Source organism: Salinicola lusitanus (assembly GCF_003206045.1).
Lineage (GTDB): Bacteria > Pseudomonadota > Gammaproteobacteria > Pseudomonadales > Halomonadaceae > Salinicola > Salinicola lusitanus.
In genome coordinates this window covers 57,672-115,342 of record NZ_PZJM01000006.1, presented here as the reverse complement: position 1 = coordinate 115,342, position 57,671 = coordinate 57,672, and the positions used below count along the sequence as shown (strand labels likewise).

Here is a 57,671-nt window from a genome sequence, read left to right as displayed (position 1 = left end):
CACTGCGCGTCAAGCTCGTCGAAGCCCGTGAAGCGACGCGTTCGCTGGTGGCCGCGCCCGCCGAGTGAACGCGGTAATGGCCTGCCGACGCCGGAAACGGCGCCGGCAGGCTACCACTTTGGTGTGAACGCCCTGTGGCAGTAAAACGATATACTGCAATGTAGTCATCGCCATTCTCAGGAATGCGCCGTATCGACAGGGAAGTCTTCAAGAGGAGCGGCTCGTTGCACATTGCCGACGTTACGATGTTCTATGCCCCCGCCAGTGGCGGGGTTCGTACTTATCTCGATGCCAAGCATCGGCGCCTCGCCAAGCTGCCTGGTGTCACCTGTAGCCTGCTGATCCCCGGCTCTCAGCTCTTCACGCACAACGGCATTCACGAGGTACCGTCGCCGCCGTTGCCGTTCAGCCAAGGTTACCGCTTCCCGCTGCGGCGTCGCGGCTGGGAACGGGAGCTGGTGCGCCTGTCACCGGACATCATCGAGGCCGGTGATCCCTACGTCACTGGCTGGGCGGCGCTTCGCGCCGGCCGCAAGCTGGACATACCGGTGGTCGGCTTCTATCACTCGGATCTGCCTCGACTGATCAGCAATCGACTCGGCAAAGGCACCGACAAGCTGATCGAGCGCTACGTCTATCAGCTCTATCGCCGCTTCGATCAGGTCCTCGCTCCGAGCCGCGTCATGGCCGAGCGGCTGACCCGACTCGGCATCGAGCGGGTTGCCATCCAGCCGCTGGGCGTCGATCTGGAGACGTTCCACCCCAGCCGTCGGAACGCGGCCCTGCGCGAGGGACTGAACCTCGACGAGACCACGAAACTGCTGATCTTCGTCGGCCGCGGCTCGCGCGAGAAGAACCTCCACGACTTGCTGAAGACCGCACAGCTGCTGGGCAAGGGCTACCACCTGCTGCTGGTTGGCCCGAGCATGCCCAGCCAGGTGCCGGACAATGTCAGCGTGATCGACCGTTACACCCCGACCGAAGAGGTCGCGAGCTGGCTGGCTTCCAGCGATGCGCTGGTCCATGCGGGCACCCAGGAAACCTTTGGCCTGGTGGCACTGGAAGCCATGGCGAGCGGCATTCCCGTGATCGCCGCCCGGGCGGGAGCCCTGGCCGAAAACGTGCCGCTGGGCTGTGGCTTGTTGAGCGAACCCCATTCGCCCGCCGACATGGCTCGCGCGGTCAAGGAGCTGTTCGCCAACCACGATGCCTCACAAGCCGGGCGCCGCGCGCGACGCTACGTGGAGCGCAACCACGATTGGGATGTCGTCATCGACGGCCTGCTCTCCCACTATCGACGGCTGACCAGCGCCACCGAAGGTGCGGGAGAAGCCCAGCAGGGTTCCCAGCATGGATAATTCGCATTTCGCGCTGGTGCTCCACGACATCGCCCCCGAAACCTGGCCCGATTACCAGCCGTTCGTCGAGGCGATCGATCGTCTCGGCGAACGGCTCGGCCAGCGCATTCCGATGACCTGGCTCGTCGTCCCCAACTTCCATGGCCGGGGCGAGTGCCGCGACAGCGACCTGCTGCGCCGGGTTCTCGATGACCGCCTGGCGCGAGGGGACGAACTGACGCTGCATGGCTACTTTCACCGGGACGATGCGTCGGCGCCCCGTTCGTTGCGGGATTTCTACATGCGCCGGATCTACACCTGGGAGGGGGAGTTCTACACCCTCGACCAGGATCGCGCCGGCGCCCTGCTCGACGAGGGCATGGCCCAGTTCGACGCCTGCGGCTGGCCGCATGGCGGTTTCGTCGCCCCCGCCTGGCTGATGAGCGAAGGTACCCGGAAGGCCCTGCAGCAACGCCCGTTCACCTACACCAGCGATCTGCAACACCTCTATCGCTTGCCATCGCTAGCGTCGCTGGACGCGCCCAGCATCGTGTGGAGCGCCCGGAGCGCCTGGCGCCGCGGCATGTCGAGAGTGGTCAGTGCACTCCAGTACCGCCGTTTCCAGCACGCACCGCTGTTGCGTTTGGCGCTGCATCCCGTGGATATGCGCCATCGCGTCTCCCATGACTACTGGCTGCATCTCGTGGAGCATCTGCTGGAGACGGGAAGGCAGCCGTTGACCAAGCAGGCCTGGCTCGACCAGGCCCCTGATCCCGCCCCAGCCAATCTCGCCGGATCGGCGAACAAGGATCGCTCCGCGGCATGAAGCGCATCCTGTGGCTACTCGCGCTGGGCCTGGTGGCAGCGCTGGCAATACCCATCCTGGTCGGGGGACGCGGTATCGTCACCGAACTGCGAGGGTTTCCTACCTCGCAGTTGTTGCTGATGATGGGCATGGTCGTGATCTGCTGGAACGTCAATGCCTTGCGCCTGAGGTTGCTGCTGGCCGGGCGCGCGGGGAAACTCTCCCAGATCCGAGCGTTCTCCATCGTCATGGCCACCGAGTTCGCCATCTGCGCCACGCCGGGAGGTACCGGTGGTCCGCTGACCCTGCTCGGTCTGCTGGCCCGGCGCGGTGTCCGTCCGGCTCAGGCATCGGCGATCTTCGCGGTCGATCAGTTGACCGACCTGCTGTTCTTCCTCTCCGGCCTGATCGGCGTCGCGCTCTACGTGCTGATCGAAGCGGTCGACCTGAAGCTCGGCTGGCTGGTGGGACTACCCACGCTCTTGCTGGTCACCGCTCTCGCCCTGCTATGGCTGACACTGACCCACTACGCGCGGGTCATGCATATCACCGGACGCTGGCTGGCCAAGCTCAACGTCAAACGCCGCTCACGATTCGGCTTTGCCCGCCGCCTGTTGCATTTCAGGAACTCCTTGGTGGAGACGCTGCGGCTGCCGCGCTGGCTACTGCTCGCCGTATTCCTGCTCTGCTGCGCGCATTGGCTGATCCGTTACAGCGTTCTCTATCTGGTGGTCCAGGGGCTCGGCCAGCACATCGATTGGGCGTGGACTTTCCTGGTGCAGATGGTTTCCATGGCTGCCGGCCAGCTCAGTTTTCTCCCCGGCGGCGCGGGCGGCGCGGAGCTCACCTCCTCGGCCCTGCTGACGCCGCTGATCGGCGCACAGAGCGCGGCCGCCGCCGTCCTGATCTGGCGTTTCGTCACCTACTATTTCTATTTGCTGGCCGGCTTTCCGTTATTCATTGCCACGGCAGGCAAAGCATTTCTGCGCATGATGAACAAGCAGCGCGCCTCCTCGACGCGCTGAACCCCGGGCGGCAGGGTCCACGACCCTGCGGCGCCTCGCCAAAACCGCCAATAACGCGTGTAAACCCGCTTTAACCGATGCTTGGTCGTGGCGTGATTGCTGCCATGCTCGAGGCTTCATGACGCCGCCTATCGCTGTGACTCTCCGCCACCGGACAGTCGCACGGGTCCCGTGCGGATCGTCGATCGAGGATGACCATGGGCGTTCGTTGGGGATTACGCGGTAAATCGGCACTCGCGCTGTTGACGGCTTGTCTGGTGGCACTGGTACCCGCCTTGCTGATTGGCTGGCTGGCGGTCGACGCGGTGCGCCAGCAGTTCTCCCAGGCGTATGCCGAGAACTTCACCCTGCTGCAGATGCAGCGCATCCTGGCGCCGATTTCCCGCGAGCTGGCACTCGCCGAGCGCTTTGCCCAATCCCCGGTTACCCGTGACTGGCTGGCCGACGAACAAGACCCTGCCAAGCGCCAGCGCTTCTTCGACGAGGCCGAGAGTTATCGCCAGGGGTTCGCGGCCCACACCTACTTCGCCGTGGCCGATGCCAGTGGTGACTACTACTTCAGCAGCGACGACGAGCCCACCGATCGCCGGCCCCGTTACCGACTGAGCGCAGCCGACCCCGACGACAGCTGGTACTCGCACCTCATCGCCAGCGGCCAACCCTACACGCTCAACGTCAACATCGACCGCGAACTGCAGGAAGCCAAGGTATGGATCAACGTGGTGATCCGCGACGACGGCCGGCCGCTGGGCATCGCCGGCACCGGCCTCGACCTGAGCCGGTTCCTGGATGCGTTCATTCGTACCCGTGCCCACGGCATAACGCCGATGATCGTCAACCGCCAGGGGGCGTTACTTGCCTATCCGGATGCCTCACGGATCGCTTTCAACGCGCAAGCGGACAACGGTGACCTCGCTCGAGGACAGCAGTTGGCCGCCCTCCTCGATGGCGAGGACGAACGCGCCGAGCTCCGTGAGGTGATCCAGCGCGCCGTCGCCGACCCCGACGACGTCTATATGCTGACCGCCCATCTGGACGGCCAGCCCCGCCTGCTCTCGGTGGGCTATGTCCCCCAGCTCGACTGGCTGATGGTCACGGCACTGGATCGGCAAAGCGCTCGACTGATCGCGACCCACTGGCTGTGGCCGCTGAGTCTCGGCGCCGTCGTGCTCCTGGTGTTGCTGCTGGCCGGTTTCATCTATACCAGCGAGCGCCTGATCCTGGCGCCGCTGCGTCGGCTGAAACAGTCGGCGCAGGCGATCGCCGACGGCAGGTACGACTCCCGACTGCCGGTTCAGCGGGGCGATGAGATTGGCGAGCTGTCGCGCGCCTTCGCCGACATGGCGGCGCAGGTGGAGCGTCATACCCAGCAGTTGGAAGCTACCGTTCGCCAACGCACCGCGGCGCTGGAGGCGACCAACCGGGAAATGGCCCAGGCCCATCGCCAGATCGAGTCGTCGCTCGCCTACGCCAGCCTGATACAGCGCGCCATTCTTCCGGGCGAGACGCTGGATGCGCGACTCGGCAGCCGCTACGGGGTCATCTGGCAGCCACGCGACCAGGTCGGCGGTGACATCTTCATCTTCCACGCCACGCCGGAGGGCTACCTGCTGGGGGTCATCGATTGCGCAGGCCATGGCGTCCCCGGTGCGCTGATGACCATGCTGGTCAAGGCGAGCATCGATCATGCCGTGCTGCGGCTCGGCTGCGCGGACCCGGCCGCCATTCTCGATGACGTCGACGCGCGGTGTCGCGAGCTGCTGCAGCGCGAGGCGCTTACCGCCAACCTCGCCACTGACATCGACATGGGACTGGTCTGGATCGACGAACGCCAGTGCCGGATGCGTTTCGCCGGCGCCAAGATGGCGCTTCACGTCGCCGACGGCGAGCGCCTCGAGTGTCATCCGGGCGGGCGCCGGGCGCTGATGCAGAAGCGCCGGATGCGCTATGCCAACCTCGAGCTGCCCCTGCGACCCGGGGCGAGTTACACGCTCTGCAGTGACGGCTTCCTGGACCAGGCGGGCGGCGAGCGCGGCTTCGGCTTCGGCCGTCAACGCTTCGCCGAGATGCTGACGCGCCACGCCACGCTGACGCCGACGGGCCAGGTCGCCGCGTTTGCAGAAGCGCTGGCGGCGTATAGCGGTACTCATCCGCAGCGCGACGACATCACCCTGCTGGTGTTTCAACCCGACCCAGGCAGCAGGCCGACATGACCCTGTCCGCCCTCGAGCTGCCATTCGCTCTATACTCGACCTCAAGTCCGGAGAGACCATGGACCTATTAGCGATGCGGGAGAGCTATCAGCAGCAGCGTGTCATGCTCTGCTTCAACGGCCCGATCTCGCGCAGCCTGATCGAGGAGATCGGCAATGCGCTACGCAACTACCTCGACAGCGAGCAGGCGGCGCTCTCGTCGTCGATGGATGTCTTCGCGATTTATATCGAGATGACGCAGAACATCCGCCACTATTCGCGCCGGCGACAGTATGGAGAGCGCGACGCGACGGCCACCGTCGCCGTGGGGCGAGACGACGCAGGTCGTTACACCGTTTCCGCCGGCAACCTCGTGGAAGCGGACGATGGCCGCGAACTGGCCAAGGTGATCGAAGAGATCGGCGAACTCGACAAGGCCGAGCTCAAGCAAGCCTACAAACGTCAGCTGCGCCAGCCACGCGATGCCGACTCGACCCGCGGTGCCGGACTGGGGCTACTCGATATGGCACGCAAGTCGAGCTTGCCACTGCAGGCCCGCCTCCAACCGCTGCCCAACGGTCAGGCATTCTTCAGCCTGACTGCCACCGTTTGATCGTGACGACCGCCATGAATTCCGATATCCAGATTTCAGGCACCCAGTCGACACCCACCGTCCGTGGTGACTGGGAGACGGGATGCCTGACCATGCAGGGCGACTCCTACCCGGAGAACGCGTTCGAGCTGTTCGACCAGATCATCCGCTGGATCGGCTCATTCCTCGAACAGAATCGGTTGCCGCTGCGGCTCGAGCTGCAACTGGTCTACCTCAATACCAGCTCGGTCAAGGCCATGATGGACATCTTCGATCTTCTCGAAGACGCCCATCGGCAAGGCAGGCCGGTCAGCGTCGACTGGCGCTACCATGCCGAAAACGAGCGTATTGCCGAGCTGGCCGAGGAGTTCCGCGAGGACTGCACCTTCCCGTTCGCGATCGAACCGAAGCAGGCGACGCCGTGACCAGCGCGATGCATCCCCTGCTCGAGCAGATCGAAGCCTTGCTGGCAGCGCCGGATCACCGGGACCACCCCCTGCATGCCGCCCTGGGACAGCTCTACCGCCTCCATATCGATGAGCAGAAGCGTCTGGAACGACTACTGAACATCGCCGACGGCTATCAGCAGTTCACCCAGACGGACCTGGCCAGTCTCAAGCAGCAGTACGAACGCCAGCTCAACAAGGAGCGCAAGCTCTCGCGCATCTCGGATCGCTACCAGCAGCTGATGCGTGAACGCAATCAGGCACTCAAGACCGCCGCCACCCACGATCCGCTGACCGGCCTGGCCAACCGGCGTCTGATGGATGAGCAGTTGATCCAGGCTGGCGTGGAAGCGGTGCGGGGCGGCAAGCCGTTTTGCGTCGCGATGCTGGATATCGATCATTTCAAGCAGATCAACGATCGCTATGGCCACGACGGCGGCGATCGCATCCTGGTCAGCCTGGCCGAATCACTGCGCGGTCAGATGCGCGCGGGGGATCTCTGTGGCCGCTGGGGTGGCGAGGAGTTCGTGCTGCTGATGCAGAACACCTCTCTTGAGCAGGCGGGCCAGATCGTCGCCAGGCTCATCGAGTATCTGCGCAACCTGACGTTTGCCGTGACCGACATCCCCGTCTCGATCACCGTGAGCATTGGGGTGGCCGAGCACTCGATGGTGGAGGCGCCACTGGATACGGTCAATCGGGCCGACCGCGTCCTGCTGGACGCCAAGCAGGAAGGCCGTAACAGCTATCGACTGGCTGGCTGACGGGCGCCGGCGGCGCGACGGCGACAGGCCCATCGCTCGCTGGACAAGACTCTCGCAGGGCAATAATCCCCGCCGAAAACGACGACGGCCCGCCAGGTAACCCTGGCGGGCCGTTGCCGAGACGATACGCCTCGAAGGGTGGCGACGTGGCTTACCAGCCGGTCACGGCCTTCAGCGCGTCGCCAATCTCGGCCAGCGAACGCACGGTCTTGACGCCCGCATCTTCCAGCGCGGCGAATTTCTCGTCTGCGGTGCCCTTGCCACCGGAGATGATCGCACCGGCATGGCCCATGCGCTTGCCCGGAGGTGCGGTCACACCGGCGATATAGGAGACCACCGGTTTGGAGACGTTGGCCTTGATGTAGGCTGCGGCTTCCTCTTCGGCGGTGCCGCCGATCTCGCCGATCATCACGATCGCTTCGGTCTGCGGGTCCTTCTCGAACATCTCGAGGATGTCGATGAAGGTGGAGCCCGGGATCGGGTCGCCGCCGATGCCCACACAGGTGGACTGGCCGAAACCGTGATCGGTGGTCTGCTTGACCGCTTCGTAGGTCAGGGTGCCGGAACGCGACACGATACCGACACGGCCCGGCTTGTGGATGTGACCCGGCATGATGCCGATCTTGGTCTCACCCGGGGTGATCACGCCGGGGCAGTTCGGGCCGATCAGGCGCACGCCCAGCTCGTCACACTTGACCTTGACGTCGAGCATGTCCAGCGTCGGGATGCCCTCGGTGATGCAGACGATCAGCTTGATGCCGGCGTTGGCGGCTTCGAGGATCGAGTCCTTGCAGAACGCGGCCGGCACGTAGATGACGGACGCCTCGGCGCCGGTCTTCTCGACCGCTTCCTTGACGGTGTTGAACACCGGCAGGCCCAAGTGCTCTTGGCCGCCCTTGCCCGGCGTGACACCGCCGACCATGTTGGTGCCGTAGGCGATCGCCTGCTCGGAGTGGAAAGTCCCCTGGCCACCGGTGAAGCCCTGGCAGATGACCTTGGTGCTCTTGTCGATCAGGATACTCATTACTTGCCCTCCGCCGCTTTGACGACCTGCTGAGCCGCGTCAGTCAGGCTGGTAGCAGCGATGATGTTCAGACCGCTGGAGGCCAGTTTCTCGGCACCCAGCTCGGCGTTGTTACCTTCCAGACGCACCACGACCGGCACGTTGACGCCGACCTGCTCGACGGCACCGATGATGCCTTCGGCGATCATGTCGCAACGCACGATACCGCCGAAGATGTTGACCAGCACGGCCTTGACGTTGGTGTCGGAGAGAATGATCTTGAACGCTTCCGCCACCCGCTCCTTGGTCGCGCCGCCACCGACGTCGAGGAAGTTGGCCGGGCTGCCACCGTTGAGGTTGACGATGTCCATGGTGCCCATGGCCAGACCGGCACCGTTGACCATGCAGCCGATGTTACCGTCGAGGGCGACGTAGTTGAGTTCCCACTCCTGGGCGTGGGCCTCGCGCTCGTCTTCCTGCGACGGGTCACGCATCGCCTGCAGGTCCGGGTGGCGATACATGGCATTGGCGTCGAGGTTGATCTTGGCGTCGAGGCAGTGGAGGTTGCCTTCGTCGGTGATCACCAGCGGGTTGATCTCGAGAAGCGCCAGATCCTTGTCGTGGAACAGCTTGGAGAGGCCCAGGAAGATCTTGGTGAACTGCTTGATCTGATCCTTGTTCAGGCCCAGCTGGAAAGCCAGCTCCCGGGCCTGGTACGGCTGCGCGCCGACCAGCGGATCGATCTCGGCCTTGAGGATCTTCTCGGGCGTCTCTTCGGCGACCTTCTCGATCTCGACGCCGCCTTCGGTGGAGGCCATGAAGACCACCCGCCGGGTAGCGCGATCAACCACCGCGCCCAGATAGAGCTCGCTGGCGATATCGGTGCAGTTCTCGACCAGGATCTTGGCGACCGGCTGACCCTTCTCGTCGGTCTGATAGGTCACCAGGTTCTTGCCCAGCCACTGCTCGGCGAACGCCTTGGCTTCTTCCGGGCTCTTGATCAGCTTGACGCCGCCGGCCTTGCCGCGGCCGCCCGCGTGAACCTGGGCCTTGACGACCCACTTGTCGCCACCGATTTTCTTGCAGGCCTGCGCGGCTTCATCCGGCGTGTCGACGGCGAAGCCCTTGGAAACGGGAAGACCATAATCGGCAAACAGCTGTTTGCCCTGATACTCGTGAAGGTTCATCGATTCATGCCATTAGGTTGCATGTGACTCGAATGGCAACGAGCCGGTCAACCGGCTCGTCGCCCCCGTGCCATTCCTGGGAATGGCACCTAGTGCAGGAAACGCTGGAGAACGACTTACTTGCGTTTCTTGCGGTTGGCCATGTGGATGGCATGCCCATCGACAGCCAGCGCCGCCTCGTGCACCGCTTCCGACAGCGTCGGATGGGCAAAACAGGTCAGCGCCAGGTCTTCGGCACTGGAACCGAACTCCATGGCGATCACGCCCTGGGCGATCAATTCACCGGCGTGCTGGCCGAGAATGTGGATACCCAGGACGCGGTCGGTTTCGGCATCGGCGATGACCTTGACCATCCCTTCCGGCGCGTTGTTCGCGAGTGCGCGACCACTGGCCGAGAACGGGAAGGCACCGGTCTTGACTTCGATGCCCTGCTCCTTGGCCTGCTGCTCGTTGATACCGACCCAGGCCACTTCCGGCGCCGTGTAGATGACGCTGGGAATGGCGTCGTAATTCATCTCCGGTTTCTGCCCGGCAATGATGTCGGCGACCATGACGCCCTCTTCCGAGGCCTTGTGGGCCAGCATCGGGCCGCGCACCACGTCGCCGATGGCGTAGACGCCGGAAACATTGGTACGGCACTGGTCGTCGACGAAGATGAAGCCGCGCTCGTCGAGCTTGATACCGGCGCCGTCGTCGAGCAGATTTTCGGTATAGGGCTTACGGCCGACACAGACGATCAGCTTGTCGAAGGTCTGTTCCTGTTCGCCCTCGCTGTCGGTGTACTGGACCACGACTTCGCGCTTGTCGCCCTTGCCCTTGATCTCGGAGCCGGTCACCCGCGCGCCCATCTTGATGTCCAGCCCCTGTTTCTTGAACAGTTTCTGGGCATCCTTGGCGATCGCCTGATCGACCATCGGCAGGAAGGTGTCCAGCGCCTCGAGCACGGTGACTTCACTGCCCAGACGGCTCCAAACGCTACCCAGCTCCAGGCCGATGACCCCGGCACCGATCACGCCCAACCGCTTGGGCGCCTCGGCGAACTCCAGCGCACCGGCGGAATCGACGATGATGTCGTCGGTCATCGGTGCCGGCGGGATATTCACCGGGACCGAACCGGAAGCGATGATGACGTTGTCGGCCTCATAGGTCTCGGTCTTGCCGTCGTGACCGGTGACCTCGACCTTCTTGCCATCGAGCAGCTTGCCGGTGCCCTCCAGCGCGGTGACGCCGTTGGACTTGAACAGCATGCTGATACCGCCGGTGTTCTTGGCGATGACGCTGTTCTTGAACTCCATCATTTTCTTCACGTCGGTGGCGACATCGCCGACATTGATGCCGATCTCGGCATAATGGTCGCGCGTCTCGACGAACTTGTGCGAAGTCTCCAGCAAGGCCTTGGAGGGGATGCAGCCCACGTTCAGACAGGTACCGCCGTGAACCGTCTTGCCTTCCTTGTTGACCCACTTCTCGACGCAGGCTGTCTTGAGGCCCAGTTGCGCGGCGTGAATCGCGGCGACGTAGCCCCCAGGGCCGGCGCCAATGACGATCACATCGAATTTATCGGCCATGAAAATATTCCTGTTCGCTTCGTTTGACGTTCAGTCTTCGAATTCGTGTGCGACGGTGCGAATATCCGCTGGCCCGGACGCGAGGCGTCCGGGCTCCGGTCATCAGATATCCAGCAGCAGGCGCGCCGGGTCTTCCAGCAGCGACTTGATCGCCACCAGGAACTGGACCGCGTCCTTGCCGTCGATCATGCGGTGGTCGTAGGAGACGGCGAGGTACATCATCGGGCGAATCTCGACCTTGCCGTTGACCGCCATCGGACGCTCCTGGATCTTGTGCATGCCCAGGATCGCGGTCTGCGGCGGGTTCAGGATCGGCGTCGACATCAGCGAGCCGAAAATGCCGCCATTGGTGATGGTAAAGGTGCCGCCCTGCATGTCGTCGATGCCGAGCTTGCCCTCGCGACCGCGCTTGCCGAAGTCGCCAATCGCCTTCTCGACATCGGCCAGCTTCATGCTGTCGGTGTCACGCAGCACCGGCACCACCAGACCGCGCGGCGTGGAGACGGCGACGCCGATGTCCTGATAGCCGTGGTAGACGATGTCGGTGCCATCGATGGAGGCGTTGACGTCGGGGAAGCGCTTGAGCGCCTCGGTTGCCGCCTTGACGAAGAAGCCCATGAAGCCGAGCTTGACGTCGTGCGCCTTGAGGAAGGTGTCCTTGTATTCACTGCGCAGTGCCATCACCGCGCTCATGTCCACCTCGTTGTAGGTGGTCAGCATGGCCGCGGTCTGCTGGGCCTGGACCAGGCGCTTGGCGATGGTCTGGCGCAGGCGGCTCATCGGCACGCGCTGCTCGGGACGCTCGCCCTCGACCGCCGGCGCTGCCGCCGCTTTCGATGCGGAGGTGGCAGCCGGCTTGGCGGATTTCTTCGCCGAGCCATCCTTGACCGCCTTCTGCACGTCTTCCTTCAATATCCGACCGCCCTTGCCGGTGCCCTCGATCTTGCTGACATCGAGATCGTTCTCGGCCGCCAGCTTGCGCGCGGCAGGCGCCAGGATCTTGCCATCCACCTTGGCATCTTCCTCACCATCGCCAGCGGGAGCCTCGTCCCGGTCGCCGGAGGATTCAGCGGAAGCCCCGCCGTCGCCTTCACCACCCGCACCCTCGGAGAAGACGGCCAGCAGCGCCTCGGATTCGACGACCTCGCCTTCCTCGACCTTGATCTCGGAGAGCGCGCCGTCGGCCGGGGCGACGACTTCCAGCACGACCTTGTCGGTCTCGATCTCGGCCAGCACCTCGTCGCGCTTGACCGCTTCACCGACTTTCTTGGTCCAACTGGCGACGGTGCCTTCCTGCACGGATTCGGGGAAGCTCGGCGCCTTGACCTCGAAGCTCTTGCCGGACGCGGCAGGCTTGGCCGCCGGCTTATCGCTACCCGACTTCTCCTCGCCTTCCGACTTCTCATCGGCGGCCGGCTTCTCTTCACTCTTGCCGCCTTCCGAAGCCGCGCCGAGAACGCCCAGCACCTGCTCGGATTCGCAGGTGTCGCCCTCTTCGATCTTGATCTCGGAGAGCGTACCGGCCTCGGGCGCCACCACCTCGAGGACGACCTTGTCGGTCTCGATCTCGACGATCAGTTCATCGCGCTCGACGCTGTCGCCCACTTTCTTGTGCCAAGTGGCGACCGTTCCCTCGGCAACGGATTCGGGAAAAGTCGGCGCTTTGATATCAGTAGCCATGTCGTATCCTTAGTCTCTTTTCTCTCGCGCCTGTCTCAGCGGCAAGGCGTCTTACGCGTTGAAAGCGTCGTCGACCAGTTGGCTCTGCTGGGCCACATGGACAGACATGTAGCCCGCGGCTGGCGCGGCAGAAGCCGGACGACCCGCGAACTTGAGGCTGTGATCCAATCCCTCGCGCACCATACCCGCCACCAGGCGCAGATGGTGCTGACTCTGATACCAGGCGCCCTGGTTGAGCGGCTCTTCCTGACACCAGACGACCTGTTCCAGATTCGGATAGGTCTTGAGCGCTTCCCATAGCTCGTCCTTGGGAAAAGGATAGAGCTGCTCGACACGAATGATTGCCGTGTCGTCACGCTCGTTTTCGGACCGGTAGGTCGCGAGATCGTAGTAGACCTTGCCCGAGCAGAGCACGGCGCGCTTGACCTGCTGAGGATCCCGTTCGCCGACGTCGGGGATGACCATCTGGAAGCGCCCTTCCGCGAGCTCTTCCATGGTCGAGGTCGCATCCTTGTGGCGCAGCAGGCTCTTGGGCGACATCACGATCAGCGGCTTGCGCAGCGGCCGGATCACCTGGCGACGCAGCAGATGGAAGATCTGCGCCGGGGTGGTCGGTACGCAAACCTGCATGTTGTGCTCGGCACACAGCTGGAGGAAACGCTCGAGGCGAGCGGAGGAGTGCTCCGGCCCCTGCCCTTCATAACCATGCGGCAGCAGCAGCGTCAGACCGCACAGACGTGCCCATTTCGACTCGCCAGAGGAGATGAACTGGTCGACCACCACCTGAGCGCCGTTGAAGAAGTCGCCGAACTGGGCTTCCCAGATGATCAGCGAGTTGGGCGCGGTCGTGGCGTAGCCGTATTCGAATGCCAGGACGGCCTCCTCCGACAGGAAGGAGTCGTAGATGGCGAAGGCGGGCTGGTCGTCCTTGATATGCTGCAGCGGGACATAGGTCGAGGCGTCGGCCTGGTTGTGCACCACGGCATGCCGATGAGAGAACGTGCCTCGGCCGGTATCCTGCCCTGTCAGGCGCACCGGATGCCCGGCGTCGACCAGGGTGGCGTAGGCCAGCGTCTCGGCGAATCCCCAGTTGAGCGGCTGGTTGCCGGCCAGCATCTTGCGACGCTCCTCGTAGACCCGAGCAACCTGGCGCTGAACGTCGATACCGTTGGGGATCTCGCTCATCTTCTGCGCCAACTGGGTCAGTTGATCGAGATCGCAACTGGTATCGGTGTCACCGCTCCATTCATGTCCCAGATACGGCGTCCAGTCGACGAACAAGCCGGTGTTGGGCTGCTTCACCAGCGCGTTGGCGACATGATTGCCGGCCAGCAGATCGTCCCGATACTGCTCGCCCATCTGCTTGGCCTGCTCCTCGTTCAGCACGCCTTCCTTGATCAGTTGCTCCACGTAGAGCGTCCGCGTCGACTTGTGCGACTTGATCTTGGAGTACATCAGCGGCTGGGTGCCGGACGGCTCGTCGGCCTCGTTGTGGCCACGCCGACGGTAGCAGACCAGGTCGATCACGACGTCGCGCTGGAACTCCTTGCGATAGTCCACGGCGACCTGGGTCGCGTGAAGCACCGCTTCAGGATCATCACCGTTGACGTGCAGAATCGGCGCCTGAACCATCTTGGCGATGTCGGTGCAGTACTCGGTGGAACGCGCGTCATCGGGCCGCGAGGTGGTGAAACCGACCTGGTTGTTGATCACGATGTGCAGCGTACCGCCGGTCTTGTAACCGCGGGTCTGCGACATCTGGAAGGTTTCCATCACCACGCCCTGGCCGGCGAAGGCAGCGTCACCGTGGACCACCACCGGCAGGACCTGCTGGCCATCGTCGTCCTGGCGGCGATCCTGGCGTGCGCGCACGGAACCTTCCACGACCGGGGAGACGATCTCCAGATGCGAGGGGTTGAACGCCAGTGCCAGGTGGACTTCGCCACCAGGCGTCATGACGTTGGAGCTGAAGCCCTGGTGATACTTGACATCGCCGGAGCCCTGTTCGATCTGCTTCTTGCCGTCGAACTCGTCGATCAACTCCGACGGGCTCTTGCCGAGGATGTTGACCAGCAGGTTGAGGCGTCCGCGGTGGGCCATGCCGATCACCACTTCCTTGACGCCATAATTGCCGCTGCGCTGGATCACCTCGTCCATCATCGGGATGAAGGATTCGCCCCCCTCCAGACCGAAGCGCTTGGTGCCCGGATACTTGGAAGCGAGATAGCTCTCCAGCCCCTCGGCCGCGGTCAGGCGCTCCAGCAGGTGTTCGCGTTCGCTCTGACTGTATTTCGGCTTGGACCGCACCGACTCGAAACGCTGCTGCAGCCAGCGTTTCTCCTCGGTGTTGACGATATGCATGAACTCGCAGCCGATCGAGCGACAGTAGGTCTGCTCGAGCGCCTCGACGATCTCCTTGAGCGACGCTTCCTCTTTGCCCAGAAAGAACGAACCGGTCTGGAACTCGGTGTTCATGTCGGCTTGAGTCAGGTCGTGGAAGGAGAGATCGAGATCGGGGACCGTGTCGGGCTTGCGCAAGCCGAGCGGATCGATGTTCGCGCGCTGATGGCCCCGGAATCGATACGCGTTGATCAGCTGGAGAACCTTGACCTGCTTGCGGTTCTCGCTACTGCCGGTGGCGGCGGTCGCGGGGGTGCGACGTTCGCGCGACAGTTGATAGAACTGCTCCCGTATCGGGCTGAGGGGAACGTCTTGGGAGGGAGAGCCTTCCAGGCGCGGCAACTGCTCGAAAGCTTGGCGCCACTCATCGGGAACGGTCGCGGGATCATCCAGGTACTGCTCGTAGAGCGCTTCCACATAGTGGGCGTTGCCGCCGCTCATGTGGGAAGTGCGCCACATCAACTCCATTATGCCTTCTTGCATCTCTCGTTCACCCTACACTGATGGGGTGTTGTCGGCGCCGGTCGCAGCTGCGCCTCGGCGTCACTCCGGAACCGTCGCGAGACGGCCAACGATCATGCCATTCAAGGCGTCTTCATGATCGTTAAAAGCCGGTGCGCGAGGCACCGGCTGACATCTTGAGCTCTAGTCGGCTGCGACATTGGGTCGCAGCCGGTAGCGTGGCGGTATGATAACAAGCCCAGCGCTACGATTTAAGTCGTAGATACCGCCTTTGACGATCAGGTCGCGTTGGACAACAGCATTTCGCGAATCTTGCCGATCGCCCGAGTCGGGTTCAGACCCTTCGGGCAGACGGCGACGCAGTTCATGATGCCGCGGCAACGGAACAGGCTGAACGGGTCTTCCAGCTCGGCCAGCCGCGCCTGGGTGGCGTTGTCACGCGAGTCCGCCAGGAAGCGGTAGGCCTGCAGCAGGCCGGCCGGGCCCACGAACTTGTCCGGGTTCCACCAGAAAGACGGGCAAGAGGTCGAGCAGCAGGCACACAGGATACACTCGTAGAGCCCGTCCAGCTTGTCACGCTCCTCCGGCGACTGCAGCCGCTCGATGGCCGGCGCCGCGGTATCGTTCTGCAAGTACGGCTGCATGCGCTCGTACTGCTTGTAGAACAGTCCCATGTCGACCACCAGGTCGCGCATCACCGGGAGCCCCGGCAGCGGACGCAGCACCAGCTTGTTGTCCTTGACCACGTCCGACAGCGGCGTGATGCAGGCCAGCCCGTTGGTGCCGTTCATGTTCATGCCATCGGAGCCGCACACGCCCTCGCGACAGCTGCGACGGAAAGCCAGCGAGCTATCCTGATCCTTGATCATGGTCAGGATATTGAGAACCATCAGATCGCGCCCCTGGGTATCGATCTGGAACTCCTGCATATAGGGAGCGGAGTCGGTTTCAGGGTTGTAGCGGTAAACGGAAACCTGCAGATTGGACATCGTGACAACCCCCTTAGTAGGTACGGACTTTCGGCTCGAAAGTATCGACCGTCTTCGGCGTGAAATTGACATCACGCTTGGTCACGGTCTTGTCGCCCGGATGGAAGAGCGAGTGCTTGAGCCAGTTGACATCGTCGCGATCCGGGTAGTCGTAGCGCGAGTGAGCGCCGCGACTCTCCTTGCGATCGAGCGCCGCGATCGCGGTAGCCTCGGCCACTTCCAGCAGGTTATCGAGCTCCAGGGCTTCGACCCGGGCCGTGTTGAAGACATCGGACTTGTCGCCCAGATGGGCCTGTCCGATGCGCTCGCGCAGTTCCGCCAGCTTCTTGACGCCTTCCTGCATGTTGTCTTCCTGCCGAAAGACCCCGAAGGCATTCTGCATGGTGTTCTGCAGCTCGGCCTTGAGTTCGGGCACGGACTCGCCACCGCTGGACTCGTTCCAGCGCGCCAGCCGGCTGGTAGCACGCTCGATGTCCGACGCCGAGGCGTCGAGGTACTCGATACCCTCGCTGAGCGCCTTGTCGATATAGATCCCGGCGGCGCGACCGAATACCACCAGGTCGAGCAGCGAGTTGCCGCCCAGGCGGTTGGCGCCGTGCACCGAGACACAGGCCGCCTCGCCGCAGGCGAACAGACCGTTGACGATCTGGTCGTTGCCATCGCCATCCTGAGTGATGGCCTGGCCGTGCACGTTGGTCGGAATCCCGCCCATCATGTAGTGACAGGTCGGCGTGACCGGGATCGGCTCCTTGACCGGATCCACGTGGGCGAAGGTCTTGGAGAGCTCGACGATACCCGGCAGGCGCTTCATCAGCACCTCTTCGCCCAGGTGATCGAGCTTCAGCATGACGTGGTCGCCATTTTCGCCGCAGCCGCGCCCTTCCAGCACCTCCATGACCATGGAGCGGGCGACCACGTCGCGGCCAGCCAGATCCTTGGCGTTGGGCGCGTAGCGTTCCATGAAACGCTCACCGTCCTTGTTGATCAGGTAGCCGCCCTCGCCGCGACAGCCTTCCGTCACCAGCGTACCGGCGCCGTAGATGCCGGTCGGATGGAACTGCCACATCTCCATGTCCTGCATCGGGAACCCGGCGCGCAGCGCCATGCCGATGCCATCGCCGGTGTTGATCAGGGCGTTGGTGGTGGAGGCGTAGATACGGCCCGCACCGCCGGTGGCCAGCACAGTGGCCTTGGACTTGACGTGCACGATCTCGCCGGTCTCGATGCACAGCGCGATGCAGCCGACCACGTCGCCATTGGCATTCTTGACCAGATCGATGGCGTACCACTCGTCGAGGAAGACCGTGTTGTTCTTCAGGTTGTTCTGGTAGAGCGTGTGCAGCAGCGCGTGTCCGGTACGGTCGGCCGCGGCGCAGGTGCGTGCGGCCTGGCCGCCCTTGCCGAAGTCCTTGGATTGACCGCCGAATGGGCGCTGGTAGATGCGTCCATTGTCGAAGCGCGAGAAAGGCAGCCCCATATGCTCGAGTTCGAATACCGCCTTCGGCCCCTCCGAGCAGAGGTACTCGGCAGCGTCCTGGTCGGCGATATAGTCGCCGCCCTTGACGGTGTCGTACATGTGCCAGCGCCAGTCGTCATTGGGGTCGGCGGAAGCGATGGCACAGGTGATGCCACCCTGCGCGGAAACGGTGTGCGACCGCGTCGGGAAAACTTTGGAAAGTACCGCTGTCTTCTTGCCGGATTTGGCCAGCTCGAGCGCCGCCCTCAGGCCGGAACCGCCACCGCCGATGATGATGGCGTCAAAAGTCAGGTTACGCATGGTTGACATGGATCAGGCTCCCCAGAGGACTTGAACGCCCCACACCAGAAAAACGAAGATGGCAAGAATCACGACGGCCTGGAAGGCGAAGCGAACACCGGTGTGCTTGAGATAGTCGGTGGAGACCGTCCACAGACCTACCCAGGCGTGAGCGGCCATGGATATGAAGGCCAGCAAGGAGAAGATGCGCATCCAGGTCTGGGAGAACAGGCCGCTCCAGGTAACGTAATCCAGGTTCGGATGAAACAGCAGGTAGGCCACGACGAACAGCGCATAGAGCGCCAGCACCACCGCGGAAACCCGCTGGATCAGCCAGTCGGACAAGCCACTGCGGCCCAGATTCGTGATATTGGTTACCATACCCAGACTCCTGCCAGAACCACCAGAACGGCACTGATCACGACAGTGATCTGCGCCTTGCGATTGCCACCCTCGAGATCGACACCGTAGCCGGTATCCATCAGCAGGTGCTTGATCCCCGCGACAAAGTGGAAGCCAAGTGCCGACAGCAGGCCCCAGGCAATCAGCTTCACCAGCACATTGTGCGCCAACGCGTTACGCACCGATTCGAAGCCCTCGGGAGAGGAGAGCGAAGCATCCAGCGCCCAGAAGCCGAAAATCAGCCCGACGAAAAGGATGACGCCGGTGATGCGATGTGCGATAGAGGTAAGTGCGGGAAGTGGAAAGTGGATGGTGGACAGGTCGAGGTTTACTGGACGTTTGCTATTCACGGCTCTTAAACACTCTCTTAACCCAAACGGGTCGTGCCCGTTCAGGGCGGTGGTTTTTAGAAGCTGGACACGGTCGCAAGATGCAGTTCCGATGCGGCCCCAACCGGCTGACGATGCCATATCGTGCGGTTGCAGATTATAGGGTTTGGGTAACGGTATGACAAATCATCACACCGGCCGCTCATGGGAAAAATCTCCGTCCACCCCCGTCGCCAGCGACTTGCGGGTTGTCGACAGTCGAACGAAATTTCTTTTGCCGCTGTCGGCTCGCCCCCATCGATGGGTATGATGGCGACTCGGCCCGAGCATCCCCGGTGCCATTCCTTGCCCTGGCACTCCGCCACCTCTTCTACAATCCGGGACAAACGCCGCAACCACGGTGTCAACGCGACCTAGGCGAATTGACAAACCCCTGCGGAAATCTATAGTGGGCAAACTCTTTTTTTCGCCTGCAGGCAGTAAAGACAAAGGCTTATGTCACGATAAAGGAGGCCTACATGGCTGACAGAAAAGCGAAACTATCGGTCGATGGTGTCGACAACACCATCGAATTGCCGGTATACCCCGGCACCGTCGGCCCCGATGTCATCGACGTCCGCAGCCTGACCGCAGAAGGCCTGTTCACCTACGATCCTGGCTTCGTCGCTACCGCCTCGTGCGAGTCCGGCATCACCTATATCGACGGTGCCGCCGGTACACTGCTCCATCGCGGGTACCCGATCGAGCAACTGGCCGAGAACTCCAACTACGTCGAACTTTGCTACCTTCTGATGTTCGGTGAGCTTCCCTCTTCGAAGGAGTACGAGAAGTTCAGGGATACCATCGGTCGTCACACCATGGTTCACGAGCAGATCGTCAACTTCTACAAGGGGTTTCGCCGCGACGCACACCCCATGGCCGTTCTCTGCGGCGTCGTCGGCGGGCTCGCTGCCTTCTACCACGACAACCTCGACATCACTCAGGCCGACCAGCGTCACGTCAGCGCCATACGCCTGATCGCCAAGATGCCGACGCTGGCCGCGATGTGTCACAAGTACAACATCGGCCAGCCGTTCATGTATCCGCGCAACGACCTCAATTACTCCGAAAACTTCCTGCACATGATGTTCGGCAATCCGTGCGAGCACTACGAGGTCAACCCGGTCATCGCCAAGGCGATGGATCGCATCTTCATGCTGCACGCCGATCATGAGCAGAATGCCTCGACTTCCACCGTGCGCCTGGCCGGCTCCACCGGCGCCAACCCCTTCGCCTGCATCAGCGCCGGCATCGCCGCACTCTGGGGGCCGGCGCATGGCGGCGCCAACGAGGCGGTACTGGCGATGCTGGACGAGATTGGCGACGACTCGGAAGAGAACATCCAGCGCTTCATCGACAAGGCCAAGGACAAGGACGACCCGTTCAAGCTGATGGGCTTCGGCCATCGGGTCTACCGCAACTTCGACCCCCGCGCCAAGGTGATGAAGGAGACCTGCGACGAGGTCCTCGGAGAGCTGGGAATCGGCGACGACGCACAACTGCAGATCGCCAAGCGCCTGGAACAGATCGCGCTGGAGGACGAATATTTCATCGAGCGCAAGCTCTATCCCAACGTCGATTTCTACTCCGGGATCATCCTCAAGGCCATCGGTATTCCCACCAACATGTTCACGGTGATCTTTGCCATGGCACGCACGGTTGGCTGGATCTCCCACTGGAACGAGATGATCACCAACGGCTACCGGATCAGCCGCCCCCGCCAGCTCTATACCGGCTACGACAAGCGGGATTATCCGACGAAGTAGAACTGCAGCGCACTAGCAATACACCCCGATGCCGCCGGAATGACCGGCGGCTTTTTCATGTCCGCCCCACGGACGGCGAAGATTTCCACACTTCCTGTGGATAAGCCTGTTAAAAACCCCTCGATAATGTCACCAAACCGCCTCCAGAAGCGCCCTGCCAACAGATTGCTTAATTTTTAACCACAACTAAGCCATTGATTTTAATAGGTAAAATTTTCATTTGCCTATTTTCAGTAAGTTAGCGGCGTCAAGGGGGCGCGAATCGCCACGGTGGAAAAGCCGGCAGAATGTCAAGCCTGGAGGGATCGATATCGATCAGTTATCAACAGCCGCAGAAACCCGTGAAGCTGGATATCGGTAAGAGAAACAGAGAAGGAAGAAGTGGCGTCCCATAGGGGGTTCGAACCCCTGTTACCGCCGTGAAAGGGCGGTGTCCTGGACCACTAGACGAATGGGACGCTGAAGACGACGCGAAGGTCGGTTCTTGTGGTGGAGCCTAGCGGGATCGAACCGCTGACCTCAACACTGCCAGTGTTGCGCTCTCCCAGCTGAGCTAAGGCCCCGTTCCAAGAACGGGGCGAAATATACGGCCATCCCACTGATAAGTCAACGCTTTACACAGAAAAAATCGAACTGCCCTGACATGGCCGGTATCGAGTCACAGCTCGCGATACTGCTTCTCAAGACGCTTGGCCTGTTTCTTGGAAACACCGCCGAGCACCTCGATCGCATGGCGAAGGCGCGCCCGCGTGACGTCCGAGCCCAGAATCGCCATGGCATCGAGTACCGATGTCGAGTGGGAACTTCCCGTCACCGCGATGAACACGGGCGCCAGGAAAGCCTTCATCTTCAGCTCGAAGTGCTCCGCCAGCAGCTTGACCTGCTCCAGCAGCGCCCCCTTCTCCCAGCTCGTAAGGGTCTCGAGCCGCCATACCAGGAACTGCAGCAGCGTCACCAGCGTCTCACGTTCGAGATCGACGCCGTCGAAGCTCCGCTCGTCGATCTCGGGCAGGCCAGCGAAGAAATGGCCCGCCAGCGGCATCGCATCGGAGAGCGTGGTGATCCGCGGGCGAATCTGGGGCAGGATCTGGCCGACGTACGCCTCGTTGAACGCCCACTCGCGCAACGCTCCCAGGAGCGCCGCATCGTCAAGGTCCTCGCGGATATAGACGCCGTTGAGCCAGCTCAATTTGTCGAGATCGAAAACCGGGCCACCCAGCGAGACCCGCTGAAGGTCGAAGTGAGCCATCATCTCGTCGAGACTGAACTTCTCGCGCTCGTCCGGCATCGACCATCCCATCCGCCCGAGATAGTTGGTGACCGCCTGCGGCAGGAACCCCATCCGACGATAGTAGTTGATCGAGGTCGGATTCTTGCGCTTGGACAACTTCGACTTGTCCGGATTGCGCAGCAAGGGCATGTGGCACAGCTCCGGCATCGGCCAGCCGAAATACTCGTACAGCAATTGATGCTTGGGTGCGGAGTTGATCCACTCCTCGCCCCGGAGGACGTGGGTGATCCCCATCAGATGGTCGTCGACCACGTTGGCCAGATGGTAGGTCGGCATACCATCCGACTTCATGAGAATCTGTGCGTCGACTTGCGCCCAATCGACCTCTATCTGCCCACGAAGCATGTCCTGGACGACACAGACACCTTCGGAAGGCACCTGCAGTCGAATGACGTAGGGATAACCGGCCGCTTCCCGCCTGCGCTGTTCGTCGGGATCCAGCGCCAGGTCGTGAGGCTTCAGCGCCAGATGCAGTCCCGCCGCCCTTCGCTCTTCCCGCAGCGCATCCAGCTCTTCGCTGGTGCGGTAGCACTTGAAGGCGTGCCCGCCCTCGAGCAGCCGTTCGGCGTGCTGAGCGTAGATGGAACCCCGTTCACTTTGTCGATAAGGGCCGTGAGGCCCTCCGATATCCGGGCCTTCGTCCCAGTCCAGCCCCAGCCAGCGCAGCGAGTCGAGAATCATTTTCTCCGACTCGGCCGTGGAGCGCTGGCGATCGGTATCTTCGATCCGCAGAATGAACTGCCCGCCATGCAGGCGAGCGAAGCAGAGATTGAAGAGGGCGATGTAAGCTGTCCCGACATGGGGGTCGCCAGTCGGTGAAGGCGCGATGCGCGTGCGTACCGTCATGAATTCCATTCCGTTGATGAACGAGCGCTGTAATTGTACGCCTTCCCGAGGGGAGGCTGCAGCGCTGGCTATCCCTCCCAGTCGTTGTGGATAGGTGCGGAAGGGGGCATCGGGAGGCCTGGATACGTTGGGGCCATGAACTGATACCTTGACGATTCCCTGCTTCGAGCCAACGCTTGGACCGAAAAAATTAGACAAACATATGACAACAAGCTCGCAACCCGAAACATACTTCGGTAATGAGTGGATATCCTCACAGCACCAATACGCAGGCGAGATTCATGGATGGACGGGTTAGGACCACGAATCAAACAACTCCGCCTTCAGGCAGGAATGAGCAAGGCTGCACTGGCAAGACGGGTGGGCGTCTCCGACGTCACGATCTCCTACTGGGAGTCAGGCACCATCAAGCAGATCGGCCATGAGCGCCTCGTGGCGCTCACCTCGGCACTGAGCTGTTCGATCAAGCAGCTCCTCGACGACGATGTCCTCAATGCGATGGCGGTCGACTCGCAGATGTCGAGCCAGGCCGTCCTGAGCCTCCATTCGCACCTGGCGGCGCCCTGGGAGCAGCAGAAGACGGAGCCGGACGCGATGTCCACGCTGCAGCTACTGACCCAGGATTGTCATCTGGTGACGCCGGCTGAAAACGAATCGTTCGATTTTCTGTTCGAGGGGGATCTGGCCGCTGTCCTGCCGTGTGACAAGTTTCAGCAGGACGGCCTCTATCTGCTCGAGCGGGAGGGGATGCTGCAGATTCAATATCTCGAGCATCTGGCGTCCGGCAGAATGCGTGTCAGCGGAGAGCAGCTTCATGGGGTGACCGTGGAGAGCGTCCGTCATCCGCCGTTTCGCATCGTCGGCTACATCAGGGCACGCTGGAGCCGTCAATGACAGCCGGCCCCGTCGCGAAAAATGGTCGGCCGCTCGACGGCCGAACGAATGAAGTGCCAGCCACCCGGCATGAAGAAAACGATTCGGCGACGCAAGCGATCGGGCGAACTCCCCAACGGATCGATACACCGGCAGCGCTCGACGTTCGGTGCGCGTCGGCGCTGCGCCCGGCGGGCCCCGGACTCTAAGGCACTGCCCGATCTTGCATTTCCCGTGCTCGACTATACAGTTGGTGTCAGACTATAGTCGAACCCATTTTGCGTTGCGGGCTTTACGGGCACAGAGCCGAGTAAGCGCCTCGAGCCATGGTTAAGGAGAAGAGCCGATGGAAATGTTTACGGTCAAGCAATCCGAAAGTTCATTGATGGCGTGCTGTCGCGCTTGTGGCCATGAGCAGCCGCTACCGACGACAACCACTGACGCCGAAGAGCAGAAGGCGGTCAGCATCAAGTGCGAACGCTGCCCCAGCGAAGACGCATATGTTTCAGTTCCTGCCCCGTCAGCCGCGGTTACCGAGCTCGCTTGACCCTCGCACACCGATCTCGATGGGCCTGACCCAACCGGGTCAGGCCCCTGCCCAACGCCTCGATTCCACTCGACCCCGCCGAACTCAACCGTACCGCTGCTGCTGACGGTAGGCGAAGAAGAACACGACCAGCCCCACTGCCGCCGCCGCCGCCCCGACGTAGCCGGTCGCGGTCCATCCCAGCCCGGCGCCGATGGCTATGCCGCCGAGCCACGGCCCCAGCGCGTTGGCCACATTGAAAGCGGCGTGATTGGAAGCGGCAGCCAGGGTCTGGGCATCCGCCGCCACATCCATCAGCCGTGTCTGCAGTGCCGGGGACAGCGAGACCATGGTCCCGACCGCCACGCAAATCAGCAGAATCGACCATAGCGACTGCGCCGCCAGCGGAAAGAGCAGCAGGATGGCAATGCACCAGACCAGCAACCAGCCCACCCCCTTGAGCTGCATGCGATCGTAGAGTTTTCCGCCGACGATATTACCGATAATGGCGCCTGCGCCGAATGCCGCCTGGGCCACGGGTATCCAGTACGGCGACACCTGCGTCACGTTGACGAGGACCGGAGCCAGGTAGGCGAAGACACAGAACATACCGGCGAAGCCGATCGCGCCGACCCCTAGCGTCAACCAGACCTGAGAACGCTTGAGCGCGGTGAGCTCCTGCATCGGGCTATTGCGCTTCTCTTGTCGGTTCAACGGTAGATAGATGAACACCAGAACGACCGCCAAGACAGCAATGCCACCGACCATGGCAAAGGCCAGGCGCCAACTCATCATCTGACTCAGCCAGGTGGCGAGGGGGTTGCCTATCAGCATGGCGATGGTCAGTCCGGACATGACCCGGCTCACCGCCTGAGCCCGCTTGTGCGGGGGAACGAGCGAGGCCGCGACCAGGGAGGCGACGCCAAAATAGGCGCCGTGAGGCAGTCCGGAGATGAAGCGAAAGATCATCAAGGTGTGATAATCCGGCGCCAGGGCGCTGGCGATATTGCCCAGCGCAAAAAAGGCCATCAGCATCAGCAGCAGATGACGCCGATAGAAGTGCGATCCCATGACGGCGATCAGTGGCGCCCCCACCACGACGCCTAGCGCGTAGGCGCTGATGACGTTACCCACTTGCGGCTCGGAGATGCTCAAAGCCCTGGCCACGTCCGGCATCAGACCCATGATGGTGAACTCGCCGACGCCAATGGCGAATCCTCCCACGGCCAGCGCTATTTCGATCAGCAACGCATACCGCCGGGAGGGCTTTGCTGTATCGGCCGAGTGAGCGTTAGCCACGGCCACCTCCTACTTTAGTCTAATAGAGTTGACTTGCGATTATTCACGCTAGCCGGCGCTATGGGAACCGTCGACTAACAATATTCTTGCAGATGGTCGGCAATGCTCCTGCGGGCGGATCGGCAAGCTCGCTTCGGTCCCGGCCGGCGGGTGGATGGGCCCTAAAGCCCAGGGTTCGCCGCAGTGTCATGGCGTGTCAGGGAGCAGTCGTCGAACGACCGTATCAAACTATAACTTTAATAATAAAATAGAAGTATCTTAACTATACGACATGGCGAACTCCGGCCACCGAATCAGGCACTCTCCTGTCTGTCGCTCTTTTTCTTCCAAAGCGCCAGAGCAAGGGAAGAAGCCATGGCCATGACGCCGGAAGTCGTTGAAAAACGGCAGCTAAGGCGCTGCCTATAGATAGAATCACTACTCACGTCGGGCCATGCAGAATAGGAGGGCCCCTATACGAACTATGCATCTATCTAGAAACACGACTATGTTAATCTAATCATTGATACATCAAATCAGAAGCTAATCGCGTCATTTCATAACATTAACTAAATTCATGACAAAACCGATGGCATCCATAACTCATACTCATGTCGTTCAGGCGATGTCCCACTGGCTTGCCAGCAATGGCTATCGATGTGGGGCCAGCCGACTGGGCACGCGACCGGAAATCGATCTCGAAGCCACGTCCGTGTTTGGACAGAGGCGCCTGATCGTCGACTGCCGGGGCGAACTTGGCCTCGATGTCGGCCAGGACCCTTGGATGGAGATCACCCAAGCCTTCTTCTATCTCATCCAGGACAGCGAAATGCCGGACGAGACGGCCCAGGTATCGCTGGCACTCCCCGACACCTCCGATTTTCGCCGCCGGATGGCCGGGATGAAGGAGTTCTGCCTACGCCAGGGCGTCGCCGTGTTCTGGGTGGCCGAGAACGGCCAAGTCAGGCAGTGGGAGGCAGACACGCCTGCCGCTTCCGGCGCCAGAGCATTGCCCTGACGGGCGCGGATACCGGCTCCAGCACGAGTGAGTGCGCGGCCTCTCTCGCGTCGAGGAACTTTTTCATCGATAACGACTCATAACGATCAAGAGATACTGAATAGCAGTCGCTACAGGGATTCTCGAGCTTACTGTAATGATCGTTATCGCCGCGCTCAGCGCGGCGTTTTTTTATCCGGTAACAGTGATACCCGCGGTCGGCGTCGGGTCCACCGTCTCTCTCCATTACCGGGGCGAACGCCACCGAGATCGACCGGTACGGCATGAGCTCCCGTGACGTCCGAACGGCGCCATCTTTGCTCGAGTTCGGCTATCATCGACCTCCGCGCGATCGACATCTTGCCGGGTGTACCTTGCCAAGCGCCGTGTCAACGACATTTGGGCGCCGCCGCCAGCATGGTAAACTGCGACGACTGCCGCGCCCCGGAGCCTCCGCATGCCACTATTCTTCGTGGTCTTCCTCGTCTGCCTGCTGATCAGTCTGGCCACCGTGGCGGCGCTGATGCTATCGCGCACTCCCCGCTATCGAACCCAACCACAGGATCTTCTCGACCTGTTCGACGCGGTACTGGACAACCGCGCCAGTGAAGCACGCTGGCACACCTTGATCGGCTACCCGATCCGCCACGATGCCTATCTGGAAAACCTGCGCCGCCGGAGCCAGCACCTGATGGAAACGCACGGTCGCCCGTGGCAAGCGGCCCAGGGCGGATCGCTCTTCTCTCGCAAGGGTCGGGAAGAGCTGACGGCACTGCGCGACCACCTGGCGGCCCATCAGGCGCTTCACGGAAGTGAGTATCATGCCTGAACACGCCACGTCGCGACGAACACCATGACCGATACCATCCGGCTGACACCGCTGGACAACGCCATCCAGCACCACCACCACGACTATCACCAGCTCGTGATCGGGCTGTCCGGTTACGCGGAATTCGAGATCGCCGGTCAGGGAGGTGTCGTCGCGCCACTCTCGGGCTGTCTCGTGCCAGCCAATATCGAACACTATTACGAGGGCATCGGGGATAACCGCCAGTTGATCATCGACTTGCCGGACGATGCCTCTGCCCTGACCGGGATGAATCGGCGATCGAGAGCCCTGTTCGATCGCCCGGGGTACTTTGCTCTCGATGAATCGCTACAGCACTACCTGCAGTTTCTGATCAACGAGATGGGTCAAGCCAGTCACGCACCCGGGGATCTGCTGGTCGCCACCCTGCTCAGTTCACTGCACGCCCGCCTGAACGCGCCGCTCCGCTCTCCCTCGCTGGCCAAGCGAGCCAGTCGAGCACTCGACGTCCAGCGGCTCGAGCAGTTCGTTCTCGAACGGCTGGACCGGCGCCTGAGCGTCTCCGACCTGGCCCGCCTGGTCTGTCTGAGCGAAGCGCACTTCGCCGAACGATTTCGCGAACAGACTGGCATCACTCCCTATCAGTTCGTGATGCGGCTGCGTTTGAATCGGGCTCGTGAATTGACCACGTTGACCGACATGCCGCTGGCAAATATCGCGGAACGCACAGGGTTCGCCAACCAGAGCGCCCTGAGCAACGCCTTCCGGCGCCGCTATGGCCATCCGCCCATGCAGCTGAGACGCCCCTCTCGTTAGCGCGACAAGCCGGCCTTTTTCGCAAATACCCCCGGATAATTGGCAAGTACCGCCCACCTGTTTCACGATAGAGTCAGCCACCACGCCTATCCCTTGGCGCAGTTCACCGTACGCTTCCGGCAAGCGGCCATCACCGCCGATGCCGATTATCACGGGGTTAAACAATGCTAAAAGCCGACCAAATGCTGGATGCCGCTACCTGGCAGACTTCGCTGGAGACGCTGTTCGCCAGGATCAGCGACCACTATGTGGTTGACGAGGACGCCTACCTCGAGCAGCTGTGCGCCATGCTGGACGCCGACGAAGCGGATTTCGCACGCATCGGCGACAAGACGGCGCAACTGGTCCGCGATGTCCGCACCATGGACACCGCCGTCGACTCCATCGACGAACTGCTCCAGCAGTACAGTCTCGATACCCAGGAAGGCGTGCTGCTGATGTGTCTGGCGGAGGCGCTTTTACGTATTCCCGACAAAGCCACCGCTGATGCCTTAATCGAGGACAAGCTGGGCGTCGCCGACTGGAAGCGCTACCTAGGACAGAGCGAGTCGTGGTTCGTCAATGCCTCCACCTGGGGTCTGCTGATGACGGGCAACGTCATCCAGCTGGACAAGCCAAGAGAGGGCAAGCCGGCCAATTTCATCAACCGCATGGTCAATCGCATGGGCGAGCCGGTGATTCGCAGCGCCATGTATCAGGCGATGAAGATCATGGGCCAGCAGTTCGTGCTGGGCCGCACCATCGATGAAGCCTTGAAGCGCTCCAAGCCGCTGTTCAACAAGGGCTACACCTACTCCTACGACATGCTGGGCGAAGCGGCCCGCACCCGTCAGGATGCCAAGCGCTATTTCGACGACTACGCCTCGGCAATCCGCCAGGTCGGTGAAACCAGCCTCAAGCTGGACGCCAGCACGCCGGCCCCGTCTGTCTCGATCAAGCTCTCCGCACTGCATCCACGCTACGAGTTCGGTCGCCGCAGCCAGGTGCTCGAGGAACTGGTCGGCACCGTCAAGCAGTTGGTGGAGCTGGCTCGGGAGCGCCATGTGGCGCTGACCGTCGACGCCGAGGAGGTGGACCGTCTCGAACTCTCGCTGGAGGTCTTCCGCGCGGTTTTCGAAAGCGATGTCTGTCGCGGCTGGGGCCACTTCGGCCTGGTGGTTCAGGCTTACGCCAAGCGCTGCCTGCCGGTACTGCACTATATCAATCGCCTGGCCGATCAGCAGGGCGACGAGATCCCCCTGCGGCTGGTCAAGGGCGCCTATTGGGATACCGAGATCAAGGAGTCGCAGAAGCTCGGCGTCGATGGCTACCCGGTCTATACCCGCAAGGCTTGCACGGATGTGGCGTATCTCGCCTGCGCCCGGTTCCTGCTCTCCGACAATACCCGCGGCCGCATTTTCCCCCAGTTCGCGACGCACAACGCTCACACCATCACGAGTATTCTCGAGCTGGCCAACGACGCCGATCGCGCCTTCGAGTTCCAGCGACTGCATGGCATGGGCGAAGCGCTCTATGACGCGGCGCTCAAGCGCGCCCCGCAAGGCACCTACTGCCGCATCTACGCACCCGTCGGCGCACATAAGGACCTGCTACCGTACCTGGTCCGCCGGCTGCTGGAAAATGGCGCCAACTCGTCATTCGTCCACCAGTTGGTCGACCCACGGGTGGCGGTCGAGTCGCTATGCGTCCATCCGATCGCCACGCTCAAGCCCTACCCGACCTTCGCCAATCCCAAAATTCCGTTGCCGAAGGACATCTACGGTCCGGCACGCAAGAACTCCAAAGGCGTCAACTTGAACATCAACAGTCAATACCAGCCGCTCATCGACCGCATGGCGGAGTTCATGGACCGGGAATATCACGCCAAGCCGCTGCTTGGCATCGACATCGCCGACGACGACAGCCAGCGTCAGCCAGTCGCCAGCCCCTACGACCGCCGTCAGCCGGTGGGCAGCGTGCAGTGGGCGACACGCGAGCAGGCCCAACAGGCCGTCGATATTGCCTGGAAAGCCTTCCCCCGCTGGAGCGAGACGCCGGTCGACGAGCGCGCGGCCATTCTCGAGCGTCACGCCGACCTGATGGAGAACCATCTGCCGGAATTGATGACGCTCTGTTCCCGCGAGGGCGGCAAGCTGCTCACCGATGGCGTCGACGAGATTCGCGAGGCGGTGGATTTCTGCCGCTATTATGCCGCCCGCGCCCGCGAACTGTTCGCCGAGCCGACCCTCCTGCCGGGGCCGACCGGTGAATCCAACGAGCTGATGATGAGCGGCAAGGGCGTGTTCGCCGCCATCAGCCCCTGGAACTTCCCGGTGGCGATCTTCACCGGGCAGCTGGTGGCGGCCGCCGTGGCCGGCAACAGCGTGCTGGCCAAACCCGCGGAGCAGACCTCGCTGGTCGCCAACCGCGTGATCGAGCTGCTGTTCGAGGCCGGCATGCCGCGTGACGTGGTCCAGCTGCTGCCGGGCGACGGCCTCACCGTGGGCAGCGTGCTGAGCAGCGACCCGCGGATTACGGGCGTGGTCTTCACCGGCTCCACCGACACCGCGCAGATCATCAACCGGGCACTGGCCGCAAGAGAGAACGCCGCCCTGCCTACGTTGATCGCCGAGACCGGCGGCATGAACGCGATGATCGTCGACTCCACCGCCCTGCCCGAGCAGGTCGTCGCGGATGTCGTCCACTCGGCGTTCCAGAGTGCCGGCCAGCGCTGTTCCGCCCTTCGCGTTCTCTACCTGCAGGAAGATATCGCCGATCGCGTCATCGAGATCCTGCGTGGGGCCATGGAAGAGCTGCGGATCGGTGATCCCCGCGATCTCGGCACCGACGTCGGCCCGGTCATCGACGAGGAGGCTCGCGAAGGACTGCTCGCCCATATCGAGAAGATGAAGGCCGAGGGCCGCTTGCTCGCCGAAGCCAAGCTCGATCCGGCACAGACCGGCAACGGCACCTTCGTGGCGCCCATGGCCTTCGCCATCGACGGCATCGAATCGATGCAAGCGGAGCAGTTCGGGCCGCTGTTGCACATCGCGCGCTATCGCGCCGACCAGCTGGAAGACGTCATCGACGCCATCAACGCCAAGGGCTACGGCCTGACGTTCGGCGTCCACAGCCGTAACGAAAGCTTCACTCAGCATGTCGCCAGCCGTATCCGTGTCGGCAACGTCTACGTCAATCGCGATATCATCGGCGCCGTCGTCGGGGTGCAGCCGTTCGGTGGCCAGGGCTTCTCCGGCACCGGTCCGAAAGCCGGAGGGCCGCACTACCTGTTGCGCTTCGCCACCGAGAAGACCCGCACCATCAACACGGCTGCGCTGGGCGGGAATGCGTCGCTGCTAGCGATGGGAGACGAGTGATCCCGCTCGTCGTCAACGACAACAAACTGAAGGAAGTTCTGCATGACCGAAAACAATATCAACAGGGGGCCAAAGCCCCCTCGCCAGCCATCCGCGGCGCGAGCCGTCGCCGCTCCGGGCCGCGTGAACACCCCAGGCCCGGCAGTATCCCGTCCGGGCCGGTGACATCTAATAACTAAGAGAAAGGAGACGTCCTCATGGCTATCGGTGTCTGGATAAGCCTCATCGCCTACTTCGTGCTCATGATCGCCATCGGCCTCTACGCCATGCGCACCTCCACCGCCACCTCCGAGGATTACATGCTGGGCGGAAGAACGCTCAGTCCTCAGGTCGCGGCGCTGTCGGCCGGCGCCTCGGACATGAGTGGCTGGTTACTATTGGGCCTGCCCGGGGCGATGTTCGTCTCCGGCCTGGGTTCGGCCTGGATCGGGATCGGCCTGTTCGTCGGCGCCTTCTTCAACTGGCTGCTGGTCGCGCCACGGCTGCGCGAGCAGACCGTTCACTACGGTAATGCCATCACCATTCCGGCGTTTCTGGCCAACCGCTTCCCGACCCGCGCGCTGTCGCTGCGCACGGTCTCGGCCATCGTCATCGTGGTGTTCTTCTCGGTCTACACCGCCTCGGGCCTGGTGGCCGGCGGCAAGCTGTTCGAGAGCGCCTTCTCCGGCGTCATCGACATCGGCGGGCTGAGCGACTATGCCACCGGGGTGATCCTCACCCTCGGGGTGGTGCTGGTCTATACCGTGGTCGGCGGTTTCCTGGCGGTGAGCATGACCGACTTCGTGCAGGGCTGCATCATGATGCTGGCGCTGGTGATCATGCCCGCGGTGGTGCTCTTCGGCGAGGGCGGCGGCGGATTCAGCCAGGCCCAGCAGACGCTCAATCAGGTGGACCCCACGCTGCTCTCCTGGACCGACGGGCTAACCATCATCGGCTGGCTCTCTGCGGTCACCTGGGGCCTGGGCTATTTCGGCCAGCCGCACATCATCGTGCGCTTCATGGCGATCCGCTCGGTCAAGGACGTGCCCACGGCACGTAACATCGGCATGAGCTGGATGCTCATCTCGCTGGTCGGCGCGATCTCGGTCGGTATCTTCGGCCGCGCCTATGCGATCCGCAACGGCCTCGAAGTGCAGGACCCGGAGACGATCTTCATCATCCTCTCCAACCTGCTGTTCCATCCGCTGATCACCGGCTTCCTCTACGCGGCGCTGCTGGCGGCGATCATGAGCACCATTTCCAGCCAGTTGCTGGTGGCCTCCTCGTCGCTCACCGAGGACTTCTACCGCCTGTTCCTGCGCAAGGAGGCGAGCGAGAAGGAGACCGTCACCATCGGCCGGCTGAGCGTGGTCGCGGTGGGCCTGGTGGCAGCGATCATCGCCTCCAATCCCGACTCCCAGGTGCTGGGCCTGGTCAGCAACGCCTGGGCTGGCTTCGGCGCCGCCTTCGGCCCACTGATCCTGCTCTCGCTGATGTGGTCGCGGACCAACGGCGCCGGCGCCATCGCCGGCATGGTGGTGGGTGCGCTGACGGTAATCGTGTGGATCGCGCTGGGCTTCAGCAACTCGTTCCTGGGCGGCCCCGGCGTCTACGAGATCATCCCCGGCTTCATCGCCTCCTTCCTCGCCATCGTGGTGGTGAGCCGCATGACCAGCGACGCCGGCGAGTATCGTCAGATCACGCGCTGAGCATGGCTCGACCGCCAAGATCAAGGGCTCCTGAGGGAGCCCTTTTTCGTGCCTGCCATCACACGGACAATCGCGATCGTGAGTAGCAACCCGAACCGCCAATCGGTCCCGGCATCGCCGTCGCCCGCGCCCAAGAATTACCGACTGTCAGTGGTGATGCTCGCGAAACGCCCACAGTCGTGAGCCGACGTAGGTAATCACTGGCACGGTAAGCGTGGCAATGCCGATGGCCCAGAATCCGGACACTCGGGTCGAAGCCAGCAGCATGGCGAGGACACCGTTATTGAGAACGAACCCCAGCAAGGCCAGGGTGAAGAAGCGCCTGGCCTTCCCCCGGCGCCGGAACGTCAAGCGTCGGTGGCCGATCAGCGATATCTGGAAGGCAACCAGAAAGCCGCACAGATTGACCAGGAACTCCGACAGCGCGGGCCACAGGGCGCTGAGGATGGCCGCAATCGTCAGGTGCGCAGCCGTCGCCACACCGCCCACCAGCCCGAACCGGGCAGCCGTCTTCGCCTCGCGCTTGAGCCGGCGCTTCACGAGCCGTCAGACCCGTGGTGGGCCCCACCGCCCTCACCGACCTGCTTCTCCCGGTCGATCAGACTATCCTCGGCGACCAGATAGAGCGGTCGCTGCTTGGTCTCGATGAAAAGGCGCCCGACGTACTCGCCCAGGATACCGACGGACAACAGCTGCATGCCGCCGAAAAACAGGATCGCGGTCATCAACGATGCGTAGCCGGGCAGATCATTGCCCACCACGATCACGCGCCCGACGAGGAGGAGAATATAAAGGAAAGCGAGCCCGGCAATGACGGCGCCGAAATACATCCAGATACGCAATGGCCAGGTAGAAAAGCTGACGAACCCGTCGATGGCGAAATTCCACAGCTTCCAGAAATTGAACTTGCTCTCCCCGCTCTCTCGCGCCGGCCGATCGTAGTAGACACCGATGGAGCGGTACCCCGGCCAGCTGAACAAGCCTTTCATGAACCGGTTGCGTTCGGGCAACCGCTTGATGGCTTCCACCACACGGCGATCCAGCAGCCGGAAATCCCCGGCATTGCTGGGGATGTGGGTTTCGGCCAGACGGTTGAAAAAGCGATAGAAAAGGCCAGCGGAGGCCCGCTTTGCCTGGGTATCCTCATCTCGGGAGCCACGAATGCCGTAAATCATGTCGTACCCTTCGTCCTGCCACAGCCGAATGAATTCCAGGATCACCGCCGGGGGATCCTGCAGATCGACATCCATTGGCACGACGGCATCTCCCCGGGCGTGATCCAGCCCGGCGGTCATGGCAGCTTCCTTGCCGAAATTCCGCGTCAAGGAGAGAACCCGAACCCTGGGATCCCGGGACGCACTCGTGCGGAGCCTCTCGAGCGTTGCGTCGGTGGAACCGTCGTCGACGAACAGTATCTCCAGTGCCGGCAGCCTGTCGCCCAGCTCTCGATCCACCGCCTGTAGAAACCGATCGATCGCCTCCTCCTCGTTCATGACCGGTACCACGATCGACAACATCCAATCCTTTCGGTGTCTCTCCACGGCGCTCTTCTCCTCGGTCGATGACGTCGGCCCACCTTGGGTTGGCGACGTCATCCGTCAGCGTCTAGGCTAATCCTAGCGGTAGAAAGGCGACTGCGCACAGACAGGCGTAAACGCTACCGAAGTGTAAAAAAACGCTGTTTCAAAATTTTACTGGACATAAAAAACACCGTTTCCTATCATAGCGACGTTGTCTCATAGAATGTGAAGGCCGGTAACACGGCTTCATGATGAAAGAAAGGGAGTACTTATCATGACCAAGACCAAACTGTTTTCCGCAATGGTAGTCGCCGGCGCTTGCGCATTCGGAACTCAAGCTGCATTCGCCTACGGCGCTGGCGATTTCTACGGCCGCCTGGGCGTAGCCAAGACAGACGTTGATACCGGCTATACCGGCGACAACGACAAGGGCGCCTACCTGGGCCTGGGTTACATGGTTCACGACAAGATCGGCGTCGAGCTGAGCTCCATGACCGAGACCAAGGTCCACGCTGAAGGCGGTACCTTCAAGCAGGTCCCGATCAATCTGATGGCACAGTACTACCCGCTGGGTGGTCTCGATTCTCGCGTCCAGCCGTATGCTGGCGTCGGTGTCAACTACACCACGTTCTCTGACGAGAGCGGTGTCGGTAGCGTCGACGACTCCTGGGGCGCAGCGGGCCAGCTGGGTGTCGATCTGAACGTGACCGACAACTTCGGCTTCAACGCCTTCGCTCAGTACACCGATGTCAGCGCCGACATCAGTGGCGGTCGCGACATCGATCTCGACCCGGTCACCGTCGGTGCCGGTGTCACCGCTCGCTTCTAAGCGAACGGCAGTCGCTATCGGAAACCGGGCCCAAGGGCCCGGTTTTTTTGTGCCTCGGATTCGGCCAGCGGGGCTCGACCGCGATCGGTCATGCCTGGGTGACGATAAGATCGACGTTGGCAAGCTCACGCACTACCGGATCTCTCGTCGAGGCCGGCTCGTCCTTGAGCCAGACCTCCATCGCCGGGGCGACGGCGCAAGTCGCGGGCAAGGTGGCACGGGCATCGACCAGCGCCTGGAGCCGCGCAATGAAGACGTAGCGCAACCATTGCGGCATCGACATGGTATCGACGCAAAATGGCTGCTGGCTCTCGAACGCCGACGGTTGGGGTTGCGATGCCTCCCACAGACCGACGTCCATCAGCGTCGATTCCAATTCACGCAAGGCGTGAGCCAATCTGTCGTGCGAGGTCATTGTTCCTCCTGAAACGGTGGGTGTGGAAACTGTTCCGGTTGCTCACAAAAAACCTGAAGGAGCCTGTGGATAAACTTGGGACACCTATCCCGACGCGGCGTAATGCATGTCTCGGCGCAGACTGATCAATTTTTGGCCAGGACCTATCCAGAGCCGGCGCGGCAAGTTACAGTGCGCGCCTCGATGGAGACGGCGACCCCCTATCATGCAAACGCTCAGCGATTTCTTCTCGGGCAGCGGCGCGGAGGTCGTGATATCGACCCTGGGCCGTCGCGTCACCCCTATGGAACAGGCCGCTTTCGCCGCATTCGAGCGGGAGCAGACGCCCTGGCCACTCCCCTGGAACGGCCGAGCCCAGGTCGCCTGTGCGTTGAGATGGCCCGAACTCGAAACGGACCCGGCCATCTGGTTCCTTTCTCTACCGCTGGATGAGCAGGGCCAACTGGTGCCCGCCCCTCGCGATGCGTTCCTCGACCGTCTGCTGCAGACCCTGAGCGCCCGCGCGGCATCCTCTAACGAGGATCTGGCGCCAGACAATCTGATGCAGGACAATCCGCTGGCCTTCGAACCAGAGCTACACCAGCGAGCGCTGCTGCACGCCCGCTTGTCTCGTCATTTCGGCCAGCCTCCCTCGGCTTTCTCTGACATGACACGCCGCTATCTCCTCGGCGATGAGTCGCTCGACTGGCAGATGCTGGGTCTCCAGGGATTGGCCGACCAGGTTGTCGCCAAGGACCCGGCGGTAATCGGGGCGCTGGTGGCAGGCCTCGATGCCATGCCGCGGGAGGTGATTCTAGCGCTTTGCTACCTGCTGGAACATGGTGACACCCCGGACGAGTTGCTGCCGAGACTGTGGAGCATGCTCGACAGCGCTCGCGAGAGACGGGATATCGAAGCCTTCTGCGCCCTGTTGAGAGCCCTGCTGGGTAGCGAGGACGCCAGGGTCGGGGAGTGGCTAGGCCGCATTCTCGATGACGACGCCCTGATGGCCGCCGACTGTCTTGCCGCCATTGCCGCCCGTGGCTGGCACCATCTCGAGCACGAGGCCCGCCTCGAACGGTTTCTGCAGCGCCTGGCCGAGAGTCAGGAGGTCGACTTTCGTCCCGTCGTGCGTGATTTGGCATTGATCCCTCGCCTGCGGCTGCCCATATTGATGATGCTACGTCAGGCACCGATGGACTCCTCCCTGGGCCGGCTCGTCAGACAACGGAACGCATGATTTCATGAAAGCAATGCCCTATCAGGTCCAGGCGATCATCGGCCGACGCGAGATGGTGACGCTCCCCGACCTGCAGATGACACTATGCTGCAAGGCGGACACCGGGGCCCGCACCTCGGCGCTGCATGCCGAACAGATCGAGCCCTACGAAGAGAGCGGACACCCATGGGTTCGGTTCATCACCCGCTCGAGCGGGCAGCCCATCGCGCATCATGAGTGCCAGCTGCCGCTGCACGACCGGCGGAGAGTCAGGAGTTCCAACGGGCAGCAGGAGTGGCGCTATGTCATCCGCACCCGCCTCCTCCTCGGTGGCCTGGATTTCCCCATCGAATTGACCTTGACCGATCGCAGCAACATGCGTCATCCCATGCTGCTCGGGAGACGCGCCATGCGACGGCTGCTGGTTGCCCCGGGCGCCGCGTTCCTTCACGGTGAACCCTGACATTTCTCTCGCCACCGCCCTCACACCACGGCTCGGAGCCTCTCGCGCATGCACATCGGCATCTTGTCACGCAATCGCAACCTATACTCGACGCGCCGCCTGATCGAGGCCGCCGAGCAGCGTGGCCACAGTGTCAGAGTCGTCGACACGCTGCGCTGCTACATGAATATCGCCTCGCACCGCCCCTCGATCCACTACAAGGGGGCGGAACTCGAGTCCTTCGACGCGATCGTGCCGCGCATCGGGGCATCGGTGACCTTCTACGGCTGCGCTGTACTGCGCCAGTTCGAAATGATGAGCACCTACGTACTCAACGACTCGGTCTCCATCACCCGGTCCCGCGACAAGCTGCGCTCACTGCAACTGCTGTCGCGCAAGGGCCTGGGGCTTCCGGTGACTGGCTTCGCCCACTCGCCCGACGACATTCCCGACCTGATCACCATGGCCAAGGGGGCGCCGCTGGTGATCAAGCTGCTGGAGGGAACCCAAGGCATCGGCGTGGTCCTGGCAGAAACCAATCAGGCAGCGGAATCCGTCATCCAGGCCTTCATGGGCATGAAGGCGAACATCATGGTGCAGGAGTACATCAAGGAGGCCAAGGGCGCCGACATTCGCTGCTTCGTCATCGGCGACAAAGTGGTGGCAGCGATGAAACGCCAGGCCGCCGATGGCGAATTTCGTTCCAATCTGCACCGTGGCGGCACCGCCAGCGTCATCCGCATCACCCCGGAAGAGCGTTCCACCGCCATTCGAGCGGCCAAGGCCATGGGATTGTCCGTGGCGGGTGTCGACCTGCTGCGCTCCAACCACGGCCCGGTGATCATGGAGGTGAACTCTTCGCCCGGATTGCAAGGTATCGAGACGGCGACCGGCAAGGATATCGCCGGCCTGATCATCGAGCATCTGGAGAAAAATGCCAGCACGCCACGCAAGGCGCCGCCGAAACCCAAGGGCTGAGCCAGAAGAAAAGGAACAAATAGCCGGAAACACTAAATTTTTCTGCCCCCAGGGGTAGCAAAACAGTGTTTCCGGCCGCACAATTTGTGTCACCTCAGGAGGTGGCCGCACATGTTTCTCGACAATCGCCAAGTGGCGATGGACAGCGTGCTCGAAGCGCTGGCCGACAGTCTCGACTATTTTCAGGACAATCTCGATCGCCTGCGTCCGGCGCTGCGTAATGCCCTGAAACCCCATTATGAGGAACGTGGGGCTGCCATGCATGAACTCCAGCAGCTGGTGCGGGAGCATCTCGACATCCTGCCACGGGATGCCGACGTCGAACGCGACGACTACCTCTGGCTCTGGAGCCGTATCAAGAGCTTCGTCGGCAACGATAGCGCCGTGCTGCTGGGAGAACTGCTCGAGCAGGAGCGAGTTCTGATGCAGGCGCTGGGCACGGCCTTCACCCATCCCCTGCCGGAAGCGCTCGAGCCGCCACTGGAGCGCTGCTGGAAGAATTGCCGGGCGCTGATTCGGGAAATCAACAAGCTTCAGCAACGCCAGCGCTGAGAGAGGACGGTCGGCGCCCCGCCGAGCTCATGACGATAGCCGGATCGGCTCGAGAGGCCCGAGGAAGTAAGGTTCGCGCCCCCAGAAATAGAGATCCCCGAACGTCGCCGCACGGGCCAGCCACTCTCGCAGCCGCAATCGCCACTCCCCCTTGATGCCGCCTTCGGGCACGGCGCATCCGGTCGCCTCGATGCCCAGTGCATCGGCGATGAATAGCGCGCGTGGTAGGTGCCAATCCTGCGAGATCAGCATCAAGCGGTCAGCGCCGAAGACCTCCTTGGCCCGAACGACGCTGTCGAAGGTACTGAAACCGGCATAGTCGAGAGTCATGTGGGTATCATCGACATTGCGACGCTTCAAGGAGCGCCACATGCTGATCGGCTCGTTGTAGTAGCGGGTACGGTTGTCGCCGGAGAGGAGCAGGTGCTGGACACGGTGCAACCGCAGCAGTTCCGCCGAGGTTTCCATTCTGGCCTGGTAGTAGGGATTGGAACCGCCCTGACGCAACCACTGCGAAGTGCCGAAGACCAGGCCGACGGGCTGCACCGTACACAGCGGCACCTCGTGCTCGATGCGCGCGTGGGTCTTCTGCAGTATCCAGAGGTTGATCACCACGATACCGACAGCCACCAGCGACAGGCTGGCCAGCAGCGCCTTGAACACGCCCTTCAGCAGCCGGAACATGGGGAAGAACAAGGTCGATTGACAGGAAGCGGCCACCGAGGACCTCTACCGGAAACCCGGTGGCGCATTGAAATGTCGATCAGCATATCGCGTTCGTTGCTCTGCCAGAAACCGGCTGTGCAAGCCGGGAACGTTCGTCAGGCTCCGTCTGTAAAGTCCCTAGAACATTCCCAGTTCAAGACGCGCCTCTTCGCTCATCATCTCACGGCTCCAAGGGGGATCGAAAACGATTTCCACGTGGACCTTGGAGAACTGCGGCGCGCCCAGAATCTTGCGGCGGGCGTCTTCGGCGATGACATCGCCCATCCCGCACCCCGGCGCGGTCAACGTCATGCGGATGGTCACCATGCACTCACCGGTCAAGAGGCGTTCGATGCGACAGCCGTAGACCAGCCCCAGGTCGACGATATTGACCGGTATCTCCGGGTCGAAGCAGGTCCGCAGTTGCGCCCAGACGAAAGCTTCCATCTCTTCCTCGCTCGCGCCCGGGTCCAGTGTGGGGCGTTCGAGGGCGTCGAGACCCAGCGAGTCGAGATCATGCCCTTCGATCAGATAGAGGCGGCCTTCGTAGCTGACGCTGACCGAACTGCCCTTGGCCTGCATCACCACGACCGTGCTGTCCTCGACCAGCGTGACCGTCTTGCCGAACGGAATCGAGATGGCATCGACATCACGCTGCAGCGGCATCTCCTGGCCCTTGTAGACCTGGCTTAACGGATCCATCGTCGCTCCTGAGAGAGTTGTCGACCCGAGCCGGCCGGGCGCCTGGACCGGCTCAACGCAGCATCCCCAGCACGCGCTGCAATGCCTCGACGAAGGCATCGACCTCTTCCGGGGTGTTGTAGACCGCCAGCGAGGCACGGCAGGTCGCCTCGACACCGAAGTGGTTCAATACCGGCTGGGCACAGTGGTGCCCGGTACGAATCGCCACGCCCAACTGGTCGATCAGCAGCCCGATATCCTGCGCATGTGCGCCGTCGACAACGAACGAGATCACGCTCGCCTTCTGCGGCGCCGTGCCGATGATCTTCAAGCCATCGATCCGTTCGAGCTTCTGCGTGGCGTGATCCAGCAGCCACTGCTCCCAGGCCGACAGGCGCTCGATACCGAGCGCGTTGACCCAGTCGAGGGCCGCGCCCATGGCGATCACGTCAGCCACCGACGGAGTGCCCGCCTCGAAGCGGTGGGGAACGGCGGCAAACTCGGTGCCACGCTCGAAGGAGACGCGTGAAATCATCTCCCCGCCCCCCTGCCAGGGGGGCATCGCCTCGAGAATGGAGGCCTTGCCATAGAGCGCGCCGGCACCCAACGGGCCATACACCTTGTGGCCGGAGAAGGCGTAGAAGTCGGCATCCAGAGCCTGCACGTCGACGGCTTGATGCGGCACCGCCTGAGCGCCGTCGACCAGAATCAAGGCGTCATGGGCGTGGGCGTCGCGCGCCATCTCGGCGATGGGATTGATCGTGCCCAGCGCGTTGGAGACATGGTTGACGCAGACCAGCCTGGTCCGCTCGCCCAGCAGCTCGCGATAGGCCTGCTGATCGAGCACGCCGCGCGCATCGACCGGGATGACCTTGATCACGATACCCAACTCGCGCTCGAGCAGCTGCCAGGGCACGATATTGGAGTGATGCTCCATCAGCGACACCACGACCTCGTCGCCGGCACGCAGATTGGCTCGTCCCCAGCTGTTGGCCACCAGATTGATCGCCTCGGTGGTCCCGCGGGTGAAGACGATCTCGCGCGGTTCGAAGGCGTTGAGGTGCCGCTGCACCGTCGCGCGAACGCCCTCGAAGGCGGCGGTCGCCTCGTCGGCCAGGGTATGCAGGCCGCGGTGGATATTGGCGTTGTAACGACGGTAGTAGTCGCCGAGGCTATCGATGACGGCCACCGGCGTCTGGCTGGTTGCCGCGTTATCGAGATAGATCAGGGGCTTGCCGTGAACTTCCCGCTCGAGTATCGGGAAGTCCCGGCGTACCGCCGCCAGGTCCAGCGTCAGATCGGTGATCGACGTCATGTCAGGCCTCCTGGACCGCCTCGGCGGTTTCGACCAGATCCGCCAGATTGAAGCGCTCCGGCAAGCGACCGGCAACGGCCCGCTCGACGCGCTCGGCAATGACGTTGAGTCGCACCTTGTCCATCACCTCGCCCACGAAGGCCAGGGTCAGCAGCGCCCGCGCCATCGGCTCGTCGATGCCACGACTGCGCAGGGCGTAGACGGCATCCTCGTCGAGCTGACCGGTCGTGGCGCCGTGAGAGCACTTGACGTCGTCGGCGTAGATCACCAGTTCCGGCTTGGTGTCGATCTCGGCGCGGTCGGATAGCAGCAGGTTGGCGTTGTTCTGATACGCCTCGATCTGCTGCGCATCCTTCTTGACGAAGACCTTGCCGTTGAACACGCCATGGGAACGATCATCGAGAACGCCCTTGTAGTTCTCGTTGGAGAACGTCCGTGGCGAGTTGTGATTGACCAGGGTGTGGTTGTCGACGTGCTGTCGCCCCTGGACGAAGAACAGTCCATTGTAGGCGGCTTCGGCACCCTCACCGTTGAGATCGGTCACCAGATCGGTGCGCACCAGCGCGCCGCCGAGATTCAGGTTGTAGGAGTTGAAGCGGCTGTCGCGACTCTGGTCGACATGGATGCTGGCCACGTGAAGATCCGTCAGCGCGGCTTCCTGCAGCTTGTAATGGTCGACGATGGCACCGCGATCGAGCAGCACCTCGGTCACCACATTGGTGAAGTTGGCCGCTTCGGCCTCACCCGAGTAGTGCTCGATGACCGTCGCTTCACTACGAGCTCCCGCCTCGATCAACACGCGGGGGTGACTCATCACCGCCTGCCCGTTGGCACGCGACAGCAGCAGCACGTAGATCGGCTTGTCGACCACCGCACCGGGGGCCAGGCGCACGACGACACCTTCGTCGGCAAAGGCGGTGTTCAACGCGGTGAAGGGAGAAAAATCGACGCCCGCCAGACGCCCCAGGGCGCCACCCACCGCTTCATGATTGGCAGAAAGGGCTCGCGAAAGCGGCTCGACCTGGACGCCATCGGGCAAGCCCTCGAGCTCGGAGAGCGCCTCGCTGAACACACCGTCGACCAGCACCAGCCGGTAGGCATCGATGTCCAGCCGCTGTGCCTCGAAGCGAGCCGCATCGAAACCGGCGTCGGTCGCCAGCGCGAAGTCGCCTTCGGCGATACGGCGCACGTCCGTATACTTCCACGCTTCGTCACGCCGGGTCGGAAAACCCATCGCCTCGAATCGCGCCGCGCCAGCCTGGCGCCTCGCCGCGACCCAACTCGGGTCGTCCGTGCGACGCAAGGTCAGACGCTCGAGAAAGCGTTCCGGTGCACTCATGCAGCAGACTCCTCCAGCACCCAATCGTAACCGCGGGCTTCGAGCTCCAGTGCCAGTTCCTTGTCGCCGCTCTTGACGATGCGACCGTCGACCAGGACATGAACGCGATCCGGCTCGATGTGGTTGAGCAGGCGCTGGTAGTGGGTCACCAGCAGGATGGCGCGATCGGCGCTGCGCAGCGAGTTGACGCCGCTGGCGACGACCTTCATGGCATCGATGTCGAGACCGGAATCGATCTCGTCGAGCATGGCCAGCTTCGGCTGCAGCACCAGCATCTGAAGGATTTCGTTGCGTTTCTTCTCACCGCCGGAGAAACCTTCGTTGACCGCACGCTGCAGGAAGCTCGGGTCCATCTTCATCTCGGCGCTCTTCTCGCGCACCAGTTTCATGAACTCCGGCGCCGGAATCTCGCCCTCGCCCCGGGCGGCGCGCTGCGCATTGAGCGCGGCCTTGAGCAGGTAGATGTTCTTGACCCCGGGGATCTCGATCGGGTACTGGAAGCCCAGCAACAGCCCGGCGCGAGCGCGCTCCTCGATCTCCATTTCGAAGATGTCCTGACCTTCGAACAGAATCGTACCCTGGGTGACTTCATAACCGTCCTTGCCGGCGATCACGGCCGACAGCGTCGACTTGCCGGCGCCGTTCGGCCCCATGATGGCGTGCACCTCACCGGCATTGATGGTCAGGTTGAGGCCGTTGAGGATCGCCTTGTCCTCGACCGTGACGTGAAGATCTTTGACTTCGAGCATGTGAAACCCTTGAAACGAGAGAGACCGCCGACGCAGCCTCCCGGATGAAATGATTTCGGCAATGGCGACGGATCAGCCCACCGAGCCTTCCAGCGTGACGTTGAGCAGTGCCTCGGCCTCGACCGCAAACTCCATCGGCAACTCCTGGAAGACGTCCTTGCAGAAGCCGTTGACGATCATGCTCACGGCATCTTCTTCGTCGATGCCCCGGGCACGGCAGTAGAACAGCTGATCGTCGGCAATCTTGGAGGTCGTGGCTTCATGCTCGACGGTCGCGGTGCTGTTGCCGATCTCCTGATAGGGGAAAGTGTGCGCACCACACTGGTCGCCGATCAGCAGCGAATCGCACTGGGTGTAGTTTCGCGCGCCCTTGGCCCGCGGCCCGATCTTGACCAGCCCGCGATAGGACTGATCGCTGCGACCGGCGGCGATCCCCTTGGCGACGATGGTCGAACGGGTGCCCTCACCGATATGGATCATCTTGGTGCCGGTGTCGGCCTGCTGGCGGCCGTTGGTCACCGCGACGGAGTAGAACTCGCCGATGCTCTCCTTGCCGCGCAGCATGCAGGAGGGGTATTTCCAGGTGATCGCCGAGCCCGTCTCGACCTGGGTCCAGCTGATCCGGGAGCGATCGCCGCGGCAGTCGCCGCGCTTGGTGACGAAGTTGTAGATGCCGCCCTTGCCATCCTCGTCGCCCGGATACCAGTTCTGGACCGTCGAATACTTGATGTAAGCGTCTTCCAGCGCCACCAGCTCGACCACGGCCGCGTGCAGCTGGTTCTCGTCGCGCATCGGCGCGGTACAGCCCTCGAGGTAGGAGACCTGCGCCTGCTTGTCGCAGACGATCAAGGTGCGCTCGAACTGGCCGGTATTGGCGGCGTTGATACGGAAGTAGGTAGAGAGCTCCATCGGGCATTTCACGCCTTCCGGCACATAGACGAAGGAGCCGTCGGTGAACACCGCGGAGTTGAGCGCGGCGAAGTAGTTGTCCGCCTGGGGCACCACGGTACCCAGATATTGACGGACCAGTTCCGGGTACTCGCGGATCGCCTCGGAAATGGAGCAGAAGATCACGCCCGCTTCGTGGAGCTTTTCCTTGAACGTCGTGGTGACGGAGACGGAGTCGAATACCGCATCCACCGCGACCCCCGCCAGCGCTGCCCGCTCATGCAGCGGGATCCCCAGCTTCTCGTAGGTCTCCAGCAGCTTGGGATCCACCTCGTCCAGGCTCTGCGGGCGATCTTCCGGCTTCTTGGGCGCGCTGAAGTAGGAGATCGCCTGATAGTCGATCGGCGGGTACTCCAGGTGTGCCCAGGAGGGAGGCGTCATCTTGAGCCACTGGTGATAAGCCTCGAGGCGCCACTCCAGCATCCACTGCGGCTCACCCTTTTTCTGGGATATGAAGGCGATCGTGCTTTCATCCAGGCCGGGCGGCACGGTATCGCTTTCGATGTCGGTCACGAATCCCTGCTTGTATTCGCGACGGACCAACTGCTCCATCTCTTCGCTAGCCATGGTCTTCTCTCCTCTCCACCGAGAGTCTTATGACGAAGGCACAATCCCGGGCCGGGCCAGAGGCAACGAATGTCGCCACCGCTGGGCCAGCCATCGCCGCACCTTCTTAATGTTCGCGCAACGCCCCACTTGCCGTGGGCAACGTCACGCTTTGAATGGGTAGCTGCACCGGCAGCTTGAGTGGACTGGATTGCGCGAGATGCGCCAGTGTCACCCCGTCGAGCAGCGTGCGGATCGCCTGCGACACGCGCTGCCAGTTGTCGGCGACGCCGCAGGAGTCGAGCAGCCCACACTCGCCGTCGGCGTGGCTGCATTCGGTCATGCCGATCGGCCCCTCGATCGCGGCGATGATATCACTGGCCGTGATATCCGCCGGAGAGCGGGACAACACGTAGCCGCCGTGCGAACCCCGACGGGACTCGAGCAGTCCACTCTTGGCCAGCATCTTGAGCGTCTTCCCCACCGTGGGATGCGGAAGCTTCACGCGCGCCGCCAACTCCGACGCGGTGTGGGCCTGATCCGGATCCCGCGCGATCTGCGCCATGATCACCGCCGCGTAGTCCGTCAATTTCGATAGTTTCAGCACGTCTCGATGCCCTCTCGATCCTGACAGCCGCCATATAGGACCATTTTAGTCCTCTTTACATACGCTGTGAACCCACAACGGACGGCGAAACCCTCGCCGCGACGCATCGGAGATAGCCCCCCTGTAAAACCAGCGCCATGCGCGTCCAGAAAACAGGACGCGGCGCCGGCTGGGGAAACTGCTGCAAAGGCCTCGCCTTGGCAGGCTCGCCGTTGGAGGATCACGGCTTCCGACCGTCGAGTGGTGACAACCATCCCGTGATGTCGGCGGGACGAGCGCGGAGGCCAAAACATGTCGTCAATTCACGCAACGACAAAATGACACAATAAACAAAAAAAAGACTCACTTCGTTCTTAAGGCAATGATTTGAAACATGATCTTACAAAAAGGGGTGTTTTGCTCGGTCTGCACGTCCCCGTGCTGCGACACCCGGCGTCCGCAACCGGCTACGCCCTGTGCAATACACCGACACAAATATCGCACTCTCGATTACATCAGAATTTCCTGAATTGGACCTAAGTAAGCCTTGCACCTACCGTTGTCCCGACTTTTCGGAAACGCTGTTTGTCATCGGCTGTAAACCGAGCGCTACCGTTTTAGGACCGTGATGACAGGGTCGTCGACCCTTGAGTCTGGACCCCGTAGCGACAGGTTGATGCCGTTGAAGGAGAACGCGTCGCGACACGAATCAGCAAGGAGAGCCATCGTGCGGATCACCATTTTTGGAACGGGATATGTCGGACTCGTCACCGGTACCTGCCTCGCCGAGGCCGGCCACGAAGTCATGTGCATGGACGTCGACAGCAACAAGATCAACGGCTTGATGAAAGGCATCGTGCCGATCTACGAACCGGGCCTGGAAGCCCTGGTCAAGCAGAACGTCGCCGAGGAGCGGTTGCTGTTCACCGCCGATCCGGCCGAGGCCGTCGGCTTCGGCACCCTGCAGTTCATCGCCGTAGGAACCCCGCCAGACGAGGATGGCAGCGCCGATCTCAAGTACGTCCTCAGCGTGGCCGACACCATTGCCGAGCACATGCAGGAGTACAAATTGGTCATCGACAAGTCCACGGTGCCGGTAGGCACGGCGGATCGCGTCTCCGAGGCCATTGCCCAGCGTCTCCACCAGCGTGACGTCGACATCCCATTCGATGTCTGCTCCAACCCGGAGTTCCTCAAGGAGGGCTCGGCCGTCGAGGACTTCTCCCAGGGCGCTCGCATCGTCATCGGTTGCGACTCGCCCCGCGTCGAACCGCTGATGCGTGAATGTTACGCCCCCTACAACCGGCGCCAGGAGAAGCTGATGTTCATGGACATCCGCAGCGCCGAGCTGACCAAGTACGCCGCCAACGCCATGCTGGCGACCAAGATCAGCTTCATGAACGAGATCTCGAATCTGGCCGAACGGCTCGGCGCCGACGTCGAGAACGTGCGTCGCGGCATCGGCAGCGACCCGCGCATCGGCTACAGCTTCATCTATCCCGGCTGCGGCTACGGCGGCTCCTGCTTCCCGAAAGACGTTCAGGCATTGGCGCGAACTGCCACCGATGTCGGTTACGAAGCTCAACTGCTCAACGCCGTCGAATCGGTCAACTATCGCCAGAAAGCGAGCCTGTTCACCAAGCTTTCCCAGGCCCTCGACGGCGATCTGGAGGGCAAGACCATCGCGGTGTGGGGCCTCGCCTTCAAGCCCAATACCGACGACATGCGCGAAGCGCCGAGCCGCGAGCTGATGGAAGCCGTCTGGGCCGCCGGCGGCAAGGTCCGGGCCTATGATCCGGAGGCGATGCAGGAGTGTCGACGCCTCTACGGCGAGCGCGACGACCTGGCGCTGGCAAAGCGCCGCGACGACACCCTGGAAGGCGCCGACGCGCTGGTCATCTGTACCGAATGGAAGGCCTTCCGCACGGTCGATTTCCGGCGCCTGCGCGAGCAGCTCACCACCCCGGCGATCATCGACGGGCGCAACCTGTTCAATCCGGAGAGCGTGCGCGCCGCGGGCCTGCTCTATTTCGCGGTTGGTCGTGCCGACTCGCTGCGCATCCCGCTCTCCGGCGGCGACGGCGCCTCGGCCCCGCTGTCCCGGATCGGGCAAGACGGTCCCAGCGTCGCCTATACGCTGTAACCCCCGGCCTCGTCGGCGGCAGGGCCGCCGACCTCCCCTTTCGATCACGATCTGCATCGGCGCCACCGCGTCGATCGCGGGAACGTCGTGTCTGCCCTCGAGACTCGGTGGTCACGCGCAAGGGACCGGGTCGCTCAATGACGCCGCAACGTCGCGTCATCGAGCGACCCCAGAAGAAGATTTCAGGGACATCCGATGAGCGACATCAACTACACCCGAGCCAGACCCAGCAGGGCGTCGGTGGCAACCGAATTCACGGTCATGCTGCTGCTCGCGACGCTGGTCCTGCTGCTGGTAACGCATCTGCCAGGCGAGGTCTTCCATCCCGGTTCGAAGAGCTTCATCTTCGCCGTGGGCCTGATCGGCGTCTGGCGTTACTCATGGTGGTTCGTCCAGGCGATCCGTTCGGTCTGGTACAACCGCCGCATGTTTCCCCGGCTACGAGCCCAGGCCGATGCCGTCGGTGCCACCGAGACACCGGACGCGCTCTACATCCTGTGCACGTCTTTCCGGATCGACACCAGAGTCACTTTCGCCGTCTACGACGCCCTGATTCGCGATGCCGCCGACTACGGCGTGCCGACCACGCTGTTCGCCGCGATCGCCGATCGCAGCGATGTCGACATCATCGATCAGGTGATGGAAGAACACGGCTGGCCGGGCAATATCAGCGTCCGCTACATGTTCCAGAAGGGCGATGGCAAACGCTCGGCCATGGCCGAGGTGCTACGTGCCATCTCGCGCTGCATGCCGACCCACCGTTCACTGCTGGTGAGCATGGACGGCGACATTCGCATCGAGCCGGGAACGCTGGCGCGCTCGCTGTCGTTCTTCCTGGCGAAAGAGGATCTGGGCGCGATCACCACCAACAACAACGCCGTGGTGATCGGAAACGACGCGACCAAGGAGTGGTACGACCTGCGCTACGCCCAGCGTCATCTGGTCATGAGCTCGACCTCCGTCTCGGAACGGCTGCTGGTACTGACGGGCCGCTACAGCGCCTTCCGCGCCGACCTGGCCACCCAGCCCGAGTTCATCGAACTGGTCGAGAACGACCATGTCGAGCACTGGCGTTTCGGTAACTTCAAGTTCCTCTCCGGCGACGACAAGTCGACCTGGTTCTGGCTGCTCAAGCATCGCTGGAAGATGCTCTATCTGCCGGATGTCACTGTCACCGGCTTCGAGGAACTGCCGGATCGCCGGCGCTTCTTCAAGTCGACGCTAGACCTGATGCGTCGCTGGTTCGGCAACATGCTGCGCACCAACGGCCGCGCGATCGCGCTCGGCCCCCGGCGAATGGGTTTCTACACCTGGTGGAGCCTCATCGATCAGCGGCTTTCGATGTGGACCACTCTGATCGGCCCGTGCATCGCCGTGCTGCTGACCCTGTTCGTACGCCCGTCGTTCATCTTCGCCTATCTGCTCTGGATCCTGATGACCCGCGGCATCACCAGCCTGGTGCTGGCATGGCAGCGTGGCCGCTGGAGCGCGCTGTGGGTGCCGATGCTCTACTACAACCAGCTCAGCGGCGCGATTCTCAAGACCTACGTCAGCTTTCGCTTCAATCGCCAGAAGTGGTCGCGTCAGGGCATTTCGGCCGGTGAGCCGGAGGACCCGAGTGCCGCGCGCCGCCAGCGCTTGGGCGGCCACCTCATCCACACGCTCTACTTTGGCGCGCTGATCTTCGTGCTGGCCGTCTTCGGCGGGATCATGGCACCGGCGGACCGGCTCTCGCTCGCGGCGATGGTCGGCACCCAGCCGGAGGCCACCGACCACGGCGCCAGCCACGACAATCGCTGGCTCGCGCTGACGTTGGCCGATGCCCCGCAGGATGGCAGCGTGCAGCTGCCGGCGGGTCACTTCCGGATCGATGCCGGCTTCAACGACCAGGTCGCCTCGCTGGACAAGATCCGAGGCGCCAGCCTTCAGGGTTACGGCGACCCCGATGATCCGACCACGCTGCAGGTCGCCGGCGATCTCGCCCCCCAGCTCACTGCAGACGGCACCACGCTCGCCGAGGCGGGCCGATTCCAGTGTGACGAACAGCGCCCCTGCCGACTCCGGGTCGGCGGACAGGAGGTCCGCCTGACGAAGTTGTCACTGGTGCTCGGCGAAGCCCACGAGAAAACACAACTGCTGGCCCGGAACAGCCAGTAGGTCAGGGACTCGACAAGGAGATTTCATCATGTCAGATCAACACAACGACACGGACCAGTTACGCCACGAGCGCCGTGACGAACGCCGCCACGTTCGGGTCGAGATGCCCTTCGACGTACGCCTGGGCGACGGCCATGTGGCCAAGGGCCACGATCTCTCGATGGGTGGTTTTTCGGCGGAGACCTCGATGCCGCTCGAGCGCCAGCGCGAGATTCCCGTGGCGCTGATGCTGACCGCCAGCGGCATCGAACTGGCCCTATCCGCCACGGCGCGTCCGCTGCGAGAAATCGGCGAAGGCCGTTCGCAGCTCATCGCCTTCGAGTTCACCCGGATGGAACCCCGTCAACGGGATATCCTGCGCCGGGTGATTCGGGCCCAGATGAGCGGCCGCCACGTCAGTCTCGATGGCCTGATCGATCCGCAGGACGCCCAGACGCCGCGCAAGCGCCGGAGCAACGTGGCGACGCCGGCCACCCGACCCAAGCGCCGGGTGCCGATGTTCCGCTACCTGGCCCTGCTGGTCGCCGCCGGCGTGCTGACGGCTGCCGTCGCCGCGACCGTCTATCGCAACGTTTTCCTGATCGAGCCGAGCTTCGCTGCGGTGACGGCGCCGCGCACCGACATCCTTGCCCCCGGCGCCGGCCAGTTGAAGGATCTCGATCTCAAGGCCGGTGACAAGGTCGAACGCGACCAGCCACTGATCGACGTCAACAACGCCGAGCTGCAGAACGACCTGCTGCTCTCTCAGGCTTCGTTCGACTACAACAAGCGCTTGATCGAGAACCTGCAGCAGAGCCTCGATGACGCGGGCAACAGCAAGGTCAGCGTGGCCACCTCCTCCAATCCCGCCAACGGCGAGCTGGGTTTTGAAACCCTGTCACCGGAAATTGCCAAGACCCGGGTCGAGCAGTTCGAGACGGCCCGGGACTACGAGAGCTCGCGTATCGACGCCTACAAGGCGCGGGTCGCGGCCAACACCATCTACAGCCCCTGCGACTGCGAGGTCGCCTGGGCGCTCAGCGCCGCCGGCGGTACCTATGTCAACGAGGGCGACCGCGTCATGACGCTGGTCAGTACCAGCAACAACGACGTGATGGTCGAGGCGCTGGTGCATATGGAGGACATCGGCGATATCGAGAACCACCAGAAGGCTTACATCGCCCTGCCCAACGCCTCGGAGCCGATTCCCGCTCGCGTGCGCAGCGTCGCCCTCGACGTCGAGCGTCAGCCGCGCGCCGGCTTCCCCGACTGGGTGCGTCAACAGCAAAACGTGGCCAGCGTGCTGCTGGTGCCGGAATCGCCGCTGCCGGCAAGCACCGTAGGCACGCCGGTCGACGTGCGCTTCACCGATGCCCCGATGCTCGATACCGCTGCCGAATGGACCTACCAGGCCGGCCGCGCCATGGCTCAGGGCGTTCAGTCACTGTGGGGCCGCGCCGCCGACGGCATGAAGAGCGCCATGAACTGATCGTGTCATGAACTCGAACATCACCTAGCCATTCACGAAGCGCCACTCTCGCCAAGGAGACGAACATGATTCCAGCCAAGCTCGACAATAGCCAACCTCGCCGGCGGCGCCCGCTGGGTTCGGCGATTCTGGTCGCTGGCGCGTTGACACTGGCCTCGCTTCCCGCCCAGGCGGACAGCGATCACTCGCTCACCCAGCCGCAGGCCAGCGCCTGCTCATCCCGCTATGCGCCGGTGCAGATCCTGGCGATGAATGACAATGCCGACCCCAAAGCCTGGATCAAGGACAACCTGGCTGGCCAGCGTCGCTGGGGCGAGCAGAACCTGCAGGTCCTGGACAGCACCGAAAGCGGTCTTGGCAGCCCTGCCCTGCGTGTCAACTATCCCGCGGGCACGTCGTCGCCCAGCGACGCCGAAGAGGGCGGCGCCGGTTTCGTGGTGCCGGTGCCGGCGCTGCGTCAGGCCGATCGCGCCTGCCTGCGCTACCGGGTGCGCTTCCCGGCCGGCTTCGATTTCGTCAAGGGTGGCAAGCTGCCGGGGCTGTACGGCGGCGATGGCCCTACCGGCGGCGACGAAGTCACCGGCAAGAACGGCTTCTCGATGCGGTTCATGTGGCGCAAGCAGGGACAGGGCGAACTCTACGAGTATGTCGTCAACAAGGACTCCGACTACGGCGAATCGGTGGGCCGGGGCCGCTGGCACTTCACGCCGGGACAGTGGGTCACCGTCGAGGAGGAGATCGTGCTCAACGATCCCGAGCGCAAGAACGGCATTGCGCGAGTCTGGATCGACGGCCAGCCGACACTGGAACAGCAGGGCATCGTCTATCGCACCACCGATGAGGTGCACATCGACGGGCTGATGTTCTCGACCTTCTTCGGCGGCCATGGCAGCGATTGGCGCACGCCTCGGGACCAGACCGTCGATTTCGCCGATTTCACGCTGATGACCCCGAAGGGGTGATCCATCCTATCGACAGGGAGTCGATTCTCATGAACCGGATGCCAATCGCGGGCCGACCCGGCCTGCGTCACAGCCTCGTTCTCGTCCTGGGTCTGGCGACCCTCGGCTCGGCCCTGTCGGCACAGGCGGTCGAACCGACGCCGACGGACCGGCCCGCCGAGGCGGACGAGACGATGAGCTTCGCCCAGCGCCAGAAGCTGGATCTGTCCGAGTACACGGTCACCGATCCGGATGCGTCCTATTTCGACGTCAAGGCGCGCATGGCCTTGCTGCAGCGCACCGACAACGACCTGCTGCAGTACAACCGGGATCAACTCGAGCAGGGTCCGAGCTGTCGTCAGGAGCTTTCCAAGCCGGCGCTGGACAGCGTCATCCGGATCCCCGGCTACTATCCGCAGCCCAAGGCGTGGGAGCTGGCCTCCGAGCCGCTGTTCGATTTCGAGGATACCGTCTCCAACCTGGCCGGCTCGTATGTCGCCTCCGGTGACGACTACTACGCCGACTGCCTGGTTCGGTTCCTGGACAAGTGGGCGACTCACGACGCGCTGAGCCAGTTCTACTACGATCGCCTGGAACCCCAGGGCTGGTACTCGACCGAATCGATGATGTTTGCCGCCGCGCTCGCCTATTCGGTCGTGCGTCCGGCGGTCGCGGACAAGCGTCCGGAGGCGATCGAGCGTATCGACCACTGGCTCAACACCCTGGCCCACAAGCACGCCTCCATCCGTGGCGGGGACCCGAGCTGTTGCAACAACCACTTCTATCGTCGCGCGCTCTACGCCAGCATGATCGGCGTGCTGACGGAAGACGATGAGCTGTTCCAGTTCGGCGTCAGCGCCGTCTACTCGGCGCTCAACAACCTGACCCCACGCGGCGCCTTGCCCCACGAGATGGCTCGCGGCCGCCGCGCCAGCCACTACCAGAATTACGCCCTGCTCTATCTGGTCACCATCATGCAGGTCGCCTATCGCCAGGGTTACGACCTGTTCGACTTCGAATACCACGGCCACACCATCGACGACGCCGTCCAGTTCGCCCTGGATACGTTCGACGATCCGGCGGCGCTGGGGGACCTGGCTACCCACGCACAGTACTACGGCTTCCTCGACGACGAGCAGTATCTCGCCTGGATGGAGATCTATCTCAGTCACCACGACGACGACAGGGTCGCCCACTACGTCAGCCAGAAACGGCCCATCGACAACCGCAGTGCCGGCGGCTACGTCACCTTCTATTTCATGGCTCCGCAGGCCCAGCCTCGGGCGCTACCGGAACCCGACAGGGCGGAACTTGCCGCCTTCGAGCCCGACGCGTGATCACGCCGCCAATCCCGACACCCGCATTCGAGCCTCGAGCTCAACCCCTGACCCATCTTGGCCCGCTCCAGGGACGGAGGCCGGGCCTGCCCCCGAAGGAGAGATTCACATGACCAGACCGACGCCCCCTTCCACCCGCAAAGACCTGCCAGTGACACGCCGCCGCGCTGGCAGTCGCTTCATGCTGGGCCTGGCATCGGTGGTGATGTTGACCGCCTGCGCGAGCCAGCAACCTGCCCAGACGCAACCGATCGCCGCCAAGGACCAGGAGCTGTTCGCCCATCACTACGTCGAGTCGATGCCCTCCACCGACTGGAACCGGGTGGAGTACATCCGCAGCCTCGAAGCCAAGGGGCAGAGTCTCGAGGCCATCGCACTGCTCAAGCCGATGGCGGTCACCCATCCCGAGGCCAGCTACGAGCTGGCTCGAATCTACGACGACGCGACCGGCGTACCCCGCGATCCGGCGATGGCGGCGCACTACTATCGCCAGGCCGTTCCCTATGAGTTCAGCGGCCTCGACAACGCCTCGTTGAAACTGGGCCGGCTCTACCGCGCCGGCGACGGGGTCAAGAAGGACCCCGCCCTGGCGTGGAACCTGTTTCAACAGGCGGTCGCTCACGATGGCAACCCCAGTGCGCGCATCGAGATCGCCGAAATGCAGCTGGCCGGAGAAGGCGTCGCGCGTGACGTCTACGGAGCGCGCCTCCAGTTGGAACAGGCGGCGGCGCTGAATGAGCCGCGCGCGCTCCAGGCCCTGGCCGAGAACTACGCGCCGGGCGGGGCTTTCGATAGCAACCCGAGCCAGGCACGGGCCTACGCCGAACGCTACGCCCAGGCAATGACGCCGCGCGCCGAGAGCGGCGACGTCGGCGCGATGCTGGCGCTTTCGCGCGCTTACGCCGAAGACGGTCTGCTGCCCCAGCCGGCACGCCAGCAGCAGTGGCTGATCCGTGCCGCCGACAGCGGTGACCCGCAAGCGCTGGCGGCCGCCGGCCACCTGCTGGTCACGCAGCAGAATCCCGCCCAGGGGCTGGACATGCTCCGGCGCGCGGCGGAGTCCGGCAATGTGGACGCTGCCTACTGGCTGGGCCAGGCCTATCTGGGCCAAGGTCAGATCGAGCCCAATCCGGGCCTGGCCGAAAAGTGGCTATCGGAAGCCGCCCAGCAGGGCCAGCTCGATGCCGCCCGCACGCTGGGCCAGGCCTACGTGGCGGGAGACGTCCTGTCGCCAAGTCTCCAGCGCGGGGTCGCGCTGCTGCAGCGGGCGGCACAGCACGACGACGCCTACGCCCTCGCCCTGCTGGGCAATCTCTATCTCGAGGGAGATCGGCTCCAGGCTCAGCCGAGACAGGGCATCGAATATCTCGAACGTGCCCACGAACTGGGGCATCCCTACGCCACGGCGCGCCTAGGCCAAGCCTGCCTCGAGGGCGAGGGTACGTCGGCCGACCCGCAACGCGGCGTCTCGCTATTGAGCGAGGCGGCCGATCAGAATCAGAGCGGTGCCGCCCGGACCCTGGGAATCGCCTACCTGGACGGTGAGGGAGTCCAGCGCGACCCAGCCAAGGCGCAGCAGTGGCTGCACCGAGCCATCGAGCAGGACCCCGACGACACCACCGCCAAGACCCGGCTCGGTCAGGGCATCCTCGAGGGCAAGCTGTCCGGCAGGGATCACCGGGGCGTCAGGCTGCTGGAGCAAGCCGCCGATCAGGGCGACGCCTACGCCATGGTCGTGCTCGGCCGCGCCTACCGTGACGGAGTCGGCGTGCCACCGGACCTGAACCGCGCCGAACGCTGGCTGCAACGTGCCGCCCGCGCCGGCCACCCTTCCGCTGAGCAGGCGCTGGCGCGCACCTATCGCGCCAGTGGCGAGCAGGGCAACATCGATGATCTGATTCGCGCCGCCCGGATGGGCCAGGTGCCGGCCATGGCGGACCTGGGTCGCGCCTATCTCGGTGGTCAAGGCGTTCGCGCCGATGACGCCAGCGCCAGGCAATGGTTGTCACGCGCCGCCGACGAAGGCCATCCCGGCGCCACCGCCTCGCTCGGCCGAATGTATGCCGACGGTATCGGGGTCGCCGTCGACAAGGCGCGCGCCGCCAACTATTTCGAACGTGCGATTGCCGCCGGCCATGTCGGCGCCGAAGCCGACCTGGGCAGGATGCTGCTGACCGGCGACGGCGTCACCGCCGATCCACAACGCGGCGTCAGGCTACTGACCCGGGCCGCCAACGCCGGCCACGGCTCCGCCGGCGTGACCCTCGGCGAGGCCTACCTGAACGGCACCGGTGTCGCCGCCGATCCCGCCAAGGGCGTGCGCTATCTGGAGCGCGCGGCGCAGCGCGGCGACGACAATGCCCAGCGTGTCCTGGGGCAGGCCTATCTGGAGGGCAATGGCGTCGGCCAGGACTCGGCCCAGGCCATCGAGTGGCTCTCCCGCGCCTCCGACAACGGCAACGTTTCTGCGAAAGCTGCGCTCGGTGCGGCTTATCTCGAGGGACAAGGCGGTATCGCCCAGGACGTGGCCCGCGGCAGGCAGCTGCTGACGGCGGCGGCCGACACTGGCCACGCCGGTGCCGAGGCGGCGCTGGGTCGCGCCTATCTCAGTGGCGAGGTGTTGCCGCGCGATACCCACAAGGGCGCCCGACTGCTGGTCGATGCGGCACGCCAGGGACACCGATCCGCCCGCGTGTCGCTGGCCCAGGCCTACCTCCAGGCGCGGGGCGTGGAGTTCGTCGATCAACAGCAGGCAATGATCTGGCTCGATGGCGTGATGGAGAGCGACAGCGAAACCGCCATCAGAACGTTGCAGGATCTACTCGAGGATACGGATGTCGCCGATGCCGCTGGCCAGACAACCTGAGTGCTGCCCGAGGAATCGACAGGCCAGACGAGGCGCTGATCGGCGAACGGCAGGGCCGTGGGCCCACGAGTCGACTGTCAACGCCACCTGAGTGAGCGCCGGCCTGTGGCAGATAAAGCGTGGTTAACGCGCGGAGTCGGCATCAACGCCGCCCCGCCAACGACGAGACCCNNGGGTCTCGTCGTTGGGGTCATCGTCCAGCGCGGGGCATCAGTCGAACGGGTTGCGCAACACGATCGTCTCGTTACGGTCGGGGCCGGTGGAGATGATATCGATCGGCGTCCCCACCTCCTTCTCGAGAAAGGCGATATACGCCCGCGCGTTCGCCGGCAGATCATCGATGCTGCGTGCACCGATGGTCGACTCGTTCCAGCCCGGCAGATCGTGATAGAGCGGCTCGATCACCTCGTATCCCTCGGAGTCGACGGGATTGTCGATGGTCTCGCCATCCTTGCTGCGATAGCCGACACAGACCCGGATGTTCTCGAGGCCATCGAGGACATCGAGCTTGGTCAGGCAGATACCCGATACCGAGTTGATCTGCACCGCATGCCGCAGCGCCACGGCGTCGAACCAGCCACAGCGTCGCGCCCGCCCGGTGGTGGCGCCGAACTCGTGGCCCTTCTCCGCCAGGTGCCGACCGAATTCGTCGAACAGCTCGGTGGGGAAAGGACCGGACCCCACCCGGGTCGTGTAGGCCTTGGTGATGCCCAGCACGTAGTCGAGATAGAGCGG

At 63.1% G+C, this 57,671-nt stretch carries 48 protein-coding genes and 2 tRNA genes (2 of these 50 cut by a window edge); 26 read left to right on the top strand and 24 right to left on the bottom strand.

Going from position 1 to position 57,671, the window contains the following annotated elements:
• The 8 genes from DOM45_RS11660 to siaD form a co-directional block, all read left to right on the top strand.
• Positions 1-68 carry the 3' end of an exoribonuclease II gene (locus DOM45_RS11660; RefSeq protein ID WP_110600718.1) on the top strand. The gene continues 1,873 nt to the left of window position 1, outside the view, so only the last 68 of its 1,941 coding nucleotides appear in the window; its start codon lies beyond the left edge, outside the window; the stop codon is at positions 66-68.
• A gap of 156 nt (positions 69-224) precedes the next feature.
• Complete coding sequence (gpgS, locus tag DOM45_RS11655) at positions 225-1,358, top strand: N-acetylglucosaminyl phosphatidylglycerol synthase (RefSeq protein ID WP_110601118.1); 1,134 nt, start codon at positions 225-227, stop codon at positions 1,356-1,358.
• Positions 1,351-2,163 carry an N-acetylglucosaminyl phosphatidylglycerol deacetylase gene (gene gpgD, locus DOM45_RS11650; protein WP_110600716.1) on the top strand — a complete coding sequence of 271 codons (813 nt, stop codon included), beginning with the start codon at positions 1,351-1,353 and terminating at the stop codon, positions 2,161-2,163. The genes gpgS and gpgD overlap by 8 nt, the downstream gene beginning before the upstream one ends.
• A complete protein-coding gene (gene gpgF / locus DOM45_RS11645; RefSeq protein WP_110600714.1) occupies positions 2,160-3,167 on the top strand; it encodes a glucosaminyl phosphatidylglycerol flippase in 1,008 nt (335 codons plus the stop codon). Before gpgD ends, gpgF begins: the two co-directional genes overlap by 4 nt.
• 197 nt (positions 3,168-3,364) lie before the next feature.
• A complete protein-coding gene (gene siaA / locus DOM45_RS11640; protein WP_110600712.1) occupies positions 3,365-5,380 on the top strand; it encodes a biofilm regulation protein phosphatase SiaA in 2,016 nt (671 codons plus the stop codon).
• 58 nt (positions 5,381-5,438) lie between these two features.
• Positions 5,439-5,972 carry a biofilm regulation protein kinase SiaB gene (gene siaB, locus DOM45_RS11635; protein ID WP_110600710.1) on the top strand — a complete coding sequence of 178 codons (534 nt, stop codon included), beginning with the start codon at positions 5,439-5,441 and terminating at the stop codon, positions 5,970-5,972.
• A 14-nt stretch (positions 5,973-5,986) separates the two neighbouring features.
• Entirely contained in the window at positions 5,987-6,376 is a 390-nt protein-coding gene (siaC, locus tag DOM45_RS11630) for a biofilm regulation phosphoprotein SiaC (RefSeq protein ID WP_110600708.1), read from the top strand.
• Complete coding sequence (gene siaD, locus DOM45_RS11625; RefSeq protein ID WP_240612372.1) at positions 6,373-7,161, top strand: biofilm regulation diguanylate cyclase SiaD; 789 nt, start codon at positions 6,373-6,375, stop codon at positions 7,159-7,161. Before siaC ends, siaD begins: the two co-directional genes overlap by 4 nt.
• 151 nt (positions 7,162-7,312) lie before the next feature.
• Here siaD and sucD read toward each other — a convergent pair whose 3' ends face one another.
• The 9 genes from sucD to sdhC all read right to left on the bottom strand — a co-directional run bounded on the left by sucD (position 7,313) and on the right by sdhC (position 18,958).
• Entirely contained in the window at positions 7,313-8,185 is an 873-nt protein-coding gene (gene sucD, locus DOM45_RS11620; RefSeq protein WP_110600706.1) for a succinate--CoA ligase subunit alpha, read from the bottom strand.
• Positions 8,185-9,351 (bottom strand): ADP-forming succinate--CoA ligase subunit beta, encoded by a 1,167-nt coding sequence (gene sucC, locus DOM45_RS11615; RefSeq protein ID WP_110600705.1) that lies wholly within the window; start codon positions 9,349-9,351, stop codon positions 8,185-8,187. The genes sucD and sucC overlap by 1 nt, the downstream gene beginning before the upstream one ends.
• Before the next feature lie 116 nt (positions 9,352-9,467).
• Positions 9,468-10,919, bottom strand: a complete 1,452-nt coding sequence (gene lpdA, locus DOM45_RS11610) for a dihydrolipoyl dehydrogenase (RefSeq protein WP_110600704.1) — start codon at positions 10,917-10,919, stop codon at positions 9,468-9,470.
• 102 nt (positions 10,920-11,021) lie between these two features.
• A complete protein-coding gene (gene odhB / locus DOM45_RS11605) occupies positions 11,022-12,599 on the bottom strand; it encodes a 2-oxoglutarate dehydrogenase complex dihydrolipoyllysine-residue succinyltransferase (protein WP_110600702.1) in 1,578 nt (525 codons plus the stop codon).
• Between the two features lie 51 nt (positions 12,600-12,650).
• Positions 12,651-15,482, bottom strand: a complete 2,832-nt coding sequence (locus DOM45_RS11600; protein ID WP_110600701.1) for a 2-oxoglutarate dehydrogenase E1 component — start codon at positions 15,480-15,482, stop codon at positions 12,651-12,653.
• 257 nt (positions 15,483-15,739) lie between these two features.
• Positions 15,740-16,450, bottom strand: a complete 711-nt coding sequence (locus DOM45_RS11595) for a succinate dehydrogenase iron-sulfur subunit (RefSeq protein ID WP_110600699.1) — start codon at positions 16,448-16,450, stop codon at positions 15,740-15,742.
• 13 nt (positions 16,451-16,463) lie between these two features.
• On the bottom strand, positions 16,464-18,236 hold the full coding sequence (gene sdhA / locus DOM45_RS11590) for a succinate dehydrogenase flavoprotein subunit (protein WP_110600697.1): 1,773 nt from the start codon (positions 18,234-18,236) through the stop codon (positions 16,464-16,466).
• A gap of 3 nt (positions 18,237-18,239) precedes the next feature.
• Entirely contained in the window at positions 18,240-18,587 is a 348-nt protein-coding gene (gene sdhD, locus DOM45_RS11585) for a succinate dehydrogenase, hydrophobic membrane anchor protein (protein WP_110600696.1), read from the bottom strand.
• Positions 18,581-18,958, bottom strand: coding sequence for a succinate dehydrogenase, cytochrome b556 subunit (gene sdhC, locus DOM45_RS11580; protein ID WP_205909449.1), 378 nt, complete (start codon positions 18,956-18,958; stop codon positions 18,581-18,583). The genes sdhD and sdhC overlap by 7 nt, the downstream gene beginning before the upstream one ends.
• Before the next feature lie 497 nt (positions 18,959-19,455).
• Between sdhC and gltA the strand changes: the two genes are divergently transcribed.
• Positions 19,456-20,742: a citrate synthase gene (gene gltA / locus DOM45_RS11575; protein ID WP_110600691.1), complete on the top strand. Its 1,287-nt coding sequence runs from the start codon at positions 19,456-19,458 to the stop codon at positions 20,740-20,742.
• Positions 20,743-21,124: 382 nt separating this feature from the next.
• On the opposite strand, the gene DOM45_RS11570 is transcribed toward gltA, so the two are convergent.
• The 3 genes from DOM45_RS11570 to gltX form a co-directional block, all read right to left on the bottom strand.
• Positions 21,125-21,200: transfer RNA gene (locus tag DOM45_RS11570), tRNA-Glu, on the bottom strand.
• Positions 21,201-21,229: 29 nt separating this feature from the next.
• Positions 21,230-21,305: transfer RNA gene (locus DOM45_RS11565), tRNA-Ala, on the bottom strand.
• Positions 21,306-21,400: 95 nt separating this feature from the next.
• On the bottom strand, positions 21,401-22,879 hold the full coding sequence (gene gltX, locus DOM45_RS11560; protein WP_110601114.1) for a glutamate--tRNA ligase: 1,479 nt from the start codon (positions 22,877-22,879) through the stop codon (positions 21,401-21,403).
• Positions 22,880-23,212: 333 nt separating this feature from the next.
• Here gltX and DOM45_RS11555 point away from each other — a divergent pair, with 333 nt between their 5' ends.
• Positions 23,213-23,773 (top strand): helix-turn-helix domain-containing protein, encoded by a 561-nt coding sequence (locus tag DOM45_RS11555; protein WP_425353335.1) that lies wholly within the window; start codon positions 23,213-23,215, stop codon positions 23,771-23,773.
• A 610-nt stretch (positions 23,774-24,383) separates the two neighbouring features.
• Here DOM45_RS11555 and DOM45_RS11545 read toward each other — a convergent pair.
• On the bottom strand, positions 24,384-25,577 hold the full coding sequence (locus DOM45_RS11545) for an MFS transporter (protein WP_240612371.1): 1,194 nt from the start codon (positions 25,575-25,577) through the stop codon (positions 24,384-24,386).
• A gap of 763 nt (positions 25,578-26,340) precedes the next feature.
• On the opposite strand from DOM45_RS11545, the gene DOM45_RS20045 reads away from it, so the two are divergent.
• The 5 genes from DOM45_RS20045 to putP all read left to right on the top strand — a co-directional run bounded on the left by DOM45_RS20045 (position 26,341) and on the right by putP (position 33,221).
• Positions 26,341-26,574 (top strand): hypothetical protein, encoded by a 234-nt coding sequence (locus DOM45_RS20045; RefSeq protein ID WP_157958409.1) that lies wholly within the window; start codon positions 26,341-26,343, stop codon positions 26,572-26,574.
• A 436-nt stretch (positions 26,575-27,010) separates the two neighbouring features.
• The gene (locus tag DOM45_RS11535) at positions 27,011-27,382 is read left to right on the top strand and encodes a hypothetical protein (RefSeq protein WP_110600684.1); all 372 of its coding nucleotides are present in this window, start codon (positions 27,011-27,013) and stop codon (positions 27,380-27,382) included.
• Positions 27,383-27,406: 24 nt separating this feature from the next.
• Positions 27,407-28,177, top strand: coding sequence for an AraC family transcriptional regulator (locus DOM45_RS11530; RefSeq protein ID WP_110600682.1), 771 nt, complete (start codon positions 27,407-27,409; stop codon positions 28,175-28,177).
• A 164-nt stretch (positions 28,178-28,341) separates the two neighbouring features.
• Complete coding sequence (putA, locus tag DOM45_RS11525; RefSeq protein WP_110600681.1) at positions 28,342-31,533, top strand: bifunctional proline dehydrogenase/L-glutamate gamma-semialdehyde dehydrogenase PutA; 3,192 nt, start codon at positions 28,342-28,344, stop codon at positions 31,531-31,533.
• 197 nt (positions 31,534-31,730) lie between these two features.
• Positions 31,731-33,221 carry a sodium/proline symporter PutP gene (putP, locus tag DOM45_RS11520; RefSeq protein WP_110600680.1) on the top strand — a complete coding sequence of 497 codons (1,491 nt, stop codon included), beginning with the start codon at positions 31,731-31,733 and terminating at the stop codon, positions 33,219-33,221.
• 147 nt (positions 33,222-33,368) lie between these two features.
• Here the strand turns inward: putP and DOM45_RS11515 are convergent, their stop codons facing one another.
• Positions 33,369-33,761 (bottom strand): GtrA family protein, encoded by a 393-nt coding sequence (locus DOM45_RS11515; protein WP_110600678.1) that lies wholly within the window; start codon positions 33,759-33,761, stop codon positions 33,369-33,371.
• Positions 33,758-34,762 carry a glycosyltransferase family 2 protein gene (locus tag DOM45_RS11510; protein ID WP_240612370.1) on the bottom strand — a complete coding sequence of 335 codons (1,005 nt, stop codon included), beginning with the start codon at positions 34,760-34,762 and terminating at the stop codon, positions 33,758-33,760. Before DOM45_RS11510 ends, DOM45_RS11515 begins: the two co-directional genes overlap by 4 nt.
• 253 nt (positions 34,763-35,015) lie before the next feature.
• Between DOM45_RS11510 and DOM45_RS11505 the strand changes: the two genes are divergently transcribed.
• Positions 35,016-35,570, top strand: a complete 555-nt coding sequence (locus DOM45_RS11505; protein WP_110600675.1) for an OmpW/AlkL family protein — start codon at positions 35,016-35,018, stop codon at positions 35,568-35,570.
• An 88-nt stretch (positions 35,571-35,658) separates the two neighbouring features.
• Here DOM45_RS11505 and DOM45_RS11500 read toward each other — a convergent pair whose 3' ends face one another.
• Entirely contained in the window at positions 35,659-35,985 is a 327-nt protein-coding gene (locus DOM45_RS11500; protein ID WP_110600673.1) for a YqcC family protein, read from the bottom strand.
• A 205-nt stretch (positions 35,986-36,190) separates the two neighbouring features.
• Between DOM45_RS11500 and DOM45_RS11495 the strand changes: the two genes are divergently transcribed.
• The 4 genes from DOM45_RS11495 (at position 36,191) to DOM45_RS11480 (ending at position 39,155) form a co-directional block, all read left to right on the top strand.
• A complete protein-coding gene (locus DOM45_RS11495) occupies positions 36,191-37,204 on the top strand; it encodes a DUF3549 family protein (RefSeq protein WP_110600671.1) in 1,014 nt (337 codons plus the stop codon).
• 4 nt (positions 37,205-37,208) lie between these two features.
• Positions 37,209-37,646 (top strand): ATP-dependent zinc protease family protein, encoded by a 438-nt coding sequence (locus DOM45_RS11490; protein WP_110600670.1) that lies wholly within the window; start codon positions 37,209-37,211, stop codon positions 37,644-37,646.
• Between the two features lie 48 nt (positions 37,647-37,694).
• A complete protein-coding gene (gene rimK / locus DOM45_RS11485) occupies positions 37,695-38,603 on the top strand; it encodes a 30S ribosomal protein S6--L-glutamate ligase (protein WP_110600668.1) in 909 nt (302 codons plus the stop codon).
• A 111-nt stretch (positions 38,604-38,714) separates the two neighbouring features.
• Positions 38,715-39,155 (top strand): ferritin family protein, encoded by a 441-nt coding sequence (locus tag DOM45_RS11480; protein WP_110600667.1) that lies wholly within the window; start codon positions 38,715-38,717, stop codon positions 39,153-39,155.
• Between the two features lie 27 nt (positions 39,156-39,182).
• Here DOM45_RS11480 and DOM45_RS11475 read toward each other — a convergent pair whose 3' ends face one another.
• The 7 genes from DOM45_RS11475 to DOM45_RS11445 all read right to left on the bottom strand — a co-directional run bounded on the left by DOM45_RS11475 (position 39,183) and on the right by DOM45_RS11445 (position 46,045).
• Positions 39,183-39,875 (bottom strand): SanA/YdcF family protein, encoded by a 693-nt coding sequence (locus DOM45_RS11475; protein ID WP_240612369.1) that lies wholly within the window; start codon positions 39,873-39,875, stop codon positions 39,183-39,185.
• Positions 39,876-39,998: 123 nt separating this feature from the next.
• Positions 39,999-40,562: a putative Fe-S cluster assembly protein SufT gene (sufT, locus tag DOM45_RS11470; RefSeq protein WP_110600665.1), complete on the bottom strand. Its 564-nt coding sequence runs from the start codon at positions 40,560-40,562 to the stop codon at positions 39,999-40,001.
• 52 nt (positions 40,563-40,614) lie between these two features.
• A complete protein-coding gene (locus tag DOM45_RS11465) occupies positions 40,615-41,856 on the bottom strand; it encodes a cysteine desulfurase (RefSeq protein ID WP_110600663.1) in 1,242 nt (413 codons plus the stop codon).
• A 1-nt stretch (position 41,857) separates the two neighbouring features.
• Entirely contained in the window at positions 41,858-43,195 is a 1,338-nt protein-coding gene (sufD, locus tag DOM45_RS11460) for a Fe-S cluster assembly protein SufD (RefSeq protein ID WP_110600662.1), read from the bottom strand.
• Positions 43,192-43,944, bottom strand: a complete 753-nt coding sequence (sufC, locus tag DOM45_RS11455) for a Fe-S cluster assembly ATPase SufC (protein ID WP_110600660.1) — start codon at positions 43,942-43,944, stop codon at positions 43,192-43,194. The genes sufD and sufC overlap by 4 nt, the downstream gene beginning before the upstream one ends.
• Positions 43,945-44,016: 72 nt before the next feature.
• Complete coding sequence (sufB, locus tag DOM45_RS11450; RefSeq protein WP_110600658.1) at positions 44,017-45,459, bottom strand: Fe-S cluster assembly protein SufB; 1,443 nt, start codon at positions 45,457-45,459, stop codon at positions 44,017-44,019.
• A gap of 106 nt (positions 45,460-45,565) precedes the next feature.
• Entirely contained in the window at positions 45,566-46,045 is a 480-nt protein-coding gene (locus DOM45_RS11445; RefSeq protein WP_110600656.1) for an SUF system Fe-S cluster assembly regulator, read from the bottom strand.
• Positions 46,046-46,751: 706 nt separating this feature from the next.
• On the opposite strand from DOM45_RS11445, the gene DOM45_RS11440 reads away from it, so the two are divergent.
• The 6 genes from DOM45_RS11440 (at position 46,752) to DOM45_RS11415 (ending at position 56,936) form a co-directional block, all read left to right on the top strand.
• Positions 46,752-48,167 (top strand): UDP-glucose dehydrogenase family protein, encoded by a 1,416-nt coding sequence (locus tag DOM45_RS11440; protein ID WP_110600654.1) that lies wholly within the window; start codon positions 46,752-46,754, stop codon positions 48,165-48,167.
• A gap of 195 nt (positions 48,168-48,362) precedes the next feature.
• Positions 48,363-50,324 (top strand): glycosyltransferase, encoded by a 1,962-nt coding sequence (locus tag DOM45_RS11435; protein WP_110600652.1) that lies wholly within the window; start codon positions 48,363-48,365, stop codon positions 50,322-50,324.
• A 28-nt stretch (positions 50,325-50,352) separates the two neighbouring features.
• Positions 50,353-51,792 (top strand): PilZ domain-containing protein, encoded by a 1,440-nt coding sequence (locus tag DOM45_RS11430; protein ID WP_110600650.1) that lies wholly within the window; start codon positions 50,353-50,355, stop codon positions 51,790-51,792.
• Positions 51,793-51,857: 65 nt separating this feature from the next.
• Entirely contained in the window at positions 51,858-52,754 is an 897-nt protein-coding gene (locus DOM45_RS11425) for a polysaccharide lyase (protein ID WP_110600648.1), read from the top strand.
• A 29-nt stretch (positions 52,755-52,783) separates the two neighbouring features.
• Positions 52,784-54,070 carry an alginate lyase family protein gene (locus DOM45_RS11420; RefSeq protein WP_240612368.1) on the top strand — a complete coding sequence of 429 codons (1,287 nt, stop codon included), beginning with the start codon at positions 52,784-52,786 and terminating at the stop codon, positions 54,068-54,070.
• Between the two features lie 109 nt (positions 54,071-54,179).
• Complete coding sequence (locus DOM45_RS11415; RefSeq protein WP_110600646.1) at positions 54,180-56,936, top strand: SEL1-like repeat protein; 2,757 nt, start codon at positions 54,180-54,182, stop codon at positions 56,934-56,936.
• Between the two features lie 210 nt (positions 56,937-57,146).
• Here the strand turns inward: DOM45_RS11415 and DOM45_RS11410 are convergent, their stop codons facing one another.
• A protein-coding gene (locus DOM45_RS11410; protein ID WP_110600644.1) for an adenylosuccinate synthase crosses the window boundary here: on the bottom strand, positions 57,147-57,671 show its 3' portion. It continues 768 nt past the right edge of the window; 525 of the gene's 1,293 nt are visible here — the last part of the coding sequence; its start codon lies beyond the right edge, outside the window — the gene reads right to left on this strand; it ends in the stop codon at positions 57,147-57,149.

What these genes read in the sequence shown, in the direction of transcription:
- sucC (WP_110600705.1), bottom strand. Translation starts at nt 9,351, where the DNA reads ATGAACCTTCACGAGTATCAGGGCAAACAGCTGTTTGCCGATTATGGT.
- gltX (WP_110601114.1), bottom strand. Translation starts at nt 22,879, where the DNA reads ATGACGGTACGCACGCGCATCGCGCCTTCACCGACTGGCGACCCCCAT.
- gpgF (WP_110600714.1), top strand. Translation starts at nt 2,160, where the DNA reads ATGAAGCGCATCCTGTGGCTACTCGCGCTGGGCCTGGTGGCAGCGCTG.
- gpgD (WP_110600716.1), top strand. Translation starts at nt 1,351, where the DNA reads ATGGATAATTCGCATTTCGCGCTGGTGCTCCACGACATCGCCCCCGAA.
- putP (WP_110600680.1), top strand. Translation starts at nt 31,731, where the DNA reads ATGGCTATCGGTGTCTGGATAAGCCTCATCGCCTACTTCGTGCTCATG.
- sufC (WP_110600660.1), bottom strand. Translation starts at nt 43,944, where the DNA reads ATGCTCGAAGTCAAAGATCTTCACGTCACGGTCGAGGACAAGGCGATC.
- siaC (WP_110600708.1), top strand. Translation starts at nt 5,987, where the DNA reads ATGAATTCCGATATCCAGATTTCAGGCACCCAGTCGACACCCACCGTC.
- DOM45_RS11505 (WP_110600675.1), top strand. Translation starts at nt 35,016, where the DNA reads ATGACCAAGACCAAACTGTTTTCCGCAATGGTAGTCGCCGGCGCTTGC.
- siaB (WP_110600710.1), top strand. Translation starts at nt 5,439, where the DNA reads ATGGACCTATTAGCGATGCGGGAGAGCTATCAGCAGCAGCGTGTCATG.
- DOM45_RS20045 (WP_157958409.1), top strand. Translation starts at nt 26,341, where the DNA reads ATGGAGATCACCCAAGCCTTCTTCTATCTCATCCAGGACAGCGAAATG.
- DOM45_RS11535 (WP_110600684.1), top strand. Translation starts at nt 27,011, where the DNA reads ATGCCACTATTCTTCGTGGTCTTCCTCGTCTGCCTGCTGATCAGTCTG.
- DOM45_RS11600 (WP_110600701.1), bottom strand. Translation starts at nt 15,482, where the DNA reads ATGCAAGAAGGCATAATGGAGTTGATGTGGCGCACTTCCCACATGAGC.
- DOM45_RS11595 (WP_110600699.1), bottom strand. Translation starts at nt 16,450, where the DNA reads ATGTCCAATCTGCAGGTTTCCGTTTACCGCTACAACCCTGAAACCGAC.
- odhB (WP_110600702.1), bottom strand. Translation starts at nt 12,599, where the DNA reads ATGGCTACTGATATCAAAGCGCCGACTTTTCCCGAATCCGTTGCCGAG.
- DOM45_RS11480 (WP_110600667.1), top strand. Translation starts at nt 38,715, where the DNA reads ATGTTTCTCGACAATCGCCAAGTGGCGATGGACAGCGTGCTCGAAGCG.
- DOM45_RS11415 (WP_110600646.1), top strand. Translation starts at nt 54,180, where the DNA reads ATGACCAGACCGACGCCCCCTTCCACCCGCAAAGACCTGCCAGTGACA.
- DOM45_RS11425 (WP_110600648.1), top strand. Translation starts at nt 51,858, where the DNA reads ATGATTCCAGCCAAGCTCGACAATAGCCAACCTCGCCGGCGGCGCCCG.
- sufD (WP_110600662.1), bottom strand. Translation starts at nt 43,195, where the DNA reads ATGAGTGCACCGGAACGCTTTCTCGAGCGTCTGACCTTGCGTCGCACG.
- DOM45_RS11465 (WP_110600663.1), bottom strand. Translation starts at nt 41,856, where the DNA reads ATGACGTCGATCACCGATCTGACGCTGGACCTGGCGGCGGTACGCCGG.
- DOM45_RS11435 (WP_110600652.1), top strand. Translation starts at nt 48,363, where the DNA reads ATGAGCGACATCAACTACACCCGAGCCAGACCCAGCAGGGCGTCGGTG.
- DOM45_RS11420 (WP_240612368.1), top strand. Translation starts at nt 52,784, where the DNA reads ATGAACCGGATGCCAATCGCGGGCCGACCCGGCCTGCGTCACAGCCTC.
- siaA (WP_110600712.1), top strand. Translation starts at nt 3,365, where the DNA reads ATGGGCGTTCGTTGGGGATTACGCGGTAAATCGGCACTCGCGCTGTTG.
- DOM45_RS11495 (WP_110600671.1), top strand. Translation starts at nt 36,191, where the DNA reads ATGCAAACGCTCAGCGATTTCTTCTCGGGCAGCGGCGCGGAGGTCGTG.
- putA (WP_110600681.1), top strand. Translation starts at nt 28,342, where the DNA reads ATGCTAAAAGCCGACCAAATGCTGGATGCCGCTACCTGGCAGACTTCG.
- DOM45_RS11555 (WP_425353335.1), top strand. Translation starts at nt 23,213, where the DNA reads ATGAGCAAGGCTGCACTGGCAAGACGGGTGGGCGTCTCCGACGTCACG.
- sufT (WP_110600665.1), bottom strand. Translation starts at nt 40,562, where the DNA reads ATGGATCCGTTAAGCCAGGTCTACAAGGGCCAGGAGATGCCGCTGCAG.
- DOM45_RS11490 (WP_110600670.1), top strand. Translation starts at nt 37,209, where the DNA reads ATGAAAGCAATGCCCTATCAGGTCCAGGCGATCATCGGCCGACGCGAG.
- rimK (WP_110600668.1), top strand. Translation starts at nt 37,695, where the DNA reads ATGCACATCGGCATCTTGTCACGCAATCGCAACCTATACTCGACGCGC.
- sucD (WP_110600706.1), bottom strand. Translation starts at nt 8,185, where the DNA reads ATGAGTATCCTGATCGACAAGAGCACCAAGGTCATCTGCCAGGGCTTC.
- sdhD (WP_110600696.1), bottom strand. Translation starts at nt 18,587, where the DNA reads ATGGTAACCAATATCACGAATCTGGGCCGCAGTGGCTTGTCCGACTGG.
- lpdA (WP_110600704.1), bottom strand. Translation starts at nt 10,919, where the DNA reads ATGGCCGATAAATTCGATGTGATCGTCATTGGCGCCGGCCCTGGGGGC.
- sdhA (WP_110600697.1), bottom strand. Translation starts at nt 18,236, where the DNA reads ATGTCAACCATGCGTAACCTGACTTTTGACGCCATCATCATCGGCGGT.
- gltA (WP_110600691.1), top strand. Translation starts at nt 19,456, where the DNA reads ATGGCTGACAGAAAAGCGAAACTATCGGTCGATGGTGTCGACAACACC.
- DOM45_RS11500 (WP_110600673.1), bottom strand. Translation starts at nt 35,985, where the DNA reads ATGACCTCGCACGACAGATTGGCTCACGCCTTGCGTGAATTGGAATCG.
- sufB (WP_110600658.1), bottom strand. Translation starts at nt 45,459, where the DNA reads ATGGCTAGCGAAGAGATGGAGCAGTTGGTCCGTCGCGAATACAAGCAG.
- DOM45_RS11530 (WP_110600682.1), top strand. Translation starts at nt 27,407, where the DNA reads ATGACCGATACCATCCGGCTGACACCGCTGGACAACGCCATCCAGCAC.
- DOM45_RS11430 (WP_110600650.1), top strand. Translation starts at nt 50,353, where the DNA reads ATGTCAGATCAACACAACGACACGGACCAGTTACGCCACGAGCGCCGT.